Annotated in this window: 31 protein-coding genes and 2 pseudogenes; 17 read left to right on the top strand and 16 right to left on the bottom strand. The window is 68.7% G+C overall.

What is annotated here, in order from left to right:
* Positions 1 to 26: 26 nt before the first annotated feature.
* On the bottom strand, positions 27 to 1,142 hold the full coding sequence (locus Aau02nite_RS41555; protein ID WP_212994174.1) for a glycoside hydrolase family 113 protein: 1,116 nt from the start codon (positions 1,140 to 1,142) through the stop codon (positions 27 to 29).
* Positions 1,143 to 1,279: 137 nt separating this feature from the next.
* Between Aau02nite_RS41555 and Aau02nite_RS41560 the strand changes: the two genes are divergently transcribed.
* On the top strand, positions 1,280 to 2,035 hold the full coding sequence (locus Aau02nite_RS41560; RefSeq protein ID WP_212994175.1) for an SDR family NAD(P)-dependent oxidoreductase: 756 nt from the start codon (positions 1,280 to 1,282) through the stop codon (positions 2,033 to 2,035).
* Between the two features lie 66 nt (positions 2,036 to 2,101).
* On the opposite strand, the gene Aau02nite_RS41565 is transcribed toward Aau02nite_RS41560, so the two are convergent.
* Positions 2,102 to 2,590 carry a DUF1579 family protein gene (locus Aau02nite_RS41565; RefSeq protein WP_212994176.1) on the bottom strand — a complete coding sequence of 163 codons (489 nt, stop codon included), beginning with the start codon at positions 2,588 to 2,590 and terminating at the stop codon, positions 2,102 to 2,104.
* Between the two features lie 219 nt (positions 2,591 to 2,809).
* A complete protein-coding gene (locus tag Aau02nite_RS41570) occupies positions 2,810 to 3,652 on the bottom strand; it encodes an SAM-dependent methyltransferase (RefSeq protein ID WP_212994177.1) in 843 nt (280 codons plus the stop codon).
* A gap of 170 nt (positions 3,653 to 3,822) precedes the next feature.
* Between Aau02nite_RS41570 and Aau02nite_RS41575 the strand changes: the two genes are divergently transcribed.
* Entirely contained in the window at positions 3,823 to 4,869 is a 1,047-nt protein-coding gene (locus Aau02nite_RS41575) for an RNA polymerase subunit sigma-70 (RefSeq protein ID WP_212994178.1), read from the top strand.
* A gap of 22 nt (positions 4,870 to 4,891) precedes the next feature.
* Here the strand turns inward: Aau02nite_RS41575 and Aau02nite_RS41580 are convergent, their stop codons facing one another.
* Positions 4,892 to 5,581 carry an O-methyltransferase gene (locus Aau02nite_RS41580; protein ID WP_212994179.1) on the bottom strand — a complete coding sequence of 230 codons (690 nt, stop codon included), beginning with the start codon at positions 5,579 to 5,581 and terminating at the stop codon, positions 4,892 to 4,894.
* Between the two features lie 184 nt (positions 5,582 to 5,765).
* Here Aau02nite_RS41580 and ku point away from each other — a divergent pair.
* Positions 5,766 to 6,539, top strand: a pseudogene (ku, locus tag Aau02nite_RS41585) (non-homologous end joining protein Ku); the annotation flags it as partial.
* A 27-nt stretch (positions 6,540 to 6,566) separates the two neighbouring features.
* Here ku and Aau02nite_RS41590 read toward each other — a convergent pair.
* From Aau02nite_RS41590 to rfbB, 3 genes are all read right to left on the bottom strand, one after another.
* On the bottom strand, positions 6,567 to 7,109 hold the full coding sequence (locus tag Aau02nite_RS41590) for a copper resistance CopC family protein (protein WP_212994181.1): 543 nt from the start codon (positions 7,107 to 7,109) through the stop codon (positions 6,567 to 6,569).
* Complete coding sequence (locus Aau02nite_RS41595) at positions 7,106 to 7,672, bottom strand: hypothetical protein (RefSeq protein ID WP_212994182.1); 567 nt, start codon at positions 7,670 to 7,672, stop codon at positions 7,106 to 7,108. Before Aau02nite_RS41595 ends, Aau02nite_RS41590 begins: the two co-directional genes overlap by 4 nt.
* Before the next feature lie 108 nt (positions 7,673 to 7,780).
* Positions 7,781 to 8,767, bottom strand: coding sequence for a dTDP-glucose 4,6-dehydratase (rfbB, locus tag Aau02nite_RS41600; RefSeq protein ID WP_212994183.1), 987 nt, complete (start codon positions 8,765 to 8,767; stop codon positions 7,781 to 7,783).
* Positions 8,768 to 8,957: 190 nt separating this feature from the next.
* On the opposite strand from rfbB, the gene Aau02nite_RS41605 reads away from it, so the two are divergent.
* The 4 genes from Aau02nite_RS41605 to Aau02nite_RS41620 all read left to right on the top strand — a co-directional run bounded on the left by Aau02nite_RS41605 (position 8,958) and on the right by Aau02nite_RS41620 (position 12,459).
* A complete protein-coding gene (locus Aau02nite_RS41605; RefSeq protein ID WP_212994184.1) occupies positions 8,958 to 10,280 on the top strand; it encodes an FAD-dependent oxidoreductase in 1,323 nt (440 codons plus the stop codon).
* Positions 10,277 to 10,849, top strand: a complete 573-nt coding sequence (locus tag Aau02nite_RS41610; RefSeq protein ID WP_212994185.1) for a TetR/AcrR family transcriptional regulator — start codon at positions 10,277 to 10,279, stop codon at positions 10,847 to 10,849. Before Aau02nite_RS41605 ends, Aau02nite_RS41610 begins: the two co-directional genes overlap by 4 nt.
* Before the next feature lie 54 nt (positions 10,850 to 10,903).
* Positions 10,904 to 11,833: a hypothetical protein gene (locus Aau02nite_RS41615; RefSeq protein ID WP_212994186.1), complete on the top strand. Its 930-nt coding sequence runs from the start codon at positions 10,904 to 10,906 to the stop codon at positions 11,831 to 11,833.
* Between the two features lie 311 nt (positions 11,834 to 12,144).
* The gene (locus Aau02nite_RS41620) at positions 12,145 to 12,459 is read left to right on the top strand and encodes a hypothetical protein (RefSeq protein WP_212994205.1); all 315 of its coding nucleotides are present in this window, start codon (positions 12,145 to 12,147) and stop codon (positions 12,457 to 12,459) included.
* Here the strand turns inward: Aau02nite_RS41620 and Aau02nite_RS41625 are convergent.
* A complete protein-coding gene (locus Aau02nite_RS41625) occupies positions 12,350 to 12,676 on the bottom strand; it encodes a helix-turn-helix domain-containing protein (protein WP_246595844.1) in 327 nt (108 codons plus the stop codon). The genes Aau02nite_RS41620 and Aau02nite_RS41625 overlap by 110 nt on opposite strands.
* A 352-nt stretch (positions 12,677 to 13,028) precedes the next feature.
* Complete coding sequence (locus Aau02nite_RS41630) at positions 13,029 to 13,682, bottom strand: winged helix-turn-helix transcriptional regulator (RefSeq protein ID WP_212994188.1); 654 nt, start codon at positions 13,680 to 13,682, stop codon at positions 13,029 to 13,031.
* Between the two features lie 51 nt (positions 13,683 to 13,733).
* Here Aau02nite_RS41630 and Aau02nite_RS41635 point away from each other — a divergent pair, with 51 nt between their 5' ends.
* The 4 genes and pseudogenes from Aau02nite_RS41635 (at position 13,734) to Aau02nite_RS41650 (ending at position 17,405) form a co-directional block, all read left to right on the top strand.
* Positions 13,734 to 14,744: an alpha/beta fold hydrolase gene (locus Aau02nite_RS41635; RefSeq protein WP_212994189.1), complete on the top strand. Its 1,011-nt coding sequence runs from the start codon at positions 13,734 to 13,736 to the stop codon at positions 14,742 to 14,744.
* Between the two features lie 286 nt (positions 14,745 to 15,030).
* Positions 15,031 to 16,065 (top strand): IS110 family RNA-guided transposase, encoded by a 1,035-nt coding sequence (locus Aau02nite_RS41640; protein WP_212994190.1) that lies wholly within the window; start codon positions 15,031 to 15,033, stop codon positions 16,063 to 16,065.
* Positions 16,066 to 16,120: 55 nt separating this feature from the next.
* Positions 16,121 to 16,898 (top strand): annotated as a pseudogene (locus tag Aau02nite_RS41645) (transposase family protein).
* Positions 16,899 to 17,105: 207 nt separating this feature from the next.
* A complete protein-coding gene (locus tag Aau02nite_RS41650) occupies positions 17,106 to 17,405 on the top strand; it encodes a hypothetical protein (protein WP_212994191.1) in 300 nt (99 codons plus the stop codon).
* A 1,738-nt stretch (positions 17,406 to 19,143) separates the two neighbouring features.
* Here Aau02nite_RS41650 and Aau02nite_RS41655 read toward each other — a convergent pair.
* The 5 genes from Aau02nite_RS41655 to Aau02nite_RS41675 form a co-directional block, all read right to left on the bottom strand.
* Positions 19,144 to 19,503: a hypothetical protein gene (locus tag Aau02nite_RS41655; RefSeq protein WP_212994192.1), complete on the bottom strand. Its 360-nt coding sequence runs from the start codon at positions 19,501 to 19,503 to the stop codon at positions 19,144 to 19,146.
* Positions 19,504 to 20,104: 601 nt separating this feature from the next.
* Positions 20,105 to 20,821 carry a DUF4097 family beta strand repeat-containing protein gene (locus tag Aau02nite_RS41660; protein ID WP_246595845.1) on the bottom strand — a complete coding sequence of 239 codons (717 nt, stop codon included), beginning with the start codon at positions 20,819 to 20,821 and terminating at the stop codon, positions 20,105 to 20,107.
* 36 nt (positions 20,822 to 20,857) lie between these two features.
* On the bottom strand, positions 20,858 to 21,346 hold the full coding sequence (locus tag Aau02nite_RS41665; protein ID WP_212994193.1) for a transposase: 489 nt from the start codon (positions 21,344 to 21,346) through the stop codon (positions 20,858 to 20,860).
* A gap of 471 nt (positions 21,347 to 21,817) precedes the next feature.
* Positions 21,818 to 22,015, bottom strand: a complete 198-nt coding sequence (locus tag Aau02nite_RS41670; RefSeq protein WP_212994194.1) for a hypothetical protein — start codon at positions 22,013 to 22,015, stop codon at positions 21,818 to 21,820.
* 72 nt (positions 22,016 to 22,087) lie between these two features.
* Complete coding sequence (locus Aau02nite_RS41675) at positions 22,088 to 22,618, bottom strand: phospholipase (protein ID WP_212994195.1); 531 nt, start codon at positions 22,616 to 22,618, stop codon at positions 22,088 to 22,090.
* A 281-nt stretch (positions 22,619 to 22,899) separates the two neighbouring features.
* Between Aau02nite_RS41675 and Aau02nite_RS41680 the strand changes: the two genes are divergently transcribed.
* Positions 22,900 to 23,490: a DedA family protein gene (locus tag Aau02nite_RS41680; RefSeq protein ID WP_212994196.1), complete on the top strand. Its 591-nt coding sequence runs from the start codon at positions 22,900 to 22,902 to the stop codon at positions 23,488 to 23,490.
* A gap of 198 nt (positions 23,491 to 23,688) precedes the next feature.
* Positions 23,689 to 25,008 (top strand): SGNH/GDSL hydrolase family protein, encoded by a 1,320-nt coding sequence (locus Aau02nite_RS41685; protein WP_212994197.1) that lies wholly within the window; start codon positions 23,689 to 23,691, stop codon positions 25,006 to 25,008.
* A gap of 53 nt (positions 25,009 to 25,061) precedes the next feature.
* On the opposite strand, the gene sbnA is transcribed toward Aau02nite_RS41685, so the two are convergent.
* Positions 25,062 to 26,003: a 2,3-diaminopropionate biosynthesis protein SbnA gene (sbnA, locus tag Aau02nite_RS41690; protein ID WP_212994198.1), complete on the bottom strand. Its 942-nt coding sequence runs from the start codon at positions 26,001 to 26,003 to the stop codon at positions 25,062 to 25,064.
* 5 nt (positions 26,004 to 26,008) lie between these two features.
* On the bottom strand, positions 26,009 to 27,679 hold the full coding sequence (locus Aau02nite_RS41695) for a tryptophan halogenase family protein (RefSeq protein WP_212994199.1): 1,671 nt from the start codon (positions 27,677 to 27,679) through the stop codon (positions 26,009 to 26,011).
* A gap of 937 nt (positions 27,680 to 28,616) precedes the next feature.
* Here Aau02nite_RS41695 and Aau02nite_RS41700 point away from each other — a divergent pair.
* The 4 genes from Aau02nite_RS41700 to Aau02nite_RS41715 all read left to right on the top strand — a co-directional run bounded on the left by Aau02nite_RS41700 (position 28,617) and on the right by Aau02nite_RS41715 (position 40,372).
* A complete protein-coding gene (locus Aau02nite_RS41700; RefSeq protein ID WP_212994200.1) occupies positions 28,617 to 29,360 on the top strand; it encodes an AfsR/SARP family transcriptional regulator in 744 nt (247 codons plus the stop codon).
* Positions 29,361 to 29,637: 277 nt separating this feature from the next.
* Positions 29,638 to 34,071 carry a non-ribosomal peptide synthetase gene (locus Aau02nite_RS41705; protein ID WP_212994201.1) on the top strand — a complete coding sequence of 1,478 codons (4,434 nt, stop codon included), beginning with the start codon at positions 29,638 to 29,640 and terminating at the stop codon, positions 34,069 to 34,071.
* A gap of 13 nt (positions 34,072 to 34,084) precedes the next feature.
* Entirely contained in the window at positions 34,085 to 35,137 is a 1,053-nt protein-coding gene (locus Aau02nite_RS41710; RefSeq protein WP_212994202.1) for a ketoacyl-ACP synthase III family protein, read from the top strand.
* Positions 35,138 to 35,209: 72 nt separating this feature from the next.
* Entirely contained in the window at positions 35,210 to 40,372 is a 5,163-nt protein-coding gene (locus Aau02nite_RS41715) for a type I polyketide synthase (RefSeq protein ID WP_212994203.1), read from the top strand.
* The last annotated feature ends 23 nt before the right edge of the window (positions 40,373 to 40,395 follow it).

A 40,395-nucleotide genomic window follows, 5' to 3' on the forward strand; every position in this document is an offset into this window, starting at 1 on the left:
GGCGCTACCCCGTCATCGTCGGTACGTCAGCGGTGGGCCGAGGTGCGTTCTGCGGCGGCGTAGTAGTCGGCCAGCTCGGCGAACGCGAGCTTCGGCTGCCAGGTGTACGCCGAGGCAGGATCGCGGTACTCGTCACGGACGGTACGGGTCAGCGCCATGCTGGCGGTGTCGAGGTCTCGGGCGGGATCGGTCGAGTACGGGTGGGTGGGGTGAATGAACTCGCTGACCGCCACCGCGTGCACGCCGGCGCGCTCGAACACGTCGAGCATCCGCAGGAGGAAGTCGGCCTGCGCCTGCTCGTCACGGACGACGCCGGACACGACCGTCGGTTGCGCACCGTTGCGGTCGACGACGTCGAAGGACATGAACGCCCGCTGTGCGGCGCCGTCCCAGGTTGCCGTGCCGAATTCGGCGATCATGACGGGCTTGCCCCACCGCTGGTAGCGCTGGATCTCCCGCGCGTGCTCCTGCTCGCTCGTCGGGTACGCCAACGTGTAGAAGTGCATCAGGCCGATGACGTCGACCAGGCGCCAGTCGACGTCCTCGAACGGCGCCGCGGCGTAGGCGATGGTGCCCTCGAACGTCTGACGGGCTGTCTTCACGGCCCGGTCGAGGTAGGTGTTGAGCCGCTGCGCCGCGGTCTCCAGGTCCACGGTGGCGGTCGGCGTGAGGACCCGGTGATCGGCGTCGGCGAAGATGTTAGCCATCCGCTCGTGGTACTTCTCGCCGGCCACGATGCCGGGTACGAACACCGACGCCACGCACCCGACCACAAGGCTGATCTCGCCGCCGTTCGCGCGCAGAGCCTCAGCGATCGCGGCGGCCCGCGTCAGATGCTCGATCACCTCGTCCTGAGGCCGGTCGACCAGCCGCGGCTGCAGCCAGACATGCAGCCCGCACTGCACGGCGGCCCGTGCCGTCTGCTCCAGCCGCTGCAGATCGCTGCCGTACACGGTGACCGAATTGCAGTGCAGCTGCTCACGGATGGCTCTGATCTCGTCGGCCATCCGGTCTTCGCTCCAGACCACCCGCGACAGCTCGCCCTGCCCGGTGGCGAAGTTGGTGCCCGTGTCGTAGGTGACGCCGCGGTAGCGCGGCGGCCAACTGGTTCCGGTGCTCGTGCGATCGGGTTCGCCGGTCATCGTCTTCCCTCCGTCGATGAGCCCATGCGGGCGTCATCGACGCTCCCAGCGCGTCGATGGGCGGGGCACCTTCGCGCGTGCGCCGACGGGCACGGCAAGAGGTGCCGGCCCGTACGCGGCGCTGCGAGACTTCCGGCATGGGCGAATTCGACGGCAAGACGGTACTGGTGACCGGAGGCGGCAGCGGCATCGGGCTGGCGACCGCTGACCTGCTGCTGAGCGCCGGCGCCCGGGTGGTGATCGCCGGGCGTCGCCCAGAGCGTCTCGAGGACGCGGCAGGCGAGCTTCGCGCGGGCGACCGGCTGCTGCCGGTCGTGGCAGACGTCGCGGACCCCGCTGCCGTGGACCGGTTGCTGAGCACCGTGCTGGCCCGCTTCGGGGTGCTGCACGGGTTGTTCGCCAATGCCGGGATCGCCCGCTTCGGTCCCGCCGCCTCGGTGTCCGAGCAGGATTACGACACGCTGATGAACACCAACTTTCGAGGTGTCTTCCAGACGGTGCAGAAGGCCATGCCCATGCTGGCGCACGACGCCTCGGTGGTGCTCAACGGGAGCTGGCTGGTGCATCGGGGACTTGCGACCACCCCGTTGTACGCCGCCGGCAAGGCGGCCGTGGTGAACCTGGCCCGCTCGCTGGCGGGTGACCTCGGCGCCCGTGGCATCCGGATCAACGCGATCAGTCCTGGTTTCATCGTCACGGACATGTTCACCGGTATCGCCTCCTCCGCACAGGAGCAGGAGGCGTCACGGTTACAGGTGCCGCTCGGCCGGCTGGGTACGCCGGCGGACGTGGCGCAGGCGGCGATGTTCCTCCTGTCGCCGCGTTCGTCGTACATCACCGGTCAGGAACTGCTGGTCGACGGTGGACTGATCGGCTCCGTGCCGCATCGATGAGCGCACGGGGCAGCACCGTGCCGCCGGTGCGAACGGCGGCACGGTGCTGCGGCCACGGGCGAAGGGTCAGTTCACCTTGGTCAGCGTGGCGTGCATAAAGGGCACCCAGTTCCCGTCCGGCAGCGGGAAGTCGCAGTCGTACTTGATGCTGCCGTCCTCCTGCAGGGCCCGGACGTAGCGGGCCGGGCCGACCAGGACGAGCTTGTCGTCCTCGAAGTCGCCCACGTAGTGGCTCTGTTCCTCGTTGTACGGGCCGAAGCTGCTGAAGTAGTGCGAGCGGAACTTGCTCGTCTCCGGGTCGTAGTCGAAGAACTCGTAACCGACGTCCGGCATGGCACCGCGCGGGCCCATGTCGATCGATCCTTCCCAGTGGTGCACGAGGAAGAACCCGCCGGGCAGCCACTCGAAGGTCTCGGTACCGGTCATCTTCGCCGGCGGGCCCATCGGGCCCTCCTCGGTCATGCCGCTGAGCTTCCAGGTGCCGACCAGGTAGTCGAGCTGCTTGAGCTCGGGCGCGGGCTGCGGAGGCGCAGGCGGCATCGCTTCATCAGACATGTTGGCTCCTTGCCGTCGTTTCGTCATGGGCCGACACCTCACCGCCCGAGCCGTTCGGCTCGGGCGGCGTGTCCTACCGGGGGTGAAGGACGAGGCGTCGCGACCCGGCGTGGCGGGCCGCGAGGGCCCATCACTCGGATCTACCTGTTATGACGATGGTGGCCGGACCAACTCATCGGTGCGGCGGGAAATTTTTCCGCGGCCGGCCGGGACCGCTGCTCAGAGGTACGGCTTGCGGGCGGCGATGACGGCGTAGCCGATGTCGGAGCCCCAGCCGAAGTAGTCGCGGTAACTGGCCTTGAGCTCGACCACCATGGCCTCACCGAAGCCGGCGACGAGCTCACCCATCAACTCATCGGCCCGGTCGACGTAGCGCATGCCCATGCCGTACACCCGCGGGCCGCACTGGGTGTACTCCTCGACGACGAAGCCGGCCGCGCGCAAGGCGTCGATCCATTCCCCGAGGCTCAACAGTTGCGCTACCTGAAACTTCTTCGCGAACTCGGTGGCGCGCTCGCCGGCGAGCGCCGCCTCCCGGGTGATGTCACTGATGCCCAGACGCCCCCCCGGGCGCAGCACGCGGTGCAGTTCGCGAAGAACCTCACCCAGGTCGGTGGCGTGCATCAGGGACTCCATGGCCACCGTCGCATCGAACGAGCCGTCGGCGTAAGGCAGCGAGCGGTAGTCCCCATGATGGAACTCGACGCTGCCGGCAACCCCGGCCTCGACGGCACGAGCGGTGGCCTCGCTCGCCTGCACCGCGCTGATGGTGATGCCACTGACCCGCACGCCGAACTCTCGGTGCAGCTGCACGGCCGGGCCGCCGACGCCGCAGCCGGCGTCCAGCAGCCGCTCGCCGGCACGCAGCCCGATACCGTCGCCGACCTTTCGGGTGATGCGACGAGCCGCCTCGACCGCCGGAGTGTCGTCGTGATCGTCGAACCAGTAGGGCAGATGTTCCTGGCCGTCGATGAAGATCTGCGACAGCCCGGCCGATTCGTCGTACATCCGCCCCAGCTCTTCGCCTGCCGGTGCCAGTGCCTGCGGTGCGGTGGATTCCATGGTGTCTGCCCCTTCGCCGCCGATGAGGAACGCGGGTCCACACTCGCATTCCCGGCGGCAGGCGATCACCTTCTCGATTGCGGCCCGATTGAGGCACCGTCGCCCGCCCGGCCAACGTCTATAGTGTTTGCGAACCGCTTGACGTCCGCTCTGGTGCGAAAGAGGAATCTATGGTAGAGGGCGAAGACGCCAGGTTCGGTCGAGACGCGGGCCAGTCAGTGGCGACCCTCGACGAACCGACATTCTCCCGGATCGCGGAGGGTCATCGTCGCGAGCTGCAGGTCCACTGTTACCGGATGTTGGGGTCCTTCGAGGACTCCGAGGACCTGGTTCAGGAGACGTACCTGCGGGCGTGGCGGGGGCGGCAAAGCTTCGAGGGCCGCTCCAGCGTCCGGGCCTGGCTGTACCGCATCGCGACCAACGCCTGCATCGACCACATCGACCGTGCCTCCCGTACGCCGATCGCGCGCCGCCAGCCGGCGTTCTCGATGGAACCGGCCGCCGACACCCAGGGGCTGACCGAGGTGCCGTGGCTGCAGCCGTTCCCGGACCGGTTGCTCGACCAGACGGCGCCGCCGGACGCCGAGCCGGACGCGCTGGTCATCGCCAAGGAGACCATCGAGCTGGCCTTCCTGATCGCGATCCAGCACCTGCCGCCGCAGCAGCGGGCCGCGCTGATCCTGCGCGATGTGCTGGCCTGGTCGGCCAACGACACCGCCACGGCGCTGAACATCAGCGTGGCCTCGGCCAACAGCGCCCTGCAGCGGGCGCGGGCGACGCTCAAGGAGCGCATGCCGGCACGCCGTCTCGACTGGGGACCGGCCGCCGATCCGAGTGAGGCCGAACGGCACCTGCTGCAGGAGTGCATCGAGGCGCTGGAGAAGGCCGACCCGGACCGGTTCGCCAAGTTGCTGCGCACCGACGTGCGGGTCACCATGCCGCCGGATGCGTTCTGGATCGTCGGCCGCGACGCGTTCGTGGCCGGTCTGGTGGCCCAGTTCGACCCCGCGTCGCCGGCGTACTTCGGCGAGTGGCGCGCGGTCGCGACTAGGGCCAACAGGCAGCCGGCGGTCGCGACGTACGTCCGCCAGCCGGGTCAGACGGAGTTCCGGGCGCAGGTGCTCAACGTGTTCCGCGTCGAGGACGGACTCATCACCGACATCACGGCGTTCCTGCCCGAGGTCTTCCCGTCCTTCGAGCTGCCGATGACGATTTAGCGTGCGACGGCCTCACCCTCGCTCACCGCCGGCGGGCGAGGGTGAGGCCGTCCGCGATCGGCAGCATGACCACGTCGAGGCGGTCGTCGGCGGCGAGCCGGGCGTTGAGCGCTGCCATCGTCTGCGCGCAGCGACGCATCAGCGGGTCATCGGCCAGCTCGGGACTGGCGACGTAGCCGTCCAGCAGCACGTTGTCGAGCAGCAGCAGCCCGCCCGGGCGCAGCAACGGCAGGGCGAGTTCGACGTAGCCCGGATAGTTCATCTTGTCCGCGTCGACGAAGACGATGTCGGCCCGGAAGTTCGCCGGCAGTGCTCGCAGCGTCTTCGCCGCAGGACCGAGCCGGAAGTCGATGCGGTCCGCGACGCCGGCTCGCTGCCAGTGCTGCGCGGCGACGGCATGCCAGCGATCGTCGTTGTCGCAGGTCATGACGCGCCCGCCGGGGGCCAGGCCGCGGGCGAACGCCAGCGCGGACAGCCCGGTGAAGGTTCCGATGTCCAGCACGCTGCGGGCTGCCCCCAGCCGGGCCAGCATGGTCAGCAGCGTGGCCTGCTCCGCCTGCACCATCATGCCTGCGGCGTCGCCGGTCGCCGCGGTGCGCGCGATCAGGCTCGCGGTGACCGGGTCCGGCGCGGTGCTGCTGCACGCCAGGTAGCGCGCCAGGGCCGGGGTGACCGGCAGGTGCTTGACGTCGACCGGGCCTGCACCGGACATGCGCGGTTCCGCCTTTCGGTTGGCGCGAGCGGGCGATCCGCCGCGTGCCCTCCAGTCTCGTCCCGCGACTCCCCCGGCCCGCCTCACAGCGTGCCCAGAGCTGCGCAAGCACGAGGACGAGGCATTCGCACGGCCGGTGCCATGGTGGGAACGACATCGCCATGAACCGCCCTGAGGAGCCCGCATGCGTGCGATTTGGAAAGGCGCCATCTCGTTCGGCCTGGTCTCGATCACCGTGCGGCTGTACGCGGCCACCGAGGAGAAGAGTGTGCGCTTTCATCAGGTACACCGCACCGACGGCGGCCGGGTACGCCACCGGCGAATCTGCTCCGCCTGTGACACCGAGGTGGCCATGCTCGACATCGCCAAGGGCTACGACGCCGACGGCGGCGACATGGTGGTCCTCACCGACGAGGACCTGGCCGGGCTGCCGCTGTCGAGCTCGCGGGTCATCGAGGTGCTCGAGTTCGTGCCGGGCGCCGAGGTGGACCCGATTCTCTACAACCGGACGTACTTCCTCGAGCCGGATGCCACCGCCGTGAAGCCCTACGCCCTGCTGCGTGACGCGTTGCGTGACACCGACCGGGTCGCGGTGGTCAAGGTGGCGCTGCGCCAGCGTGAGCAGCTGGCGGCGTTGCGCGTGCGGGGCGAGACGCTGGTCATGCACACCATGCTGTGGCCGGACGAGCTGCGCGCCCCTGACTTCGGTTTCATCGACCAGGAGGTGGTGGTCAAGGATTCCGAGCTGGCCATGGCGGCGTCCCTGATCGACTCGATGACCGGCAGCTTCGATCCGTCGAAGCTGACCGACGAGTACCGCGCGGCCCTGCAGGAGGTGCTGGAGGCCAAGCTGCAGGGCCGGCAGGTCACCGTGCCGAGTGCGCCGGGCGCCGCCACCAAGGGCGTGGACCTGATGGCGGCGCTGCAGGCGTCCGTCGAGCGGGCGCAGCGGGCCCGCAAGGCCGACGCTGCCTGAGGGGCCGATTCAGCGCACCCGGGAGCGGCGCGTCAGCAGCCACACCACGCCGACCATCAGCGCGAGGTCGATCGACACGAGCACGAGGGTGCTCGTGTCGCGTTCCATGTGGTGTCCGCCGTGCGCCGCGCCGGCGGCCTCGACCGGGTCCGCAGCAGGCTGCGCGCCGGAGCCGACCGTGAAGGTGACGAGCCCGGACACGGGTGCGCCGTCGCCGAGCTCCAGGTGGAAGCCGACCCGGTAACGGCCGGGATGCTCGGCCGTTACCGGGACCGTGATCAGGACGTCGTCCACGACCGGCTCGCCGCGGGTGACGTCTGCCCCGCCGGGACCGACCACCGTGATGTGCATGGTCCGCGGCTGCGGGGCGGCGGTGAACCGCAGCGCCACCTGCGCGGGCGCGGCGATGAGCACCGTACCGTCGGCGGGCTCGACGGCCTGCAGGCGGGCCGGCGCCGGCGCGCCGAAGACGAGGTAGGCCACCAGCAGCATCAGAGCGACACCGGCGCCGCCGAACAGCAGGCGGCGCCGGGTGGGAAGCGCGGAGATCATGCCGGCAGCGGACGGCAGCTGCACGCCATGTCGAGGGACTCGGCGCGCGAGGGCCGCAGATGGTAGTACATGGCGATGACCATCGGCAGGAATACCACCGTGTTGTAGAACAGGTGCAGCTCGACGCGGGGCAGCACCAGCTGCAGGATGCTGGTCGGCACCGCTCGCCCGGCCAGGAAATGCCCGCTCTGCGACTGGATCAGCAGCAACAGGTGCTCGATGTGGTGCCAGAACTGGACGGCGAGAGCGACCGTCCACCACGTGCGGCTGCGGCCGACGAACCCGGGGCGCAGCAGGAACAGGAAGAACAACATCACGGCCGCGTAGCCGTAGTGCAGCCATTCGGAGCTGATGAGCCACGGGAACGGCATCCCGAGCACGCCGCGCGCCTGCGGCGGTTTCCAGCCCAGCGCCCAGATCTGGTAGGCCTGGGTCAGGTGTTCGGCCCAGTGTGCCAGGACGATGACCATGAACACGCCGAGCGCGGCTCGGTGGTGGCTGCCGTTGAGCCCCCACGGGCGGCCGGTTCGGGTGCCCGGCGCTGAACGTACGGGGTGGGACACTGTGCCTCCCGGATGTCGGTGAACGCGTCGCCCCAGCGTGCCGGTCGCCGGCACGGGCGGTCGTCTCCGTGCGTGCCGCCCCGTGCCCGCCGGGCGGGCGCCGGCGGATCAGGCGCGGCTGAGGGCGTCGGATGCGGGCGACCACCACTGCCGGTTCTGGCGGTACCAGTCGACGGTCGCCGCGAGCCCGCGCGGGAACGGGATCGCCGGGGCGTAGCCGAGTTCCTCGCGGATTTTCGTGGTGTCGACCGAGTAGCGGCGATCGTGGCCCATGCGGTCGGCGACCGGTTGCACACTCGACCAGTCCGCGCCCGTCGCGCTCAGCAGTCGGGTGGTCAGTTCGCGGTTGCTGAGCTCCGTGCCGCCGCCGATGTTGTAGATCTCGCCGGGCGTCCCGCGCTGCGCCACGAGCCGCACACCTGCGCAGTGGTCGTCGACGTGCAGCCAGTCGCGCCGGTTGCCGCCGTCGCCGTACAACGGGACCTTGCGCCCGCGCAGCAGGTTGGTGACGAACAACGGGATGACCTTCTCGGGATACTGGTACGGGCCGTAGGTGTTGGAGCCGCGCGTGACGCACACCGGCAGCCCGTACGTGCGGTGAAAGGCCAGCGCCAGCAGATCCGATGCCGCCTTGGACGCCGCGTACGGCGAGGTCGGCGCCAACGGGTGCGTCTCCGGCCACGACCCGTTCTCGATGCTGCCGTAGACCTCGTCGGTGGACACGTGGACGAATCTGGTGACGGCGGCCCCCAGTGCCGCGTGCAGCAGCGTGTGGGTGCCCATGACATTGGTGCGCACGAATTCACCGGAGCCGGTGATGGAACGATCCACGTGCGACTCCGCGGCGAAGTGGACCACCACGTCGATGCCCCGCATCGCCTGCTGCACCGCCACCGGGTCGCAGATGTCGCCGACGATCAACCGCAACCGCGGATCAGCCCGGACCGAATCGAGGTTGAGGGCATTGCCGGCGTACGTCAGCTTGTCGAGGACCACGACCTGCGACGGTGCTGCAGACCGGGAATCACCGGCCAGCAAACGTCGGGTGTAGTGCGAACCGATGAACCCGGCGCCGCCGGTCACGAGAACTCGCATGATGCCTGCTCGCCTCCCCAGCCGGGCTTGATCCCGGCCGGTGACAAGCGTATGAACGTGGCTCGCCCCGGCCATTTCACTGTGTGCGCTTCTTCGCCTATCCGGTGCCCGGTCACGCTGGACATGCCGGCGGGCAAGGTGCGCACGCCGCAAGACGACAGCTACACCGTGCCCGCCTAGCGTCAAGACCATGGTCTCTGCAGGCAACGCCGTGGTGCTCGGCGCGAGCATGGCTGGGCTGATTGCCGCCCGGGTGCTCAGCGACGTGTACGACACCGTCACGATCATCGACCGCGACACGTTGCCCGACGCCGCGGCACCCCGTCGCGGGGTGCCGCAATCGCGGCAGCTGCACGTGCTGCTGGCGCAGGGCCGGCGCGCACTCGACGTGCTCTTCGAGGGCCTCAGCGACGAGCTCAGCGCTGCGGGCGCGCCGCAGGTCGACCTGCACGGTCAGGTGCACTGGTGCAACGACGGCTACCCGATGCGTCGCGCCGCGTCGGACCTGCTCGGCGTCGGAGTCAGCCGCCCGCTGCTGGAAGGCACGGTGCGCGCCCGGGTGCGGAAACTGGCCAACGTGCGTTTCTGCCCGCCCGCCGAGGCGACCGCGCTGCTGAGCACCGAGGACCGCAGCCGGATCATCGGTGTGCTCGTGACGCCGCGCACGGGCGTGGTGTACCGCATCTACGCCGACCTTGTGGTCGACGCCTGTGGTCGGGCCTCGCGCAGCCCGGTGTGGCTGGCCGGGCTCGGCTACCCGGCGCCGCCGGAGCAGCTGATCCCGGTCGACCTCACCTATGTCACCCGCACCTACGAACGCGATCCCGACCACCTCGACGGTCTGCTGGGCGCCCTGACCAATGCCGTGCCGGGCCGCCCCCGCACCGGCATCGTCGCCGCGCAGGAGGACGGCCACTTCGCGGTGGCGCTCAGCGGGATGCTCGGCGAGCAGCCGCCGCTGGACCACGAGGGCTTCACACGCTTCGCCGAGTCGCTGGGCGTACCGGTGATCAGCCGGCTGGTGCGCGAGGCGGTCCCGGTGGGTGGGCCCGCACGGATGCGCTATCCGGCCAGCGTGCGCCGGCGCTACGAGCGGCTGCGCCGCTTCCCGCTCGGCTACCTCGTGGTCGGTGACGCTGTGTGCAGCTTCAATCCCTTGTACGGCCAGGGCATGACGGTCGCCGCCGCCGAGGGCCTGCTGCTGCGATCCGTGCTGCCCGGCGGCCCGGATCAGCTGGCACAGCGCTTCTTTCGCGGCGCGGGCAAACTGATCGACGGCCCGTGGTCCATTGCGGTCGGCACCGATCTGCGCTTCCCCCAGGTGCCCGGGCCACGCTCACCGCGGGTGCGGCTGATCAATGCGTACGTGCACCGGCTGCATGCGGCCGCCCGCACCGACGCCGCACTGGGTGCCGCCTTCCTGCGCGTGCTCAACCTCGTCGATCCACCGGCGCGGCTGCTACGCCCCGCGATCATGCGTCGGGTCCTGCGGGCACGGAGGAACAGCGGTTGAGCCGAACCCGTCTCAGCGCGCAGCAGCGCCATGAGCAGCTGGTGACCGCCGCGGTCGCCGCCTTCGCCCGCGGAGGCTACGCCGGCACCACCACCGACCAGGTGGCCCGCCTGGCCGGCGTCTCGCAACCGTATGTGATCCGGCTCTTCGGCACGAAGCAGGCGCTGTTCCTCGCCGCTGCCACCCACGCCACCGACCGTGTCGAGCAGCGTTTCCGGGACGCCGCCGCTGAACAGGCCGACCTGCAGAGCCTGGGCGCCGCCTACGACGACCTGCTGGCCGAGCGGGAGTTCATCACGGTCCTGCTGCACGGTTTCGCCGCGGGCGCCCACCCGGCCATCGGGCCGACGGTGCGCGCCTGCTTCGGCCGGATCTACCGCACGGTCCGCGAACTGACCGGCGTCGACCAGGACGAGGCATGCGGGTTCCTGGCGGTGGGCATGCTGCTCACCGTCCTGGGAGCCATGCGCATCGTCGGGCCGGACGCGGTGGCGCACGAGCCGTGGATGACCGAACTGGTCGGCGGGCTGGACCTGAAGAGGGCGTTCCCGGGCCCGGACGGCACATGAACAAGCGCATGCTGGGAGACGACGGCTGTGATGCCGAGTCCCGAGGATCGGGGCATGGCTTTCAGGCAGCAAGAATTTACTCTCGTCGAGGCAGACCGGCCTCGCCGTCGTGCCGGGATCGTGCTGGGCGCCGCCGCAGCCGGTGTGCTCCTGGCGGTGCTGTGGTCGTACGAGTTCGTCGACCATGTGATCGGTGACAACGTCGCAAACACCCTGCTGGGCCACGACGCCAAGGCCACCGCGATCTCCGGTGTCGTGGCCGGCCTGGTCTTCGCGTTCGTCTCCGGGCTGGCCGGTACGTTCACCGCGTGCAACATCGCCATGGCCGCCTCGGTCGGCCCAATGAGCCAGGCGGGCGCCAGTGGCAGAACCCGAGACGGCTTGCGAGGGCTGTTGCGTCCGGTCGCTCTGCTGGCGGTGGGAATGGTGGCCGTGTCCTTCCTGTACGGCTTCGTCGGGGTGTTGCTCGGAGACCGGCTACCCCAGCTGTCGACCGAGGTCACCGCCGGCATGCCTGTTCGGCTCGTGCAGTCGATGGTGGTATTCGGTCTGATCGGTCTGGCCTTCGTCTGGCTGGGCCTGGCGGCGCTCGGGGTGATTCGGGACCCGTTCGCCGAGCGGCCGGCGGCACGGGTCGTCCTGCTCGGCGCCCTTGTCGGCGGGTTCCTGATCGGTCGGCCGTATCCGCTGTTCAACAAGCTGTTCCACTGGGCCGTCGAGACCGGCAACCCGCTGTATGGTGCGGGTGCCTTCGTGCTCCAGTCACTGGGCAACATCGTGCTGGTGGCGGTGCTGTTCGCCCTCATCGTGGTGCTGAGCAGAGGCCGGTTCGTCTATTGGCTGGCGAGCCGTCCGACGCGTACCGCAGCGGTGACCGGCGCGCTGCTGGTAGGACTGGGCATCTTCACCGTCGTCTACTGGGATGTGCGCCTGCCGGCGATGTTCGGTCACGGCTGGTTCCCGACCATGCCGTACAACAACTGACGCGGAAACGGTCGACAGAGTGGCGCGGAGCGGCAACAAGCTCCGCGCCGCAAAGGCGATCGCGCAGTGAACGACAATCGGCGTTTCCGTGGGGACCGGATACTTCTTTCCCTGCGGGCAGGATTTGCACCGCAAGAGTCATCACTCCCGGCGTTCATCGAGCCCGATGACCTGCCCACCGCCGGTGAGTGCCGGTGCGGCTGGCCGTTCCGGCGGTCGCGGACAGGTCGCGATCGGCTCCCTCGGACAGCGCTGCCCGCCCGGCATGCGGCGGGCAGCGATTCGCGCATCCTCCATCGTGCGATCGTGCCTTGGCCTACGAGCAGCGCCAGCAGCAGCGTCGAGCCGAGGGCTATGTGGAGCCATTGACCATGGTGGAGCGGGTCGGAATGTGGGCGAGCATGGTGCAGCTGGAACAGAACCTGCGACCTGCCGAGGTCACCGCCAGGGAGGAGCTCGCGGCGACCCTGTCGCGCGAGCTGGCACAACTTCAGCGGGTCGAAGCCAGCATCACTTTCAGCTGGTTTGGTTTCCAGTGTTTCCACGATCACGCGTTCCACCTGGGCGTCGGAGACTGTTCTGGCTCGGCCGCGGTTCGTCGAACAGCCCATCGACGCGATCGGTGAGGAACCGCGACCGCCACGTCGTGACCGTCGGACGTGATACCCCGAGCAGCCGGGCGACCTGACTGTTGGAATGACCGTCCGCGCACGCCAGCACGATCCGTGCCCGCAGTGCCAACGCCTGCGCTGTGGTGCGCCGCCGGGTCAACGACTCCAACGCTTCGCGTTCCTCGACGGTCAACACCACTGGCGGCAACTTCGGCCGAGGTAATCCACCCATACCGAACTAACAGGAACTACCGACTCAGGACACTCTCCTATCTCTGACAGCTTCCTCGCGGTCCAAGTCGTCGCGCCGGCGCGCTCTGACAGCGGCAGATCCGGTCGGCGCGAGACAACGCTTCCGCCCGGTGCGTGATTCTGCCGTGAGGTCGCCGGTCGTTGGCCGGGCGTGGTGAAGTAGGACGCGCTACTGAATATCACCCTCTGTGCGAGGTTTGGGGCATCGCGACTTTCGTTTGATCCACGGCCGACGGCGTCAGTTCCGCTGCGCGAGTTCCTCACCTTGGCGACCAGCGCAACGCCTGAACGCGCGATGCGGACGGCGGTGAGGCGGCGGCCGCCGTCCGCGCTCAGGTGATGCGTGGCTCCGCCGGCACCTCCAGCGGCCAGTCGAAGTCGGCGCCGGTCTGCTCGCACATCCACCGGCCCCACGCGTGGAGCTGGCGGACGACGGTCGCCGTCTCCAGGCCGATGGGCGTGAGCAGGTAGCCGGTGTTCTTGTGCACGAGGCGCATGGCCGCCAGTTCACGCAGTTCACGAGCCAGCACCTGGTTGCTGATCTCCGGAAGCAGGTGCTGGATCTCGCTGAAGCGTTTCGGGCCGTCGGCCAGGGCCGTCAGCAGCCATACCTTCCAGCGGCCACCGAGAGCGACGATCCAGTCCGTGTCGTCGCCGACCTGGTCACCGCACCGCTCGGCCCAGTCGTGCAGCCTGCGCAGGATAGGCTCGGTGTCCTGGCCGTGCGGGGTCAGGGCGTACTGCACACGTGGTGGAACGCCGCCCAGGACGGTCCGGCGCACCGCCCCGGCCCTTTCGAGGGCCCTCAACTGGGTCACCAGCGTCTGCCGCCCGGCGTGCGGCATCCGGCGCCGGAGCTGGCTGAAGCGCGCCGGGCCATCGAGCAGGTGGTACATGCTCCAGAACATCCACTTGCCACCGACGCCGGTTGCCCCGTACGGGCACACCAGCGACCTGTTCACCCGCCCCATACGCTGCTCCGTCACATAAAATAGCGTTCTTATGCCCGTCGGCGCGGGTCGATAGCTTCCTAGCGTATGACACACCGCAGTCGGCGCCGTTCCATCGCAATCGTCACGGCTTTCGTGGCGGTCCTGCTAGTAATAGGTGCCTTCATTGTTCCCACCAGCGGCCCCTCCCCGCATGAACGGCTCCTACCGGGCATTGAGCTGGACCTTCGTACCGCGCACACCGCCCGTGGCCCGGTGCAGTACGACCTCACCGGCGGCTCCGGGCCGACTTTGCTGACCATGCACGGTGGTCTCGGTGGCGCCGACCAGGGCCGATTGTTCGCCGACTGGCTACGAGGGGACGGTTTCCGGGTGCTGAGCCCGTCCCGGCCCGGATATCTCGGCACACCACTGGACTCCGGCCGCACGCTGGAGGACCAGGCGGATCTGCTCGCCGCCCTGCTCGACGAGCTGGCCGTCAAGCGGGTCGTCCTGTTCGCGGTCTCCTCCGGGGCGCCCGTCGCCTACACGTTCGCCGCCCGGCACCCGGCCAGGGTGTCAGCGTTGGTGGTCGTCGCCGGGGTGAGCCGTGCGGATCCCGGCGCGGGAAACAGCTCCGCGGTCCGGCGTGTCTTCATCGACACCGTCGGCCAACGCATCGCGCAGATGACGGCAGCAGTCTCGCTGTCGTCGGTGCTCTCCGGCACGCTCGACGAGACAAGCACCTTCACCACGGCCCAGAAGGAACAACGTGTCGAGGAAATCATGCGCGACGACACCGTTCGCGCGTTCTTCGAGGCCATGGTCCGCACCACATTCCCCTACCGCCTGCGGATGCCCGGCACTCGCAACGACGCGGAGCAGCGGCGAGACATGAACCTGCCGTTCGACCGGATCACCGCGCCGACGCTCATCGTCCACGGGGCTCTGGACGGCGACGTCCCGTTCACCGACGGCGCCGCGGCCGCAACCCGGATCGGCGCAGCTCAGCACCATTGGATGCCCGACGAGGACCATTTGGGATTCTGGCTGGGGCCTGGCCGGGTTCCGGCACAAGACGCTGTCCGAACCTTTCTCCGGCAGGCGGTAGCTCGATGAGGCGTACGCTTCGCCCCCCGGCCAGGTCATGCGGCCGAGCGCCTCACCGGCCTGCTGGCCCTGCTCAGCAATGGCATGTTGGCCGGCGCCTTTCGAGGGTCTGACCCTTACCCTGCCTGGCCTCGTCGCTTTGATCGTGATCTGTCGGCTCTCGCGCTTGCAGCGGTGCGTATCGCCGCTGCGGGAGTGCGTGTCCGGATAGGGGGCCTTGGCATCTGCACCGTCACAGGTCTGACCGCGACTCGCAGCCGGCTTCAGATCATCGCGACGGCAGCGAGCCGAGGCGATGATGGATCTCCGAAACGAGCGGACGGGTACCGGCGAGCGGGAGGTCGTGGTCGGTGTTGACACCCACAAGGACTTCCACGTGGCCGTGGCGCCCGACAGCGGCGGCGCGTTGCTGCAGACCAGATCGTTCGCGGCGACCGCTGCCGGCTACCAGGATCTCATCGAGTGGGTGGGCGGCTTCGGGCTGCTGCGCCACGCCGGCGTAGAGGGAACCGGCGCCTATGGTGCGGGTCTGACGCGGGCGTTGCACCGTGTCGGCGTCGCAGTGATAGAGGTCAACCGGCCCGATCGGGCAGTACGGCGTCGCCGGGGAAAGACCGTTGCGATCGATGCCGAGGCCGCTGCTCGAGCAGTTCTGTCCGGCTCAGCGTCAGCGGTGGCCAAGTCAGGAGATGGGCCAGTCGAGGCTCTCCGGGTGCTCAAGCTCGTCAAGGACTCTGCAGTCAAGGCTCGTGTCCAGGCGATCAATCAACTTCACGCCGTGCTGGTCAACGCGGAGCCGGTGCTCCGCGAGCCGCTGGCAGCGCTGACGGGGGCGTGGCTGCTGCGCGCCTGCATCGGGCTGGACCCCGCCGCTTACAACGGGGCCACGGCCGTCGTCGCCTATAGCTTGTTGAGTCTGGCGCGCCGAGTACGTCAACTCGACGAGGAGCTGCGCGACTTGCACCGTCGTCTGACGGCGACGGTGCAAGCCATCGCTCCGAACCTGCTCGAGCTGCGCGGGGTCGGTGTCGACAGCGCCGCCACCTTCTTGATCGTCGCGGGCGACAACCCGCATAGGCTGGCCAGCGAAGGATCCTTCGCCGCGTTGTGCGGCGTCAGCCCGGTTGAGGCCTCCTCCGGTAAGACCCGCAGGCACCGGCTCAGCCGCGGTGGCAACCGCCTAGCGAACGCCGCCCTGTTCCGAGCCGTGCTCACCAGCCTGCGCTGGGATCCACGCACCCGCGCCTATCTACTTCGGCGCACCACCGAGGGACTGTCCAAGCGGGAGGCCATGCGCTGCCTCAAGCGATACCTCGCCCGCACCGTTTAGAAGATCATCGCCAAGGTCGTCACGCCGATACCAGCACCTCACTCTGTCCCTTGACATCCATAGGGGCATCACGATCCCGTTGTCCAGCCGGACCCTGAACCACCTCGCCGACCGCATCCGCAGCCACCGCCAGCAGCGCAAAACCCGATGGCGGCGGCTGAACCCCGGCCGCCAGGCTTGCTCGCCCTGGCGCATCTGCGGAACGGCGACACTTACACCCGGCTGGCCGCCGGCTTCGAGGTCAGCCTCGCAACCGCCTGGCGCTACGTCCAGGAGGCGATCGCCCTGCTCAGCGCGGCCGCCGAGGACCCGGACACCGCCATGCGGCGCATCCGGCAACTGGCCTACGCCATCCTGGACGGCACGCTCATCCCGATCGACCGAGTCGCCGACCAAAAGCCGTACTACTCCGGCAAACACAAGCGCTACGGCGTGAACGTCCAAGTCATCGCCGACGCAGCCGGACGCCTGGTCTGGGCCTCGGCAGCGCTGCCCGGTTCGACGCATGACCTGACCGCCGCCCGCACCAACGGCATCATCGATGCGCTGACCAGTGCAGACGTCATGGCTTTCGCCGACAAAGGCCATCAAGGGGCCCGCGGCAGCGTGCGCACTCCGTTCAAGCGGCGCCGCTTCCGGCCGAAGCTGTCACGCCGGCAGGAGACGGTCAACCGGGCGCACGCGAAGATCCGCGCCCGCGGCGAACGAGCCATCGCCACGCTCAAGACCTGGAAGATCCTCGTCAAGGTGCGTTGCTGCCCGCGCCGTGCGACGGCGATCGTGCAGCCATCCTCGTTCTGCACCACGTCGAAGCCAACCGCTTCGCAGGATGAAAATGGCTCATGGTGTTGCCGTGGGTGTCCGCGACGTAGTCGAGGTTCCACCGCCAGGCCTGCGTGGTACGCGAGGCCGCGAAATCGCCTACCGCATAGCCGGGCTCGTCGGGGTGGTTGCCGTATACCGGCACGGTCCAGACCGACTTGGTCGCCGTGGCGCCGGACGCCCCCGCGGGACCCTTGCTTCGGCCGAAGAAGTACTGGATGCCGTCGGTGGTGGTGACTTTCCAGTACTCGCCGTCGGTGTCACCGTTGTCGTATGAGGGGTCCATGAGCAGCTCGATGCGCGAGCCGTCGTCGGACACGCCTTTCCACCTGTCACCGGAGGACTTGACCAGTTCGGTGGCGCGCCCGTTGAACGAGATGGTGGCGTTACCCTCCGGCTTGAGCCAGCACAGGTCTCCGCCGAAGCTGTTCTTGTTGTTAGCAGCCTTGCCGCGGATGTCGTCCTGGTCGTCGGCGCAGGGCTTGTACTGCCGCTCGATGTATCCCGGCCACATCTGACCCGACGAATATGTAGGCTGCACTTCACCCAGTCGGTCGCATAGAACCAGCAATCGCGGTTCCACGGGACCCAGGGAAGATCACCCTTGGGGTACCCGGACTACTACCGCATCAAGGGCCGAAATCTCCTTCAACGACGGATGTTCCCATTACCCTTCTGCCCTGGGGATCCGAATACACGAACGACCAGTTACCGTGAGGGGAAACTACGGTTTTCAGGGTGACGACACCGGCAATCCGATAGGTCAGTTCCCGGCCCGCCATCGACGCCCTGCCCCCGCCGAACTGAACATCGACAGTGTCGCAGCCGCCCATGGTGTCCACCCGATTCCAGACGCCGTCCTCACATCGGGCGCAGACGACGAGGCTATGATCGGGGTCGGCCCTGTTGGAACCCAGTTTGACCACCCTTGCCAGGGCTATGTCCCGATGGCTGCTGAGATGATCCACTACATGGGTCGAATCATTCAAAGACGCTAGCCGTAGAGCGTCCTCGGCAGTGAATGGGGGGAATGTCATCAACGCACCAACCATATCTGCACGTGCCCGGAAGTCCCGTGACGCACCGGACATCTTCCCGGTCAGCCACGGCACAGGGTTGAAGCCACGGGACTTCCGAGCATGATACACGCTTTTGCCGGAGAGCCGAGAAGCAATTTCGGCGCCCAGTCTGGGCCGGGTTGCGACGAGCTATTCCGGAAGAAGGTAGAGCCGGTACACCCCGCCTGAGTACCTGCAGGTGTAGTCCGAGTAGGCAATGGTGTTCACATATGCTCTACCAGTCGCCTCGCAGGCACTCAATGAGGAGAACGCGTGGCCCGAGAAGACCCACGGAGGACGGGGAAACGGGTCGAACGCCGGCGCCGTCACACTGGACGAAGCGGTCGCCGCGATCGCTGGCGAACTTACCAAAGCCGACGTGGCGGATAGGCCAAGAGCGGCGACGAAAAGTGTGGCGACTAGCGCAATCAAGCGCTTGGTGCGGTTCACGATTACCTCCCGTGTGACGGTTCGCGGCAGAATGCCGCCCGGTTCGATCACCAGATTTTCATCGATGCACGGCGATCGTCAACCACGGCTCTGCTTAAATATATGCACTTTATAGATCGCTCACCGTCAGTCACAGATGCTGCTTATCACGTGAGTTCTGTTAAGAGTGAAGAACCTCACAGGCGGGCAGGCCGCCTCGGGGCCACCCGCTCCTGGTGGTGAGGATAGGGTGGAGCACCCATCAATGCTGATGGTCTTCTCCGAACAAAAAGTCCTTTCTGGGGTGGTATTGCTTCCATCGCAATCAAAACAGGTGATGGGGCATTTCGTAACTGAAGGTGATCGAGCCTCGATTGACCAACGCGGTTGGTGTTGAAGCGAGCTGGTCGTTTGGTGGTTGGTGATTCGGAGGACGTGCGGGAGTCGCCGTTCTCGTGATCGGCCTTGTCCAGGGTGTTCTGCCGGGGGGATCGGGATTGTGGCCTGCGGTCGGGCCGCCGCGGATCTGCGGGTCTCGGCTGGTCAGCAGGATTGGTCTGAGCGGCGGTGACGAAGTTGTCGAACCCCGCCAGTGCCAGTGCCAGTGCCAGTGCTCGGGGTAGGTGCCGGTGGATAGTGCGGGCACGGTACGCGGGGCGGCGAGCGGCGACGATCCGAGTTCGGATCGTGGCGGGCCGGGCGGTGCGGTAGCCGCCAGCGGCGACGTGCCCGGCGGTGTGGGTGAGGCTGCGGGCGATCGCGGCGTAGGTCAGCCCGGCGTCGTTCGTGATGAACCGACCGAAGGCAGACGCACCAAGGGTCCGGCGATCGGGTCTGCGTTGATCTGCTCGATGATGGCGTGGTTACGGTGCTGCGCCTCGGCCCGCACCAGGGCGAGCCGGCTGTCGATGAACGCCGCGTGATACCGGTGGTGAGGGACGAGTCCGCCTCGGCCGGGGATCTGGGCCGGTCGACGCGGCGGATCCGACGAACGACCAGCCGCGCGGTCACTTGATGCCGGGTGCCGGCGAACGGTATGGACAGCTTCGGAGACCAACCGGCCGGTGTCTTCGTCGTAGATGGCCTGCGGGCCCTTGATGTCGACCCACTGCTGGCGGGAAGCTGTCACACCCGGAACGGGTCTTCGCTTCGATGCTGGTGATGCCCGAGAACCGCACATCGCGACGACGGCAACTGGTGATCACGGTCTTGGCGCAGAACGCAGAGTCGGCCCGAATCACGATGTCACCGCCGGCGCTTCAGCACGTCAGCCCCGGGCAGGATCGATGCCCGCCCTGCCCGGCCGACCAAGATGAACCAGCATTGAGGGTACGTACACACTGGTGAACAGCGACCGCAACCCCGCGCCCGCGAGCCTCCCGGCCACGATCGTCGCGACCTTGCCCCGCCGGGTTCGCCCCGGCGTCACTGACAACCTGACTCGGTCATCGACCGCAGCGTGCAAACTTGCGGCCTGGCCAGGCGCATCACCGGGACCAGGCCGGCACACGACACACGCTTCGCATCGTCGAGCGTCGCGCGCACGACCGGTATGTCATGGCCGCAGCGCCGCGACCACCGTGCGCCGACAGTGCTCTCCGAATGGCGGGAGGACTCCAGGACATCGATCCACTGGACCGATGACAAATCCGGGTTGTCGCCGCGCCGAGATTCGAAAGCCAGCCACGCATGGACGGTGGAAGCGCCTCACCGACCTGCGCGGCATGCGGCTATGCCTGCTTGATGGTCGTCTTGCCACCGGCCGTGCTGACGTCGACCTTTGCTCCGGTGGCGGCGGTAGTGACGCCGATCTCCTTGCGACCGCCAGCGCTCTTGGCCGTCACCGCATACGGCCCTCCGGGCAACGCCATCGTCAGTTCACCCCCGCGAGTCCTGACGCTGACTGAGCGCGGCATCGCGCTCATCGTGACGTCGGCCGGGCCCCCGCCGGTATTGACCGTGACGGTAGGGGCTGAGATCCGATCCAGGATGACCCTGCCACCGTCAGCTTTCACAGCGACAGCGCCCGACATACCGCTCACGGATATCGCACCGCCCTTGCTGACGAGGTTTGCGGCAACCGCGGCCGGCGCGGTGATCGTGTAGCTCACCTTGCAGACGCCGACCGCGCTGCAACGGTCGGTCGTCAACCGCAGCGTGCCGTTGACGACACTATGGCTGGTGACCGGGATGCGGCCCAGGTACTCCATCCGCTCGGTGACGGTGATCGGCCCGGTGCCAGCGGTCAGCGTAACGTCGCCCCCGCCCCCCTCCAGGTCAAGGCTCATCACCCGGTCACTGATCTGATACGACGTCGACCCGGCATGTTCACCCTTTCCCGCCTGCGCCTTCCCGGCCTCGCCACTATCGCCACTATCGGCACAGCCGGCCAGCACTACGGCGAGACAAACCGCCACGCCCATCGCTTCGCCCACTCGTCGCCTCACAACAGTCCTCCCTCGACCTGATAGCATATGCAAACATTATTCGGCAGGTCCTGCGGCGTCAACGGAGAAGGGGATCCGCAAGCCTTCGGGCCAGGTTCTGTCCCGCGGATCATGTCCGTCAGGGACGGCGCGTAGCCAGTCGAGCATTTCGACCAGGTTGAAGGTGGCTTGGTACTTGATACCTAGCTTGTCGAACCGGGTGGCCAGTCCGCGCCAGTGTTTGCGCCGGTTGAAGCCGCGTTCGACCTGGTTGCGGCGGCGGTGATCGTTCGGGCCGAAGACCGGTGGCCGGCCGCCGCGGGAGCCGCGGCGTTTCCGGTTGGCGATCTGGTCGTCGGGTTCCGGGATCGTCGTTCGGATCCGCTTACCGCGCAGGGCTTGGCGGTTCGCCCGCGACGAGTACGCCTTGTCGCCGGTCACCGATATGGGCCGGGTACGAGGCCGCCCGATCCCGCCGGGCCGGGCGATGCGGACCTGGTCGAGCAGCGGAATCAGCTGCCGGGTGTCGGCGGCTTGCCCGGGCATATGAGTGTGGCCAGGGACCGGCCCTGGCCATCGGCGAGGGCGTGGATTTTGGTGGTCAGCCCGCCACGGGACCGGCCGATGCCGTCGCGTGCCTGCGTTTCGGCAACGATCAGCCCCTTTTAGCGGCTCCGGCGGCGTGCTGGTGCGTGCGCACGATGGTGGCGTCGACCTGGGCGTCCCGGCCGATGTCGTCGTCGAGCTCAGCCAGCACCCGGCCTGGTCGAGGCGCAGCATCGGCGTGCCGCCACGTTCGGTGGTCTCCCGTCCCCCGGACGAGGTTGTCCGCGGTGGAGACGCCGGGTGCGCAGGTGGACGCCCAAACATCGATCCAAGGGCGCGGACCAGGCGCGATATCGGGCGAATATAGGCGCCTCGCGCAGAGTGGGAACGTCACAGGCGTGAATGGGTACGAGCGCCCGGGCGGAGAGGACGACGATGCCACGGATTCACGCGGCAGGCGACGTGTCCACATCAGATCGATGGACCATCGATCCCGGACTCGTGGCCGAGATCGCCGGTCTGCTGAGCGCCGCCCACCCCTTGCGTATCGGCTCCGCGCTTCGCCGTGCCGATGCACTCCTCATCGCGGTCAGGCCGCCGGTCCGGGCCGCGGCGATCCTCGATCGAGCCATCGGTCTCGCACTCGCATCCGCCGGCGCCGATCGCCACGGTGAATAGCCGGGATCCGGTGACGTACGCCGGGCGCCCCCTCGTGGCGACCCGGCGTACGTCACCGTCCCCTCAGCGCAGGCTCACGGCCCGTTCGCTCGCGTCCTTCACCCGCTGGGCCTCGTCCAGCTGTGCCTGCGTCACCTTCAGGACACCCAGCCGGCTGACCGCTTCGTAGTAGGTCCACGCCAGGCCGTCACAGGCCGGACGTACGACCGCAGAGTAGGTATCGCATTTGCGCAGCAGGTCCTGGTAGAACGCTGAGTCCACCCGGGCCTTGTTGGCGTCGAACTGCCCCGCGGCCCGGTAGTTGCGGTATCCGAAGTCATGGCGCTGACAAGCCAGCGTGAAGTCGAAGCCAAGCGGGTTGTCGGGGCTGTAACTGCAGTAATCGGTCGTCCAGTCAAAGGCGTAGGCGGCCCAGGCGGCCTGATCTCGGCGCGCGCTGTCCCATCGGTGGTAGCTGCCCGCATCGGTCTGGGTCCATCCGGACAGAACCGCGGGCTTGTCCGCCGGCACCGCGGCCACCGCGTCGGACTGCGCGGTGACAAGGCCGAGCGACGCCAGGACGGCGACGGTCAGGCCACGGACGACACTTCTCATCGATTGCTCCCTCGGATCCACCGGAAATTTCGGCCGGACGTGTTCGACACGGGCCGCCCGATCAACCGCGACCGTTCCAGTGGCGGCGATGAAGGATCTATGTTTCGGCTATCTACCGTCCCGCTCAGACGCCCACCGATCGCTAGGGCGGGACCTGCAAGTCGGTGTTAGCATGTGCAAGCCAAGTTCCCACGAATGTCGTCCCACCGGGAGAGACCGTGTTCGAACATGTCGCATCCCTCATCACCTCCCCCTGGATTCTCCTGCTGGTAGCTGCCGCCGTGGCGGTCGACGGCTTCGTCCCGGTCCTGCCGTCGGAGACGCTCGTCATCGGCATGGGCGCGGTGGCCATCGGCGGCACCCCCCACGTCGCGCTGCTGGTCGCCGCCGCGGCGATCGGCTCACTGACCGGCGATCTCGTGGCCTACCACCTCGGCGACAAGGCCGCCTCGCGATTCCGGGACAGCGCCCCGGCAGCATCCGACGGCAAGAACCGATTGCGCCAATGCCTGGAAAGGGGGTCACGAGCCCTGCGACGATATGGCGCCCTTGCCGTCATCCTCGGGCGTTACCTGCCCGGGGGCCGCACCGCCACGGCGATGGCCGCGGGATCGATCGGCTATTCCCGGCGCCGATTCTGGATGTCGAGCGCTGCGGGGTCGGCCGGTTGGGCGACCTACGTCGCAGCACTGGGATACCTCGGCGGCGCGGTCCTGTCCGACCAGCCGGGCTTCGCGATGCTGCCCGGCCTCCTCATCGGCGCCGCGACGGCGCTGACGGTGTACATCGTGGGCCGCGTCCGCCGGGCCCGACTCAGCAGCACCGGCACCGGTCACCGGACGGCGAGCCACCCGGATTCACGCCTTTCGTGATCGGAACCGTCTTATCAGCCAGTAATCAGGTGACCGAAAAGGTGATGCCCCGACCCTCGCCCCGAGCAGCCATTTCATCCATCCTCGTCGCTATATTGAGAATATAGGTTCCTCACTCATGGTAATGCCGCTGCCGACCGGACGAAGAACAGACGCGTTCACCGGCGGTCGGCGGGTTCGCATATCCATGGGGGAGAAATGAATCTATTCGTCAGCCGACGTCTGCCCGCGGTTGCCCTGCTGGCGGCCGTCCTGTCGGCGGCCGGCACGAGCAACGCCGTCGCCGCGCCCATCCCGGCACCCGCGCCGTGGGCCGGAACGTGGAGCGCGGCCAACACCGAGTCCGGATGCTGGCCCAGGGGTTTCGGCAACCCTCCGCAATGCGCACCGACGTCAGCGCTGGCCTTCCACAACCAGAGCATCCGGATGACCGTGCGGACCTCGATCGGCGGCACCAACGTGCGCCTCCGGTTCTCCAACGTGTTCGGCAAGAAGCCCCTCGAGATCGGGCATGCCACCGTTGCGCTAGCCGACGTGCCCACCTCACCGCAACTGCGCGCCGGCACCCTGAGGGAGCTCCCCTTCGGTGGCAGGCTGTCAGTGACCGTCCCTCCGGGCAGCGAGGTGGTCAGCGATCCCGTCGCCCTCGACGTCCCGGCCCGCAGCAACCTTTCGGTCAGCTATTTCCTGCCCACCGATACCGGGCCGGCGCCGGTACACCTGACGGCTCGGCAGCCGGTCTACGTTTACCCCGGCGACACCACGACGCTGGTGGACGGCAGCATCGGCTTCACCATCCAGCGGTCCTCGTTCCTGCTCTCCGGCATCGACGTGAGCCATGGCCAGGTGAACCGCAGCGGCGTGGGCCGGAGCCGGCCGAGCCGGTCGGTGGTCGTGATCGGAGACTCGGTCAGTGACGGCAACGGCAGTACGATGGGCGCGTACCGCCGCTGGCCCGATCTGCTCGCCGACCGGTTGCTCACCACCGCGTCCACCGCCGACGACTGGGGTGTGCTGAACCAATCGCTCGCCGGCAACCGCCTGACCCATGACGGCACCGAAGCCCCGCTGGGCTTCGAGGTCCTGGGCCTCAGCGGCCTGGCCCGGTTGTCCCGCGACGTTCTCGCCCAGCCGGGAGCGCGGACGGTCGTCGTGCAGCTCGGGGTCAACGACATCCTCTTCAACGCCGACCCGGCCGAGCGGGTCGAAGCCGCGATCACGCAGTTCGCCGCTCAGGCGGCCGATCGTGGGCTGCACGTCATCGTCGGCACGCTGCCGCCGGCCGATGGCTTCGCCGACCCCGCGTGGAGCGCCGACAAGGAGGCGGCACGCCAGGCCGTCAACGCCTACATCCGCACACCGGGCCGCTTTGACGCCGTTTTCGACGTGGACGCCGTCTTGCGCGACCCGGCCCGGCCGAGTGTGCTGCGCGCGGAATTCGACAGTGGTGACCACCTCAATCCGAACGACGCCGGGGCCCAGGCCCTGGCCGACGCGTTCTGCATCCACGATCTCTGATCGTCGGCACCGGTTGGCGTACCGGGCTCGGCACCGCGTGCCGAGCCCGCCCGTCAGGTATAGGCCTCCCGCAACCAGGCGGCGTGATAGACCGTGTCGAGATAGCCGGTACCGAAGTCCGGCGCGATGGCTACGGTGGTGAGGTCAGCAGAGCCATGCCGCCGCATCCACTGCACGGCGCCATGCACCACCGTGCCGGTCGAGCCACCGAACACGAAACCGTGCCGGACCAGCTGATGGCACATCGCGACGGTATCCCCCTCCGACACCCGGATCACCTCGTGTACATACGTCTCGTCCAGGATCGCGGGGCGGACGCTCGTGCCGAGCCCGGGGATCAGGCGGGGAGCCGGCTCGCCGCCGAACGTCACCGATCCGACGCTGTCGATCGCCACGATGCGTACCGAGGGCTGATGGTCGCGGAAGTAGCGAGCGCATCCCATCAGGGTTCCGGTGGTACCGGCGCCGATGAAGAGAACGTCGAGGTCGGGAAAGGCCTTGGCGATCTCGGGGCCGGTGGTGCGGTAGTGCGCACCCCAGTTGCCGGGGTTCGCGTACTGGTTGAGCCAGACGTATCCCTCGTGGGTAGCGCACAAGTCCCGGACCCGGTCGAGCCGGGCCGCCAGCAGGCCGCCCGCGCCACCTCGGTCGGCGACCACGTGCACCGTACTGCCCAGTGTCTCCATCAGCCGGCGTGCGTTCGTCGTGCACCGGTCGTCCGTGACGCAGACGAATCCGTAGCCACGGCTCGCGGCGACGACACTGAGCGCCACACCCATGTTGCCGGAGGACGACTCGATCAGCGTGTCCCCCGGCGTCAGGACGCCTTCCCGCTCCCGGGCCTCGACCATCTCGGTCGCGGCCTTGAGCTTGATGGAGCCGCCGAAATTGAAACCCTCAACCTTGAGGGCGATGGCGTAGCCCGTGCTCGGCTCGAGGTCGACGTACAGGTCGTCGACGTTGAATTCCAGGGGGCTGGTGATGACGGCGGCCATCGCGGCTAACTTCCGTGCAGACGGCGAAGACAGTCGTAAGTGCTCGGCAGCTCCTTCAACAGCGCCGACTGTTGCCGCTTGATGTCCCGGAAGACCAGCTCGGCGGATTCGACGGCGTCCGGGCGGAACGCGAGGGACGGCAGCGCGTGCTCCGGCAGATGATCGAGTCCCGCGAAGATGCAGTAAAAGTTGCTGTTGGTCCAGAAGTTGCGGAACTCCGCCTCAAGGTTGGCGTAGTAGGTGGTCTCGTCGGCCACCGGCATGTTGACCGCCAGGCCCACCCGGTACATCTCCATCTTCTCGGTGATGTCCGGCGCGAGATCCAGCTCCTTGCAAGCCCGCCAGAACGGGGTGTCGTTGCGCGGCGCGATGCTGAAGTGCGCCTGCAGGAAGTCCCGCGAGTCGTCGAACATCGTCTCGATCTCGCGGTTGAAGCGGTCGATGAGGATCTGATCGAAGCGCTTGTCCGGGAAGTGCTTGGCGAGCTGGTACAGGGTCGCGGTGATGAAGTAGATGCCGGTGGACTCCAGCGGCTCGAGGAAACACGACGAAAGCCCGACACTGACACAGTTCTTGACCCACGTACGGCGGTTGCGCCCCACCCGGAAACGCACGTGGTTGAGCGGCTGGGTCTCCGGGTCGAGCCCCCACATGTCGCAGAATTCCTGAGTCGCCTCGTCCTGGGAGGCGAAGCGGCTGGAATAGACGTAGCCGGTTCCGAAGCGACCCAGCATCGGGATCTTCCAGGTCCAACCAGAGCTCATCGCGATGGCGGAGGTGTACGGTTCCACCCCCTCGGCCTCGTCGTCGTGCGGAACCGCGGTCGCGACGGCACGGTCGTTGAGCAGGTGGTCGCTCATGTCCAGGAAGGGTTCCCGCATGGCCTGGTTGATGAGCAGGCCCCGGAATCCCGAACAGTCGACGAAGAGGTCACCCTCGATCGTGCGTCCGCCCTCGGTACGCAGTGCGGTGATGTACCCGCGGTGATCGATGACGGCCTCGGTCATCTTGTCCTCGATGTGCACCACGCCCTGTTTCGTGGTGGCGAAACGCTTCAGGAAGTCGGCGACGAGTTGCGCGTCGAAATGCCACGCGTAATTGGTCCACGCGGTGCCGTCGGCACGCCGGGGTGCCAGCTTGGCGTCGAGTACCGGCGGCTCGCGGTAGCACGCGTATCCGAACGACTCGTCGGTCGTACCGGCGAGCTTCTTCGCTGCCCAGTAGTGCGACAGCGGAAGATTGTCCTGATTCGGCAGTTGACCGAAACAATGGTAATAGTGATCGGTATCGGCGCCGTGCGGGCGAGGACCGGCCTCGCCGGCACCCGGGGTACGCCAATTGACGAATTTGACACCCATCTTGTAGCTGGCGTTGCACTCACGCATCCAGTCCTCCTCGGCGATTCCGAGGAAGTCGAAGAAGGTCTTGTGCAGATTCGGGATCGTCGCCTCGCCGACCCCGATACGCGGGATGGCCGGCGACTCGAGCACGGTGATGGTCGCCTGCTGCCCGAGGACCTTGCCGAGATAGGCGGCGCTCATCCAACCGGCCGTACCTCCACCGAGGATGACGACGTTCTGTATGCGGTGATCTTCCATGCGCGCCGGGCCTTCCCTTGGGACGATGTGGTCAGTCGCCCGCACGGCCGTCGCCGGCCCACGATCGCGACGGCTCACGGTCCGCCCGCGGCACATATTCGATCTATAACGGAACTATGCGCCGGCGGCCCGAACCCGGGGAGGACGTGGATCCGGCGCCGCCCTCGGGGAACGTTGCGGCTGGTTGGACCACATCTCCGCAGCTGGTAGGCAACTCCGAGAGCCACTGTAGGGTTGGGTGACGTCCTTAGTGGAGGGCCACGGGGCCAGGCGGCATGCGTGCCCAGGGGTTGACTTTTCATATACCATGCCAACAGCGGCTCGCAGGTGCTCATCGAAGCTAGCCCGCCACGGCGGCTCACCACGGCGGCTCACCACAGGTGACTCGACCAAGGACGGTCGGGCCACGAGGCGCTCGGCCCGAGCGCGCTCGCTCGGCCGAATTGCGGCATACCGGCCTTACCCCCTACATGCACCTCAAAGATCAAATGTCACGGAAAGTCATCACGATTGACCTTGACGCAACATTCAATCCTCTTTTACGATAGCGATCGACATCGTTCGAAGTCGATCATCGACTGCGCCCGGCGCGGACGTGCCGCCGCAGCAACGAAAGCGACGTGCCGAACCATGACGGGGAAACGGGGATAATTTGATGTCACCAGGAGTCCTTCCACCATGCGTCGCCACTTGGCGACGGCATTCCTTCGTGTCTTACGGACCGCTGTGGCGGTCGCACGCATGAGTCCTCTGCGGTACCGGTAAGCACTTCGAGTGGCCGGCTCTGCCGCATTCCGGTGAATCGATTCGCCATTCCTCGCACCGAATGACGCGCTCAGGCGTCTTCCGGCCAAAAAGGCCGGCACTTCGGCATGCCGAAAATCAGTAGCGAAAATCGGGGGCAGTCATCGACACCAAGAAAGTTGGCTCGACGATGGAATTTCGGATACTGGGGCCGGTCGGCGTATGGTCGGGCACCACGGAAGTAACACTGAACGGCACCAAACAGCGCACGATGCTGGCCAGACTTCTCCTCGCCGAGGGCCGGGTCCTGTCCGACTACCAACTCGGCGAGATATTGTGGGCCAAGAACCCGCCGGAGACCTACCAGGCGCAGATCTACACCTATGCTTCCCGGTTGCGCCAGCGCCTCGGCACCGACGTGCAGGTCGTGCGCAAGGGCTGCGGGTACGGCCTGCGACTTCTGAACGGACGATTCGACTACCACGAGTTCACCAGGCTGTCACACCTGGGCCGGGCTGCCCTGCAGATGCACCGTTACGAGGAGGCCTCCGCCGCCCTGAGCAGCGCGCTGGACCTGTGGCAGGGACCGACCCTGACCGATGTCACGGACCATCTCATCGAGGCGGAGGGTCCGGCCATCGAGGAGGCCCGGATGGAGGCGCTGGAGGGCCGGATCACCGCTGACCTCGCGCTCGGCCGGCACCAGGAGATCACCGCTGAACTCGTCGGTCTGTTGGGAGCGAATCCGCTACGGGAACGCCTGCGGGCCCAGCTCATGCTCGCACTCTACGAGTGCGATCGGCAGGCCGACGCGTTCGCGGTTTTCCATGACGGACGCCTCCAGCTGGAGGAGGAACTCGGCGTCGATCCGGGGGCGACGCTGCTGAACACGTATCAGGCCATCCTCACCGGCGATCTGGAGCGGCTCAACCCGCACGCCGCCCGCAGCAACGCGCCGAGCCTGTTCCCGGCCGGCCGCCAAACCCGCTTCTCCATGATCAGCGGCGCCTCCTGAGGCCGACGGTGGGCTTGGCCACGCCGGTCGAGCCCACCGGCGCGCCCGGCCCGCCACCGCTCACCGGGGCCGCCCCGCCCGGTGATCGGGTCGAACGCGCCCGGAATCACATCGTGGTCCTGCCCTTCTTCACAGGCCCGAGACGATGTCACACCATCGGGGCGACGCCTATATTTTTTCAGCATTGCGCCTATCCCGCCGGGCCGCAGGGATATAGGCCGGCTATAGCCGTGATTCTCATGCTTGCGTTCAGTGAATTGAGCGTAGGAGTGGGATCTTGGCTGAACGGAACGCACAGCGACTCGCCCTTTCGGCTGCGCAGCGGGGGGTCTGGCTGGCACACCAACTCGATCCCACCGCGCGTCGCTACTCCTGCGCCGAGTACATCCTGGTGTGCGGTCCGCTCGACCCGGAACGATTCCGGGCGGCCTGGGCCACGTTGCGCGACGAGACCGACGTGCTGCGGATCTCCCGCATCGAGGACGAGGACGACCTCAGCCAGATTGTCGAGCCGCCGGACGGCACCGCCGACGGCCTGTCGATCGTCGACCTCAGCGCGGCCACCGACGTCGACGCCGCGCTTCACGAGGCCATGCAGGCCGATCTCGACCGGCCGGTACACCTGGAACAGGGGGGCGTCTCCTCGTTCGCCCTGTTCCGGATGGCCACCGACCAGTGGGCCTTCTACTACCGCATTCATCACGTCTTCGTCGACGCATATGCCGTGCACCAGATCGGCCGGCGGCTGGCCGAGATCTACTCCTCGCCGGCCGGTGGACCGCCGACCGGCGAGGCGTTCCAGCCGCTCGCAGTGCTGGGTGACGAGGATGCGGCCTACCGGGCTTCCGCCGCGTTCATCGCCGACCGTGCCTACTGGACCGGCCGCTTCGCGGACCGCCCGCCGGTGATGCGGGTCGGCCCGGCGCTGACCGTGCCGGCACCGATACGCCCCCGGCAGGTGGTCCCGCTCGGCGCGGACATCATCACCCTGTTGCGCGACGCGGCTGCCACGATCGGTACCACCTGGCAGATGGTGTTCACCGCGGTCTTCGTGGCGTATCTGCACCGGCTCACCGCACGCCAGGACGTGATTCTCGGATTGCCGGTGAGCGGACGGCGCTCGGCCCGGGCGCGTGCCGTACCGGGAATGGTCACCAACACGGTGGCCCTACGTATGCGGGTCGACGGTGAAAGCACCCTCGCCGGCCTCACCGATGCCGCGGCCGCCGAGGTCGGCAACGCACTGAGGCACGAACGTTTCCGTGTGGAGGACCTTTTCCGGGAACTCGAGTCAGAGCGCCAGGAGGGTGGGTTCCTGGGACCGATCCTGAACTTCATGCCGTATGACCGTTCACTGGCGTTCGGCCCGGCCACCGCCTCCACGCACAACCTCGCCAGCGGCCCGACGGTGGACCTGACCGTCAGCGTCCGGGGGGTGCCCGGCGGCGACATGTCCATCGTCGTCGAAGGCAACCCCGGCCGCCACGACCAGGCCGGCGTCCGGGCCCACGAGCGACGGTTCACCGAGTTCGCCGCGCGACTGTTCGCCGACCCGGACCAGCCGATCGGAACGGTCGAGGTCATGACCGACGCCGAGCGGTACGACGTGGTCGTACGCCGCAATGCCACCGACCGGCGGCACCGGCCCGGCGGCGTCCTGGACGGCTTCCGGTCCCGGGCCGCTCACGACCCCGGCCGCCCGGCCGTGACCGACAGCGCCACCACCTGGAGCTATGCCGAGCTCGACCAGCGTTCCGACGCGCTGGCCGCGGAACTGATGGCCCTCGGCGTCGGCCCGGAGGAGTACGTCGCACTGGTCCTGCCCCGGTCACCGTGGCTGGTGGCCGCCATGATCGCCGTCAGCAAGGCAGGCGGGGCGTTCGTGCCGGTGGATCCCGCATACCCGGAGGAACGCATCCGCTACATCTGCACTGACGCCCGGCTGCGGTGCGCGGTGACCGATGCATCGACCGAGGCTCTGCTCCCCGTCGATCTGCGACGCCTGCCGGTCGACGCGGCCGGCTACGACCGGCCGGTGCCGTCCCCGCTGTCACCCGATCCCGCCCAGGCGGCATACCTCATCTACACCTCGGGCTCGACCGGCCGACCGAAGGGCGTGGTGGTCACCCACGGCAGCCTGGCGAACTTCGTGGCCGACTACCTCGTGCGCTTCGCGGTCGATCGCGACAGCCGGGTGCTGCAGTTCGTCTCGCCCAGCTTCGACGTCGCCATGGGCGACATCTGGCCGGTCCTGCAGGTGGGCGGCACCCTGGTGCTGGCCGGTGACGGGCGCAACACGGGCGCCGAGAGCCTGCACGAGCTGATCAGGACCCAGCGGGTCACCCACGCGTCCTTCCCCGGGGTGATGCTCGGCCGGTTGTCCGAGAAGGACCTGCCCGACCTGCGCTACGTGCTCACCGGCGGCGACCCGCTGAACGGGGACGTGGTGCGGCGCTGGTCGCGGGACCGGAGCCTGTTCAACATCTACGGCGTCACGGAGGCCACCGTGGCGAGCACCGCCACTGGGGCGCTGCACGGGGCCGCCGAAGCTCCTATCGGACGTCCCATGGACAACTGCCGGACGTACGTTCTCGACGACCGGCTGACGGCCGTGCTGCCGGGCACGGCCGGCGAGCTGTACCTGGCCGGCACCGGCGTGGCCCGCGGTTATCTGCGGCGTCCGGGGCTGACCGCGAGCCGTTTCCTGCCCTGCCCGTTCGGCCCACCCGGCGACAGAATGTACCGCACCGGAGACGTGGTGCGGTGGCGCGCGGACGGCGATCTCGAGTTCATCGGCCGGCGCGACGAACAGGTCAAGATACGCGGCCACCGGATCGAGTTGGGCGAGATCGACACCGTCCTGGCCCGGCATCCCGGGGTCGATCGCGCGGTCACTGTCGTGCATCACGCCGAGCCGGCACCAGCGCGATTGATCAGCTACGTGGTGCCCGCCCAAGGCCACCGGGGCGATCCCGCTGAGCTGCGCGGGCATGCCGGGTTGGCACTGCCGGAGTACATGGTCCCGGCCGCGGTGGTGCTCATCGACGCGCTGCCCGTGACGCCGAACGGCAAGATCGACAAGGCGGCTCTGCCGGCTCCGGTCTTCGCCGGTTCCGCCGAGGCGGGCAAGCCGGAGACACCCACGGAACGCGTGTGGTGCGATCTGTTCGCAGAGGTACTGGGTACCGGCCGGGTTCACCCCACCGATTCCTTCTTCGCCCTCGGCGGCGACAGCATCCTGGTGCTGAAGCTCACCTCCCAGGCCCGGGCAGCCGGCCTCGAGATCAGTCCCGTCGACGTGTTCCAGCAACCGACGCCGGCCCAACTCGCGATCGTCGCCCGCCCCTGCTCGCCATCCGACGCGGCGGAGTCCCCGGCCGCGATGGTGCCACGCCGCGACAGGTACGAGGCCGAATATCCCGACCTGGTAGACCTGCTGCCCCTGGCCCCGTTGCAGGAGGCGTTCCTCTTCCACCATCTCGCCGCCGCCGGCACGGCGGACGCCTACACCCCGCAGATCCAGCTGGAGCTGGCCGGGCCACTGGATCGGACCGCGCTGCACCGGGCCGCCGGTGCGCTGCAGGCCCGGCACTCCGCGCTGCGGGCGTCCTTTCATCTCGACGACGACGCCGATCCGGTCCAGGTGATCCACACCGGACTGGCGACCCGGTGGGCCGAGGACGATCTGGAGGCGTCGGCCACGGACGCCTACATCGAGGCGGTCACCGGCATCGCGGCGCGGGAGCGTGCCATACCGTTCGACCTGAGCGACCCACCGCTGATGCGCTGGCGGCTCGTGCGGCTCGCTGAGGACCGGCACGTCCTGCTGCTGACAGCACATCACATCCTCTGGGACGGATGGTCGACCGGAATCCTGATCCGGGAACTCTTCGCCCTCTACCACGACTTCACCGGCCACACCCTGCCCGCTCCGCCCCCGCACAGCGATCATCTCGCCTGGCTGAGTCGGCAGGACCGGGCCACTGCGTACAACGCCTGGAAGGATGCTCTGGAAGGTCTGCCCGGCCCTACCTGGGTATCGCCCGACGGGACGGCCGAAGGCGAGATGGACCAGCTCGACGCCGTCCTGGACGAGAACGCCACCCGGGCGATCACCGCGGCGGCCCGGCGGCACGGGGTCACGATCTCCACGCTGGTGCAGGCGGCCTGGGGGATGTTGCTCGCCCGGATCACCGGCTCCGACGACGTCGTCTTCGGCATCTCGGTGACGGGGCGACAGGCCGAGCTTCCCGGCATGACGGACATGGTGGGGATGCTCACCAACACCGTGCCGGTCCGGGTTCGGCTGCGCGACGGCGAGGCCCTGCACGAGCTGGTGGTCCGGTTGCAACGCGAGCAGAGTGCCCTGCTGCCGTACCAGTTCATGAGCCTCAACGAGATCCAGCGCGACATCGTCGCGGTACCCCTCCGCGGCGGGCGTGACCTGTTCGACACCACCGTCGTCACCATCGACGGCTCGTTCGGCCCTCCGCAGGTGCCCGGGCCGCCGCATCTGACGAAGTTCGAGGTGCACGACCGCACCCACTACCCCCTGCGGCTGGCGGCGGTCTCCGGACCGGAGCTGCTGCTGCGCCTCAGCTATCTGACCGGCGTCTACCGCCGCCGGGAGGCCGGCCGACTGCTGGACCAGGTGGTGACGACCCTGCGATCGCTCACCGATGACCTCGACCGGCATCAACCACAACCATGAGGAGCACGCTGCTGTGCGGACATCCGATGTGTACCTGACCGGGATCGGCGTTCACCTGCCGGCGACGGTGAGCGTCACCTGGGCGGTGCAGAACGGGCGCTATCCCGCCGACCACGTCGATCTGCACGAGCTGACCGGCGCGGCGGTGGCGGGCAGCCTGCCCGCGCCTGAGATGGGCCTGCTCGCCGCGGAGGAGGCGTGCGACCGCAGCGGGCAGGACCCGAAGAACGTCGATCTGCTGTTGTACGCCGATTCCTGGCACCAGGGACCCGACGGCTGGCAGCCGCAGTACTACCTGCAGCACCACCTCACCGGCGGTGGCCCGCTGGCCATCGAGGTACGTCAGGGCTGCAACGGCATGTTCGGCGCACTCCAGCTGGCAGCCGCGTACCTGCAAGGGGTCAGGTCCCCGGACCGGGCGCGGACCGCCCTGCTGGTCGCCGCGGACAACTTCGGCACCCCGCTCATCGACCGCTGGCGGATGGGCGACGGCTACATCGCCGGCGACGGCGCCAGCGCGCTCGTGCTCAGCACCGAACGGGGATTCGCCCGGGTCGCGGCCGTGGGCGCCGTGGCGGTCGCCGAGGCGGAGGAGATGCACCGCGGTGACGAGCCGCTCTTCCCACCCGGGCCGACCGTCTGCCGCACCCTCGACTTCCCCGCCCGTAACACCGAGTTCAAACGCGGATCGATCAACGGGGGTGCCGGCACGGGCGCGCTGCTGCGCATACACGGCCAGACCCTGGCCCTGGTGGAACGCACGCTCGCGGACGCCGGCATCGGCATGTCCGCGGTCACCCGGGTCGCCTACATGAACTACTCACGGGAGATCGTCGAACAGCGCTGCATGGTCCCGCTCGGCCTGCCGATGTCCCGGTCGGTGTGGGACTTCGGCCGTACGGTCGGCCACCTCGGCGCGAGCGACCAGGTAGTGGCGCTGAACCACCTGCTCTGCACCGGCCAGCTCGTTCCCGGCGACCACGTCCTGATGCTCGGCGTCGGCCCCGGGGTGACCCTTTCGTGCGCTGTGATCGAGATCCTCTGGATGCCGCCGTGGGGCGGCTGAGCCCGATCCCGCCCCACGTTCACCCACTGACGAGTTCAGGAGACAGCAGTGATTGAAGGACGATCCGACAGCATGGAACCGGTGGCGATCATCGGGCTGGGGTGCCGGTTCGCCGGTGGTGCGGATTCGCCGGAACAGTTCTGGGACCTGCTGATCGCGGGCCGGGACGGCATCGGTTCCGTGCCGCCGGACCGCTGGCTCTACTACCGTGATCGCAGCCCGGACGACGAGGACGCGGTGCGCGGTGCCACCGAACGCGGCGGCTTCCTGACCGACATCGCCGGCTTCGACACCGCCTTCTTCGGCGTGAGTCCGCGTGAGGCGGAGCTGATGGATCCGCAGCAGCGCATCCTGCTGGAAGTGGCGTGGGAGGCACTGGAGCACGCCGGCATCCCCCCACGTGACCTCGCCGGCAGTGACACCGGAGTCTTCGTCGGCATCGGTTCCGACGACTATGGCCGGCGCCTGCTGGAGGACCTGCCCACGATCGAGGCCTGGACCGGCATCGGCAGTGCCGTCTGCGCGGCGGCGAACCGGGTGTCGTACGCCTTCGACCTGCACGGTCCCAGCCTCGCCGTCGACACCGCATGCTCGGCGTCGCTCGTGGCCGCACACCTCGCGTGTCAGAGCCTGCGCGCCGGGGAGAGCACGCTTGCGCTGGTGGGCGGGGTCAACCTCATCGTGTCGCCGGGGCTGACGCTGACCCTGGACGCCGCCGGTGCCACCGCGCCGGACGGCCGGTGCAAGCCGTTCGACGCCGAGGCGAACGGATACGGTCGCGGCGAGGGAGCCGGCTTCCTGGTGCTCAAGCTCCTCGCCGACGCCGAGCGCGACGGCGACCGGGTGCTGTCCGTCATCCGTGGCAGCCATGTCAGCCAGGACGGCCGTACCAACGGCATCATGGCGCCCAACGGTGAGGCGCAGGGCGAGTTGCTCACCGAGGCCTGCCGCCGGGCCAGCGTCGCGCCGGAGACGGTGGACTACGTCGAGGCGCACGGAACCGGGACGCGGCTCGGCGACCCCCTGGAGGCTGCCGCGTTGAGCAGGGTGTACGGCCGGACGCGCCCAGCCGGTGACCCGCTGCTGCTCGGCTCGGTGAAGTCGACGATCGGGCACCTCGAGGCCGGCGCCGGGGTGGCGGGACTGATCAAGGCCACCCTGGCCCTGGACCGGGCGGAGATCCCGGCCACCACGAACGTGCGGACGCTCAACCCGGCCGTCGACTGGGCGGAAGCGAACCTCCACGTGGTCCGCGAGCGTACGCCGTGGCCGGAGCACGATCGCCCCCGGCGGGCGGGGGTCTCCGGGTTCGGTTACGGCGGGACCATCGCGCACGTCCTGCTCGAGGAGGCACCCAGCCGGGCGCGCCCGGCGACCGCCGGGGTTTCGGACGCGGGCTCGGCCCGGCTCTTCCCCCTGTCCGCACGATCGCCACAGGCTCTGCGGGAGCAGGCGGTGAGCTTGATGCGCCGACTCGGTGACGAGCCCGCGTCACTTGACGATCTGGGCCACACGCTCGCGACCCGGCGGTCTCATCTCGAGCATCGGGCGGCCGTTGTCGCCGCGGATCCGGGCGAGTTGCTGGCAGGGCTCCAGCTCGTCGCGGACGGCGAGGCGGGCCCACGGGTGTCGAGTGGTTCCGTGCCGGCCGCGGCCGGTGCGGGGCTTGTCTGGGTCTTCTCCGGTCACGGCTCGCAGTGGACCGGGATGGGCCGCGAGCTGATGCACACCTCGCCGGCGTTCGCCGCCGTGCTCGACGAGATCGAGCCGGTCTTCCAGTCCGAAATCGGTTTCTCGCCGCGCCAGGTGCTGCTCGACGGCGCGTTCGACACCGTCGACCGGATCCAGACGATGATCTTCGTCATGCAGGTGGGACTAGCCGCGGTCTGGCACGCGGCGGGGGTGCGTCCGGACCTGATCATCGGGCACTCGGTCGGGGAGATCGCGGCGGCTGTCGAGGCCGGCGGCCTCAGCCTGACCGATGGGGCCCGGCTGATCTGCCGCCGGTCCCGGTTGCTGCGGCGCGTCGCCGGACGGGGTGCGATGGCCATGGTCGGTCTGCCCTTCGCCGAGGTGGCGGCGCGGCTCGACGGGGACGCGGAGGTCTGCGCCGCGATCGCCGCCTCCCCACTGTCCACCGTGGTCTCCGGCAGCCCGGAAGCCGTTGAAGCGCTGGTGCAGAAGTGGCAAACCGACGAGGTCCAGGTGCGCCGGGTCGCCTCGGACGTCGCCTTCCACAGTGCGCAGATGGATGAGCTGACTGATGAACTCACCGCGGCCGCGGCCGACCTCCAGGCCCGAGTCCCGGCCATTCCGATGTACAGCACGGCGTTGCGCGACGCTCGGTCGACACCGGCGTTCGACGGCGCCTACTGGGCGGTCAACCTGAGGAGCCCCGTGCTCCTCGCCCAGGCGGTGCAAGCGGCGGCCGAGGACGGCCACACCGTCTTCATCGAGATCTCCGCCCACCCGGTGGTGGCGCACTCGATCGGCGAGACCCTCGGTGAACTCGGCCTCGACGACACCTTCGTCGGCACGTCACTGCGCCGTGGCAAACCCGAGACCGAGACACTGCTCGCGGCCGTCGGCACGGCGCACTGCCACGGCGTCACGGTCGATTGGCGTACGCTCCAGCCGGCCGGCGACCTCGTGGATCTTCCCGGGCCCGCCTGGCAGAGGCAGCCGCACTGGCGCGAGCCGGCCACCGAGCGCGCGTCGCGGGACCTGCGCCACAACCCGGAGTCGCATGCTCTGCTCGGAGGTCAGGTGCCGCTGCCGGAGACCGGAATGCGGCTGTGGCGGACGCTGCTCGACGCGGACAACCGGCCGTACCCGGGCAGTCACACGATCGAGGGTACGGAGGTCATACCCGCCGCGGTGCTCCTCAACACGTTTCTGCGAACCGCGGGCACGAGCGTCCTACCGGTACTGCGTGATGTAGAGCTGCGGGTGCCGCTGGTCGCCGCGGAGCGACGAGAGGTTCAGGTGATGCGCGAAGGCGCCGCCGTACGGCTCTCCTCCCTCGCCGGTGACGAGACGGGTACCGGCGGCTGGGTGACCCACACGACTGCGACCCTCACCACCGCCGGCGTCGACCCGGCCGGGCCCACCGCGGCGGGCCCGCCGGCGGACCGGCGGGCGGCCCGCTTCAACCGCATCGACGCGGGCGAGGTACGCCGGCACCTCACTGCCATGGGCGTACCGTCGATGGCATTCGAGTGGTCCGTCCTCGACCTGTGGCGCGGCGTCGACCACCTGCGGGCCCGGGTCCGCATCGACACCCCGGCCGACGACTGGGCACCGGCACTCGACGCCGCGCTGTCGATCGCCCCGGTCGCGTTCGCCGGTGCACCGGTGCTGCGCATGGTGGCGCACCTCGACGAGATGCGGCTGAGCGGTCCCCCACCGGCGTTCGTGCAGGTGGACATCGTGATCGACCGCCGGCGGCCGGGCGTGGTGGACGTCGCGGTCACCGCCCTGGACGGTGACGGGCGGGCCGACCTGGCCGGTCTGCGGTACGGGGGCGCCCAGCAGGAACGTCCGACGCGACCGGCGGCCAGTCTGGTGCACGAGATCGGCTGGAAGCCGCTGACCGTGCCGCCAGCCGGGCCGGACCGCCCCGGCCGCAACGTGGTCGTGGTCGGGGACGCGGCGCTCGCGGACCGCTTCGGGACGGGGCTGGTCACGGCCGTGGCCGATCCCGGGGATCTGCCGACGCTGGACGGCGACACCGATGTCGTGGTCGCCGCGCCGCCGCCGGCCCCGGACGAGCCGGTGCCGGCCGCCGTGGAGCGTTCGGTTCGCCTGCTGTTGCGGACCGCCCAGGCGCTGGCCGGCCGGGACGTCACCGATTCGTTGCGGCTCTGGGCAGTGACCACCGGCGTCCGGGAGAGCGCGGACCGGACAGGGCTCGCTCAGGCCGGCATGTGGGGCCTCGGCCGGGTGCTGGCCGGGGAACTGGGAGACCGGTGGGGCGGTGTGATCGACCTCGAACCGGACGGTGCCCGGCTGCCGGGCACCGTCGCCGGCCTGCTGGCCGTGCTGCCGCCGCACGAGGTCATCGCGGTCCGCGACGACCAGATGCTCGTCTCGCGTCTGATGCCGACCGACCGGCCGATCGAGCGGGAGGGCCTGTCCTGCTCCCCCGCCGCCAGTTATCTGATCACCGGCGGACTCGGAGTCCTGGGCCTGCGGGTGGCACGCAGGCTCGTGGAGCTCGGCGCGCGGCGGATCGTGCTCGCCGGCCGGACCGGAATACCACCCCGCGCCCGGTGGGCGGACCTGGCAGCCGAAGACAGCATGTCGCGGGTTGTCGCCGGGATCCGTGATCTGGAAGGGCTCGGCGTGACGGTTCGGGTGGTCACGCTCGACATCACGGACCCTGATGCGGCCCGGCGGGCCCTTGATCCCGACGCGCTCGGCCTGCCGGCCGTTCGCGGTGTCGTGCATGCCGCCGGTGTGCTCGACAACCGCCTGGCGACCGGCGTCGACGACGCTTCACTGCACACCGTCCTGCGACCCAAGACCGCCGGTACCTGGGTGCTGCACGAGCTGTTCCCGCCCGGCAGCCTCGATTTCTTCGTCCTCTTCTCGTCCTGTGGTCACCTTCTCGGGTTGCCCGGGCAGGCGACGTACGGTGCGGCCAATGCGTTCCTCGACGCCTTCGCGGCCTACCGCAACGGGCCGGACAGCGCCGACACCACCGCGCTGGCCTGGACCTCGTGGCGCGGGATGGGAATGGCCGTCAACGAGGCGGTGGACCTGGAGCTTGCGGCGCGGGGAGTCACCGACATCTCGGCCATCGAGGCGTTCGCGGCGTGGGACCACGCCACCCGCAGCGGTGCCCGGCAAGCGGTCGTGCTGGCGACGACGGGCACGGAGGTGGCGGAGGAGGTTCCCGTGCTGCGGGACGTGTACGACGTCGCACCCGCCGCGAACTCACCCGCCGAGGCGGAGACGACGCTGGCCGGACTGTCGGGTCCGCAGCTGCGTGACGAGTTGCTGCGGGAGGTGAGCTCGCAGGTGGCCGCGGAGATGCGGCTCCCCGTCGCCGCGCTCGACGCCCGCCGGTCCTTGTCCGAGCAGGGCCTCGACTCGGTCATGACGGTGGTGATCCGGCGCCGGCTTGAGAAGCGCTTCGGGCACCGACTTCCGGCCACCCTGCTGTGGCAGCGGCCCACGGTGTCGGCCATCGTGGACCATCTGGCGGAGCAGCTCGTCGGTCCTACGGACTGATCGCACACGAAAGACCGGGCGGA

It is taken from the genome of Actinoplanes auranticolor (assembly GCF_018332655.1).
Classification (GTDB): domain Bacteria; phylum Actinomycetota; class Actinomycetes; order Mycobacteriales; family Micromonosporaceae; genus Actinoplanes; species Actinoplanes auranticolor.

Coding starts and splice junctions, on each gene's coding strand:
- Aau02nite_RS41555 (WP_212994174.1), bottom strand. CDS start 1,142: ATGACCGGCGAACCCGATCGCACGAGCACCGGAACCAGTTGGCCGCCG.
- Aau02nite_RS41560 (WP_212994175.1), top strand. CDS start 1,280: ATGGGCGAATTCGACGGCAAGACGGTACTGGTGACCGGAGGCGGCAGC.
- Aau02nite_RS41565 (WP_212994176.1), bottom strand. CDS start 2,590: ATGTCTGATGAAGCGATGCCGCCTGCGCCTCCGCAGCCCGCGCCCGAG.
- Aau02nite_RS41570 (WP_212994177.1), bottom strand. CDS start 3,652: ATGGAATCCACCGCACCGCAGGCACTGGCACCGGCAGGCGAAGAGCTG.
- Aau02nite_RS41575 (WP_212994178.1), top strand. CDS start 3,823: ATGGTAGAGGGCGAAGACGCCAGGTTCGGTCGAGACGCGGGCCAGTCA.
- Aau02nite_RS41580 (WP_212994179.1), bottom strand. CDS start 5,581: ATGTCCGGTGCAGGCCCGGTCGACGTCAAGCACCTGCCGGTCACCCCG.
- Aau02nite_RS41590 (WP_212994181.1), bottom strand. CDS start 7,109: ATGATCTCCGCGCTTCCCACCCGGCGCCGCCTGCTGTTCGGCGGCGCC.
- rfbB (WP_212994183.1), bottom strand. CDS start 8,767: ATGCGAGTTCTCGTGACCGGCGGCGCCGGGTTCATCGGTTCGCACTAC.
- Aau02nite_RS41605 (WP_212994184.1), top strand. CDS start 8,958: ATGGTCTCTGCAGGCAACGCCGTGGTGCTCGGCGCGAGCATGGCTGGG.
- Aau02nite_RS41615 (WP_212994186.1), top strand. CDS start 10,904: ATGGCTTTCAGGCAGCAAGAATTTACTCTCGTCGAGGCAGACCGGCCT.
- Aau02nite_RS41625 (WP_246595844.1), bottom strand. CDS start 12,676: ATGGGTGGATTACCTCGGCCGAAGTTGCCGCCAGTGGTGTTGACCGTC.
- Aau02nite_RS41635 (WP_212994189.1), top strand. CDS start 13,734: ATGACACACCGCAGTCGGCGCCGTTCCATCGCAATCGTCACGGCTTTC.
- Aau02nite_RS41640 (WP_212994190.1), top strand. CDS start 15,031: ATGATGGATCTCCGAAACGAGCGGACGGGTACCGGCGAGCGGGAGGTC.
- Aau02nite_RS41650 (WP_212994191.1), top strand. CDS start 17,106: ATGCCGTCGGTGGTGGTGACTTTCCAGTACTCGCCGTCGGTGTCACCG.
- Aau02nite_RS41665 (WP_212994193.1), bottom strand. CDS start 21,346: ATGCCCGGGCAAGCCGCCGACACCCGGCAGCTGATTCCGCTGCTCGAC.
- Aau02nite_RS41675 (WP_212994195.1), bottom strand. CDS start 22,618: ATGAGAAGTGTCGTCCGTGGCCTGACCGTCGCCGTCCTGGCGTCGCTC.
- Aau02nite_RS41685 (WP_212994197.1), top strand. CDS start 23,689: ATGAATCTATTCGTCAGCCGACGTCTGCCCGCGGTTGCCCTGCTGGCG.
- sbnA (WP_212994198.1), bottom strand. CDS start 26,003: ATGGCCGCCGTCATCACCAGCCCCCTGGAATTCAACGTCGACGACCTG.
- Aau02nite_RS41700 (WP_212994200.1), top strand. CDS start 28,617: ATGCTGGCCAGACTTCTCCTCGCCGAGGGCCGGGTCCTGTCCGACTAC.
- Aau02nite_RS41715 (WP_212994203.1), top strand. CDS start 35,210: ATGGAACCGGTGGCGATCATCGGGCTGGGGTGCCGGTTCGCCGGTGGT.